We start from the raw sequence: 55,616 nt of genomic DNA, 5'->3' as shown, positions 1-55,616 counted from the left end.
TGGTCTCACCGCCGTCGGTTGCCGTTGGCTTCTTGGTCGTCTCAGGTCGCCCGAGGTCGATGCTCGCCGCAATCTCCTTGCGGTGGCCGAGCATGCCTTCTGGGCGGTTGTGCATCAGCCAGATGAGCACGACTCCCATGAACACGAGCTGCAGCGTGTTGATGCTGTTCAGCGTGTAGACGATGAACGGCATCGGGTCGAGGCTCGAAAACAGCGGGCCAATCGCTTGCCCGAAGTCGGGCGGCCCGCGCGATGGAATGTCGAGTGCGGCATCGAGCAGGTTCTTCACGTAGAGTGGCCCCTGGAACAACACCGCGGCGAACACGGCACCACCGAGGACGCTCCCGGTGTTAGAGCCAGCCCCACCGATAATGAGGGCAATCCACACGTAGAACGTGATGCGTGGCAGGAAGAAGTTGGGCGTCACTGCACCCGTACTCATCAGCCAGAGGATGCCGCCAAGCCCCATCAGCGCACAGCCGAGCATGAAGGACTTGATTTTAAACCGGTTCGTGTTCTTCCCGAGTGCGTTCGCGGCGTCTTCGTCTTCACGAATTGCCTTGAGGACGCGTCCGAACGGCGATTCACCGGTGCGCTGGAGCAGCCAGTAAAACAGCCCGACGAAGACGAGCAACAGCACGCCGTAGGCGAGGCCGTCGACCACTGGCTTTGGATTCTCCGGCACGACAACTGTAAACGCGCTCACGACGCCGAGATACGCATCCCAGAGGAACAGCGTTTCGAGCAGGGCTTGGAGTGGGTCTTTGAAGTTGAGGATGAGTCCACTACCGCCGCCCGTCCCGGTTTCGTAGCCAAACAGCGTGATGTTCTGGAAGGTTCCAGAGAGGTAGCCGAATCTGACGATTTCAGAGAAGGCAATCGTCACGATTGCGAGATAGTCGGCGCGCAACTTCAACGCGGGTAACGCCACGATGAAGCCGAGCAACGCCGCTGCGGCCATCCCTGCGAGGATGCCAACCCAGATGGGAAGCCCGAGGCCGCCCACCGAGGCCGCACCGCCCTCTGCGGCGATTGGTTTCGAGACCATCGCCATCGTGTAAATCCCGACGGCCATGAAGCCGGCAATCCCGATGTTGAACAGGCCAGTATACCCCCAGTGGAGGTTGAGCGCGAGCGCCAACAGCGAGAAGACGCCGATGTAGAACGTGAGCTGTGCAATGGCGTTAATCTGTCCGCGGACCTCGAAGCCGAGCAACAGCCCGGCGATGATGTAGGCGAAATAGATTGCACCTAACACGGCGGCGACTTTGACGATGTCGCGCTCCCAGAGCTCTGCAAGTGCAGAGCGCTCGTTTTCGAGCATCTCTTTTGCGCTCATGCGGTTGCCCTCCCGCTGAACAGCCCACTTGGCTTGAACAGCAAGATAAGAATCATCACGATGAACGCGGATGCCCGGGCGAACTCCGAGGGAATCCAGATGACGGACACGGAGGCCGCGAGGCCAATCACGAGGCCACCGGCAATTGCACCGTACACCGAGCCAATCCCGCCGAGGATGACCGCGGCGAAGATAAGCAAGAGGAGCAACCAGCCGTCGTTGAAGCTAATCGTTCCCTTCCAGAGGATGAACATGTAGCCAGACACGCCGGTGAGTGCGCCACCGATAATCCAGGTTGCCCGAATGACTTCTTCGGTTGGAATACCAGTAATCCGCGCGAGGTCTTTATTGTCAGCCATCGCACGCATCGCCTTCCCGAGCTTCGAGCGCTGGAGAAGGAGATGGACGCCGAGCATCAACCCGACGCTCGCAACGACCAACGTGATGTCGTGCATGCTGATTCTGACCCCGCCGTCGACGAAGTACGGGGCGACCTCCGGGACGCCGCCCGCGTCTGTCGTTCCGCGCACGTCAGAGCCGAAGACGAACAGGATGAGGTAGCGAATGGCGAAGGCGACCCCGATGCTCGTGATGAGCAGGGCAATGCCTTCTTCTGCCCGCATCGGCCGGTAGACGAAGCGGTCGATAAACAGCGACAGCGCGACTGCCGCCACACCCGCCACAATCATTCCGAGGATGATGGCGAGTGGCGTTTCGGTGATGCCAATACCGAGTTGACCACCGAACACAGAGCCACTCGCACCGACGAGCAACAGCGAGCCGACGTCAGCGCGGCCAAGCCCGGCGACGAGATACGTCGTCGCCCAGCCAGCGAACGCCCCGCTCGTGATGTAGTCGCCGTGTGCGAAGTTTGCGAAGTTCAAAATACTATACGTCATCGAGAGGCCGATACCGGCAAGCCCGATGACGAGACCCTGCATGAGACCGTCCCATACAAGCGTCCCTACCCGCGAAAATTGGATTCGACCTGTCGAGAGACCATCAAGCAAGTCGATGATCATCAAGACAACGACGAATCCTACCAGGAGCGCGAGCGGTTGCTCTATGACAAACCGCCGCCCACGCGTGTAAGTTTCTGCTATACCCATTGAGAACGCTCCACATGGATACCGGGTCTTGAATCATCAATAAACCTTTCTTACTTCGGCCGGGTATTTTGACAGATTTATGGTCAACTTTGGAGACAGGTGACCATGTGCGGTGTAATATTCATATGGGTTGTGCGATTCATTGGTTTGGAAAACGTCCATGAACGTTCGTGACGGAGATGCGCGCACCCGTCAGCCCACCGCCCAGAGCAGAAAGGAATTTGTGACGGCGCAACCCAGTCGTGGCTAATGATTCCGACCCTCGACGACCTCTCCGTGGACGGAACCACGATTGGGGTGCGCGTCGACGTCAACAGCCCACTTGCCGACGATGGCTCGCTCGCAGACGATGCACGCATCCTCGCGCACGTAGACACACTCTCAGAACTCCTCTCTCGGGGCGGGCGTGTCGCCATCCTCGCCCACCAGGGTCGGCCGGGTGGCTCTTCCTTTTCCGGGCTCTCTCCCCACGCCGACCGTCTCGACGAACTTCTTGATTTTCCCGTCTCGTACTGCGATGGTAACTTCTCGAAAGAAGCGCGCGATGCCATCGGCGCGCTCGAAAACGGCGAAGCTGTCCTCTTAGAGAACACCCGTTTTTACAGCGAGGAGTACATGGAGTTCGACCCCGAGGCCGCCGGGCAGACCGCACTCGTCGACCGTCTCGTTCCCGTCCTCGACGCCTACGTGAATGACGCGTTCGCCGCCGCCCACCGCTCACAGCCCTCGCTCGTTGGCTTCCCAACCCGTCTTCCCGCCTACGCCGGACGGGTCATGGAGCGGGAAATCGACGTACTCGGCGACATCGAGAGCGCACCCACACCGCGGGTCTACGCCGTTGGCGGCGCGAAGGTAAACGACTCCATCGACGTCGCAGAAAGCGTCTTAGAACGCGGGCTCGCGGACACCGTGCTCACGACGGGGGTCGTCGGAAACGTGTTTCTCATCGCAAAGGGCGTCGAACTCGGCAAGGCAAGCTCCGAGTTCATCTTAGATGAGGGCTACTGGGACGAAGTCGACCGCGCGGGTCGCCTGCTCGACGCCTACGGCGACAAAATCATCCTCCCCCGAGACGTAGCCGTCGAGCGAGACGGCGAGCGCGCAGAGATTCCGATTGCAGACCTTCCGGCCGCCCCCGACGAACCAGCCCTCGACATCGGCTCGCGGACGGTCGACCTCTACGGCGACATTATGGCGAACGCGGGCACCGTGATTCTGAACGGCCCGGCGGGCGTCTTCGAGATGGAACAGTTCGCGGTCGGCACGAAAGGGCTCTACAACGCGGCGACGAAAGCCAAAAACAGCATCGTCGGCGGTGGCGACACCGCCGCGGCGCTCAGACGTCTCGGCATCGAGGGCTTTACCCACGTCAGCACGGGCGGCGGCGCGGCGCTCAAGATGCTCACCGGCGAGTCACTCCCCGCCATCGAGGTTCTGCGCACCTGATGGAACTTGGGGTTCCGGAACCAGAGGCAGTCGATACGCTTGCAGACCTCTGGGTGGAACTCGCGACCGGCCAGCGCGCGTTCGGGTCACACCTGTTTGCCGATGCGAACAGAAACATCATCCGCGAGGCACTCGCTCGCTTCGTCGTCGCAGACAAACTCATCGTCGCGCGCGAAGCGGATTCCATCGTCGGTTTCGTCATGTTCGACGTGGAAGCCGGGGTCTACCAGCAAGACGTGTCCCGCGGTCTCGTGATGAACATCTACGTCGAACCGGCCTTCCGCGGGCAAGGCATTGGCTCGACGCTCCTCGCCGCCGCGGAGGAGCAGTTACGAGACGCCGGTGCAGAGATCATCGCCCTCGATGTGATGGCCGCAAACGAAGACGCACTCAAATTCTACGAGCGCCACGGCTACACCCTACATCGGGTCGAATTGGAGAAGCACATCGAAAGCGATAATCACTCAAAGGAGAAGGAATAAGCACAGAGTGCGCCAGGAGAGCATGGGCGGTTCATGCACTCGACTTGTAATCGAGACTCCTCGGGTTCGAATCCCGATCCTGGCTTGGTTTTCGGTGCTTCACTCCAGAGTGGACGCTCACACGGCACCGCGACCGACTTGTTCCTCTACGACAGGTTCTTCGAGGAGGTCTACATCGATGTCCGGAGCCATGATGCGACCGATAAGGTAGCGGCCGGCGAGGAACGCGAGCGTCATGACGACGAGCGAAATCACGGTGAGGGTAATAACTACTGATACTGCCATACTGTAACTATCACGGTCAATGGTAAAGAATCTAGTTGTGCGGTGGGCCGTGTGAATTATTTCGCCCACTGTTGATTTCCGCATTCGTTGCACTCGTACAGTGGGTGTGCGGCCGGTTCGTGCCCGACCGGTTCCCATGAGGTGTTCGCTCCAAGCCAATCGCCGACGGTTTTGCAGTTATCACACTTCATTTCACTCCAGCCCCTCTGCTCGTACCATCACGGTCTATCATGTTAATTGTTACCATCTACCACTTAATGTATCTCCCAGAGTCACTAGTCGATATGGGTGAATATCATCAGTTTAATGTAGATAGTATTTCACTCGTACGCTGTCCTTTTTGCTAGTAAATTCGCGCGACGTCTGACGATATTGTTATTACCACTGCAGTGGTCAATCTGGTTGCGAAGATATTGTTGGAAAGCGAATCGGTTCACCGCGCTCATCCCCCATACCCCCCGTTCGCAGTGGACTGCCGGGATACGAAACCCCACCCCCTAAACCGCTTTTTGCGTGTCTTCGCGACCGAACCGTTTTGTGAGTCTGTCACCTTACGCTAGTATGACCGCTCCGACACAGCAGACTCGCCCGGTGGTGACGGTGGCGCTTGCCCTCGTCGTCGCGGCCGTCGGGCTTGTGGCTGGTGTTGCCCTCTCACTTGGCACGATTGTCTTCCTGTCTTTGACGGGGTTCGAACTTTCTGCGACCCACCTCATCGTCATCTCGCTCGTGATGACCCAAGGAATCGCCTTCGGTGGCGTTGCGCTCGTCTATCTGCGACTGCGTGACCTGCCAACGTCGTTCATCGGCGCGCGGATACCAACGCTCAGAGACCTTGGTTGGGTCGTTGGGGGCTACATTACCGCCATCGCCGCCATCATCCTCGCAGGCCTGTTCGTCTTTTTCACTGGCGTCCAAACCTCCTCAAACCAGGCCGCAGAGCTTGGCATCCAGAATCCGGAAGTCCTGTTGGTGTTGATTCCCGCCTCGTTCGTCCTCATCGGCCCCGGCGAAGAACTCCTCTTTCGGGGCATCGTACAGGGTACCATCCGGCGCGTGCTTGGCCCCGTTCCGGGCGTCATCTTGGCGAGTGCGGTGTTCGCCGCAATCCACTTCGTCGCCCTCACCGGCGGCACGAGCGGCCGACTCGTGAGCATCGCCATCCTGTTCTTCCCGGCGCTCGTCTTCGGTGCGGCCTACGAGCGAACCGGGAATATCGTGGTTCCCTCGCTGATTCACGGCCTCTACAACGCTACGCTGTTCTCGCTGCTGTACGTCTCTATCCAAATGGGACAAATTGGGGCGCTGTAAGAAATCAGCCATCTGAAGGTGATGGGCCACAGACGACAGATATGGACACCGTAATCGTCATGCTTGCACTCGCTACCGGCTTTGCGACCGGTTCGCTGTTTAGCTTTTTACAGATTCCAATCCCCGCTCCACCGAACCTCGCCGGAATCGCAGGTATCCTCGGCATCTATCTCGGCTTTAAGCTCATCGAACAGGTCGACGTCGGGTTCGACTTGCTCGCTGCCCTTGGCCTCTGAAACAGCAAAGCCACCAGCCGACGTGAGAGGAGGTATGAACACGGCATTTCATTTCTCCGTCGGTGGCGAAGCCGCGTATGGAACCGTCCTTTCGAACATCGAAAACATACTCGCAGACACCACCGTCCCGGATACGGCAGTCGTCCTCGTCACCAACGGCGACGGCGTCTTTCTTCTCAGAGACGGCGGACCCCACGCCGCCCGAATCACCGACCTTCACGAACGCGGCGTCTCGTTTCGCGTCTGTTCGAACTCACTCAAGAGTCGCGAACTGACTGCAGAATCCCTCCACCCGGCCGCCGAGGTGGTTCCCTCCGGCGGCGGCGAACTCACGCGATTGCAGGCGGCTGGCTACGCCTATATAAAAACGCCGTGAAACCGCTAGACACCTTAGACATCGAGAAAGAATCCCTTAGACGGCACATAATAATGTGGATAGCTCGGAGACATATTTCTATGCCAATGAACGACTTGACGGGATTCCAACGAGACCTCCTTTACGTCATCAGCGGTCACGACAAACCCCACGGCCTCGCCATCAAAGAAGAGGTCGAAGCCTACTACGAAAAGGAGATTCACCACGGACGGCTCTACCCGAACCTCGACACCCTCGTCGACAAGGGCTTCGTCGAGAAGGGCGAACTCGACCGCCGGACGAACTACTATGATCTGAGCGAGAAGGGCCGACGTGCATTCGAAGAGCGCGAGCAGTGGAAAGCGCAGTACGTAAACCCTTCTGAGTAAGCACCGTCCTTCGAATGGAACGCAGACACTTTGTAACCGCGGCAGGCGTGCTGTTTCTCGCAGGCTGTACCAGCAGTGGAGAGTCAGCTACCGATGAACCCACAGACAGCGAGACGACCGACGCGACCACCGAACAGCAGGCAGCCGAAGCCACAGAGACAACCGAGACCGAAGAACCCCTTGACATGAACACCGTCTTCCACCTCCAGAGCGATGGCGCAGAGAACGAGCGAAAAGCCCTCAACAACCTTGCAAACCTCCGGGCTGACGAGACCGTTGATGTAGACGACATCGTCCTCGTGGCAAACAGCCACGCCGTCAACTCCCTCACGAGCGAGGGTTCTGACTATCCAGACCGTATCTCACAGCTCAGAACCGAGCAGAACGTCACGTTTTGTGCGTGTCAGAACTCGATGGACGCCATCGGTATCGCAGAAGACGACCTCTTAGAGGGTGTCAAAATCGTGCCTTCCGGGGTTGGCGAGTTCACCCGACTGCAAGCGATGGGCTACGCCTACATCAAGGTCGCCTAACTACCGCGAAAAGTCCCGAATAAATCGCTCTGGGACGCGGTCTAAGTACTGGTCTGGCACCTGCGGGATGAGGCGCTCTGCTAGATACACCATCTGTTTTCTCACGAGCGCGTAGCCAATCGAGACGACGAGCGCGCCGAGGATGACGTGGTCGATGACGCCGTCGTAGAGCCAGAGCGCTGGGAGGCCCATCACGCCTGCGAGGAGCAGGTCCTCTGGCGCACCGTCGTAGCGCACCCACCGGCGTGGAACCAGCCACACGCCGTGGAAGTGGTTGTACACCGCGCGGTCTGAGCCGCCTTGCCACGGCTTGAGTTCGAGGCCGCCACCGAAGATGTCCATCACCGAGTGGAGTGCGGCGGCGAGCAGGAAGAACGCGAGTGCAACCGTCCATATCGAAGGCGCGTACACGGCACCGATTGTGGCACCGACTGCCGCAATCGAGAAGTACACCGGGTAATGCAGGGTCTGTCTGTGTCCCCAGTACAGGTCTAAGTCCGGGAACACACCGCCAGCGATGCCCGCCGTGACTGCAACTGGTGTGTACTCAGGTGCGAGAAACAGCGTGACAGCGGCCACCATCGCGCCCACAAGCGCGTGGGTCGTTGCCATCATTTGCAAGTTTTGTAGGCCACCCAGCGTATATAGGTATGCTGTCGATATGTCACCATGTAGCACTATGTGGGTGATTTTACCCCTCCCCCACGTATAATACGGTGATGACGATTGCACAGTTGCACGTTTCTCCGCGCCAGCAACGACAGGTTGGCCACCTCATGCAACTCGCCATTGTCGTTGTGTTCGTCGTTGGCGTGGTCAACCGGAACGTCAGCATCATCGTTAACGCGCTCATCGCGCTTGGGATTACGTTCCTTCCCGCGATCCTCGAACGCGATTACCGAATTCCGCTGCATCCAGCGCTCACGCTGTGGATTACGCTCGCCGTCCTCCTCCACGCCGTTGGGATGGTCGGTCTCTACTCGACCGTCTGGTGGTGGGACCACGTCACCCACACGCTCTCTGCGACGATTGTCGCGGGGGTCGGCTACACAACCGCTCGCGTCTTCGACAAACACCACGACGTTGTTTCATTCCCACAGCCGTTCTTGTTCGTCTATATTCTGGTGTTCACGCTCGGCTTTGGCGTCTTCTGGGAAGTGCTCGAATTTACGATGCACAGCCTCGCAGACAGCTACGGCTTTGGCCCGCTGCTCATTCAGTACAGCCTCGAAGACACCATCGTCGACCTCCTGTTCGACCTCGTTGGCGCGACACTCGTCGCCATTTTTGGCACCCGCACGCTCGCAGATTTCGCGGACACCGTCGCGGCTGCCCGCGCTCGTGTGCGCGACGTGAGCCGGAGATGAGTCGATTCGCTACCTTCTTTGGTTCGAACCGGTGAACAGAGCATATGTCCCGCCTTCGGCGCGCGCTGCTCTCCGGCGTCTTTGTCCTCCTCACGAGCGGCGTCGTGAGTGCGCACGAAGTTGGCGGGTCGCGTTTCGAAGCACCGCTTCCGCTCACACTCCTGATTGCCGGCGCGGGCGTCACCGTTGCAGTCACAGCTGTCTGGCTTGGTATCTCAGCCCGCCAGCCAACGGCGGCGTCGCCAACCCGTCTCACGACGCTCTCGGCGAAGCTTTCCCGCAGCCTCACACTGGCTGGTCGAGTCGGCTTTTTCGCCCTCGTCGTGCTCGCCGTGTTCTGGGGACTCTTTGGAAAGCAAGCCGGGGCAGAGAATCCCGCGACGGTCTTTAGCTGGTGGGTCTGGCTCAAAGGCGTCGCCATCGTCTCGTTGCTCGTCGGAAGTCCGTGGCGCGTGCTCTCGCCGTGGCGCACGCTCTATCGGGGCCTTTCCCGCCTCGAAGAGGGTGACCTTCGTCTCGCGAGGTATCCAGCGCAACTCGCCCATTGGCCCGCAGTTGTGGGATTCTTGCTCGTCGTCGGCATCTTCGAAAACCTGACGGCGATTCCACGAGACCCGCAGGCGACGGCCACGTTCGTCCTCGGCTACACGTTGGTGATGGTGCTCGGTGGGGTCTATTTCGGTGACACTTGGTTCGAGCGCGCGGACTTCTTCGCCGTTCTCTACCGGCTGTTTGGCCGGGTTTCACCGGTTCGGTGTTCGCGCACAGAGACCGGCGAAATCCACCTCGACAGCCGTCGCCCGTGGGCTGGCTGCCTCGACGCGGCGGGCGACCTGAGCATCGCGGCATTCATCATCGCCACGGTGTACACCGTCAGCTTCGACGGCTTTACGAGCACGCCGGAGTTCCAGTCGCTCTCGACCGGGCTTCGTACGGCTCTCAACCTCGGTGGAGCCGTCAACATCCTCCTGTTCGTGGCTGGCTTTCTCGGCTTTCTCGCAAGCTACGCGTTCATCGTGTTACTCATCACGCGGGCAGGTAGCCGCAATGAGTGGCGCGCCGCCGCCCTCGTGTTCGCCCCGACCATTCTCCCGATTGCGGTGGCGTACGAACTCGCCCACGTCTACCCGTTTGTCCTCGACAACACGGGCCAGTTCGTCGCACTTACCCTCGCCGGAGTCACGGCTGGGCCTGCACTCGCCATCTCGCTTACTGACTGGCTGTCACTCCCCATCTTCTGGGGGTCGCAAGTGCTGCTCATCGTTGTGGGCCACGTCGTCGCCGTCGTCGCCGCCCACGGCGTTGCGATTCGCCGCTACGAGACGCCGACGCTGGCCCAGCGAGCGCACGTTCCGCTCGTCGCGCTGATGGTTGGCTACACCATGCTCTCGCTCTGGATTATCTCGCGCCCCGTCGTCACGGGCTAAGCAGAACACATTTTTCTGCGCGTTCCCAACCGTACCGAGATGGCCCGCAAAACCCGTGGCATATCGCGTCGAGCGTTCGTAAAAAGCGCCGTCGCGATTGGCGGTGCCGCCGCAGTATCAGCCTGCCTCGACCGCGAAGGGAATCCCGACGTGCCAAGTGGTCCCGACGACCTCTCGTCGTACCCAACCCGCCAGCACGCGTGGAACGATTCGCTCATGACCAGTGACGTGGGCAATGTCATGGCCCCGAAACACCACCTCCTCCTCCCGTTCAACTACACGGGCGACACGCCAACTCCAGACGAGCGTGAAACCGTCGAAGCAACCCTCCAGAGCCTCGAACACGCCTACGAACGAAGCCACAACGGGCTTCTGTTCACGATGAGCTACTCGCCTGCGTACTTCGACCGCTTCGACGTGTCGCTCCCCGACTCGGTTGACCTCCCGCACCCGAAGGCGTTGTCGTCGTTCGAGGAACCGGAACTCGAAGACTACGACGCCATCATCCACCTCGCAAGCGACTACGGCCACGTCGTCCTCGCCGCAGAAGAGGCGATAATGGGCAAACAGGATACGCTGAACGGCCACGAGATGGCCGCAAGCTTCGAGGGTATCTTCGAAAAAGCCGAGCGACGCACCGGCTTCGTTGGCGAAGGCATCCCAGCCGCGAATCAGGACGTAGACGGGATTCCAGACGGCGACCCGGTTCCCGAAGACTCACCGCTGTTCATGGGCTTCATGTCCGGATTTTCAGACAATCAGGCCACAGAAGACCGCGTGACGATTCAAGACGGGCCGTTTGCCGGTGGGACGACCCAGCACGTCTCGCGCATCCGGCTGCGCCTCGACGACTGGTACGTCGAACAGAATCGAGAAGAGCGCGTCGCAGAGATGTTCTGTCCGTTCCACGCAGAAGAGGGCCTCGTCGAAGGCGCGGGCCACAACCTCGGGACGGACTCGCAGGTCGACGGCGAGTGTGCAGACCGCATCGACGAAGACGCCCGCAGTTACGGCCGCATTGGCCACTCACAGAAGATGGCAAGCGTCCGCGAGAACGGCAAGCCAATCATTCTTCGCCGTGACTTCGATTCGACCGATGGTGGCGAGGCTGGCGTCCACTTCGTCTCGCTCCACCGAGGAATCGGTGACTTCGAGAAGACGAGAGAGGCGATGAACGGCGAAAAGCAGGTCAAAGAAAGCCCCGCTATCAAACAGAAAGTGAACAACGGCATCCTCGAATATATGTTCGTCAAACACCGCGCGAACTACTTGCTCCCACCGCGCGCCCACCGCGCGCTGCCCACCCCAGCGCCCTGAGCGACTCTACTGTTCTGGGTTCCACTTCTCACGACACCGGTCGTTGCAGAAGTGGCGAGACTGGACCTCGTTGTCTTCGATCCACGTGAGCACCCGGTGGTTTGGGTCGTTCATGATACTTGTCCCACAGGTCGCACACCGTGGGGCGGTTTCCTCGGTCACGTCCTCACCGAGGTCTGATGTTGGGTCAACCATATGAGTGAGTCATCGTAGCACGACTACTTAGAAGCACCCGTTACGGCAGTGCTGTCTGTCGATTCTTCGATTATCATCCATGATTGTTCTGCACTGTCATGGTGGCGTGAATCAGAAAAAGCGGCGGAGAACGGGGGTGGTGGACAGACCGATTCAGCGGTCGCGGAGGACGGACTCGCCGGGCGTGGTCGTCGCCCCCGGCGAGAGGACGACGCCCGCGTTGAGACTCGTGTTGATGGCGGTTTTCGCGCCGTCTCCGGCGACGATGCCGAACTTGCGACGCCCCGTTGAGGTGCGCTCGCCTTTAACCGTCATCTTCACGTCCGCGTCGTCGTGGCGGAGGTTCGCGACCTTCGTGCCCGCCCCGAGGTTCACGTCCGGTGCAAGCAGGCTGTCACCGAGGTAGTTCAGATGCGGGACGTTCGTGTCGTGCATCACGACGCTGTTTTTGATTTCGACGCTCTGGCCGACGTGGCAGTTCTCGCTGATGAGCGTCGCCCCGCGGATGTAAGCGTTCGGCCCAACGTGTGCGCCGGATTTGATGAGCACCGGCCCTTCGACGACGACGCCGGGTTCGACGACCGCACCTTCTTCGACGACGACAGCGCCGCGCAGGTCTGCGTCCTCGTGAACCTCGCCACGGATGTCGCGTTCGAGCTCGCCGAGTTTCCACTCGTTCGCTTCGAGCAGTTCCCACGGGCGGCCCACGTCGAGCCAGCGCGTGACCTCGACCGGCGTCACGTCGTAGCTCTCGATGACGCGGGCGACCACGTCCGTAATCTCGTACTCGCCGCGCTCTGAGAGTTCGACGTCATCGAGCCAGTCACGGGCTTCGGCGGGGAAGGCGTACGACCCAGCGTTTGCGAGGTCAGTCGGTGGGTTCTCTGGTTTCTCGACAATCTCGGTCACGCGGCCGTCGTCGGTCGAGAGCACGCCATAGTTAGACGGCTCTGGGACGCGGAAGGCGGCGATTGCGGGAGCCTCTGAGAAGAGTTTCTTGATGCCCTCCTTGTCGTAGAGGTTGTCGCCGTTGAGGACGGTGAAGTCGCCGTCGATGTGCTTTTGGGCGGCGCGAACGGCGTCTGCGGTGCCGTTTTGTTCTTCTTGAACCGCGAAACTGACCGGGACACCCCGGTACTCGTCGCCATAGTACGCGCGGACGGCCTCGGCCTCGTAGCCGACGACGAAGATGAGTTCGTCCGCACCCGCCTCGACGGCGGCGTCTGCGGTGTGTGCTGAGAGTGGTCGGTCGCCTACCGGCAACATCGGTTTCGGGGTGGAGGTGGTGAGCGGCCGCATCCGCGTCCCCTCTCCGGCGGCAAGAATGACTGCTTGCATTGACTGAGAGTTTGGATACTGCACAAAAGAACTATCGGCCACCGTGGGGCAGTTTCACAGGCCGTATCGAGTGTTTAGTTCGTTGAGGTTTTTCGTGTGTGTCGTTTTCTCTCCAACTCGTATTCGCTCACAGTGACTCCGCGGTAGCCGACAACACTGAACTACCCCGCCTCCGCAGACCGCCCCGAATCCGCCCCGAATCCGCCCCGCACGTGGACTGTGCCGTGATCGTGTCGACGGTGTAGGTGATTGCGTCGAAGGTGGTGGACGTAGGAGCGGTCGTGTTGGTGGTCGCGTTGCGACTCTCGTTCGGTGAAAACTGAGAAAGAAATGATTCGCTCAGTAGGAGCGCACTTTCGGCTCGTAGGTCTTCTCTTCGCCTTCTAAGATGACCGGCTTGTAGTAGAGTTCCGGGCTGCCGTCGTTCCACGCCATGAGCGTGTGTTTGATCCACTCGTCGTCCTTGCGCTCTTGGTGCTCTGCGCGCCAGTGGGCGCCACGGAACTCGGTGCGGGCGAGCGCACCGGCCGTGATAGTTTCTGCGACGTCGATGAGGTTCTGCGTCTCGATAGTGTGGATGAGGTCGGTGTTGAACGTCCGGCTTGGGTCTGCGACGTACACGTCCTCGTAGGCCTCGCGCGCCTCGCGGATGTCTCGAAGCGCCTGCTTCAGGCCGTCTTCGGTGCGGAAGACGTTGACGTTGCGCGTCATTGCCTTCTGGAGCTTGTGGCGAATCTCTGCGTGCTGAAGCCCCTCGTCTTTGGTCATCAACCGCTCGATGCGGGCGTTTTCGGCTTCGACTGCCTTCGAGATGACCGTCTCGACATCGACGGCCGCACCGTCTGCGGCGACGTCTTCGTCGGGCGTGTCAACGGCACCGAGCGGAACCGGACTACCGATGTCACCGTCTTCGGATTTGGCGGACGGGCCGGTCTGAATCTGCGCTTCGCCGAGGTCTTTCCCGGCCGCGTGGCGGCCAGCACGGGCCCCGTACACGATGAGTTCTGGCAGGGCGTTCCCGCCGAGGCGGTTCGCGCCGTGGACGCTCACACAGGCACACTCGCCTGCGGCGTAGAGGCCGGAGATACAGGTCTGACCGTTCTCGTCGGTCTCGATGCCGCCCATCGCGTAGTGTTGACCGGGTTTGACGGGCATTGGCCGTTCGAGGCCGTCTACACCCTCGAAGTCAGCCGCGAGGTGGAGGATGTTTTCGAGGCGGTCGATAATGCGCTCGTCGCCGAGGTGGCGCATGTCGAGGTGAACGTACTCGTCTTCGATGCCGCGGCCTTCGTTGACTTCCGTCAACTCAGCGCGCGCCACCACGTCACGGCTGGCGAGTTCGCCGTCGTTGTTCGCGTAGCCGTACTCAAACATGAGGCGTTCACCGTTGGCGTTGTAGAGAATTCCGCCTTCACCGCGGACACCTTCGGAGATGAGGACCCCCGTCGATGGCAGCGTGGTCGGGTGGAACTGGATGAACTCCATGTCTTCGAGCGGGACACCTGCGCGATAGGCCATCGCCGGACCGTCGCCGGTACAGGAGACGGCGTTGGTCGTGTGGTCGAAGGCCTGTCCGGGGCCACCGGTTGCGATGATGACGCCGTTGTTCGCTTTGAAGCCCTCGACGCGACCGGACTGGATGTCGATTGCGACGACACCGTGACACGTGCGGTCTTCGGGGTCGTCGTGGTCGGTCACCGCGAGTCGGGAGACGTACCACTCGTCGTACACCGTAATGCCCCGTTTGACGACCTGCTCGTACATCGTGTGGAGCAGGTGGTGGCCGGTTTCGGCACCGGCGTACGTCGTCCGTGGGAACGACAGCCCACCGAACGGTCGCTGGGAGACGCGCCCGTCTTCCTCGCGGGAAAAGGGCATACCCCAGTGTTCGAGCTGGATGACCTCGTCGGGGGAGGTCTGACAGAGTGTTTCGATTGCCGGGGCGTCGCCGAGGAAGTCAGACCCCTTCATCGTGTCGTAGGCGTGGCTTTCCCAGGAGTCGCCCTCACGGAGGGCGGCGTTGATGCCACCTTCTGCAGCACCCGTGTGACTGCGAACCGGGTGGAGCTTCGTGACCATTGCCACGTCCGCACCTTCTTCGTGGGCCGCCACGGCCGCGCGGAGCCCCGCGCCGCCTGCGCCGACCACAATTACGTCGTGTTCGTGCATGTTACCAGAATTTCAGGTTGTTCTTGACCGCTTCTCGCTTGAGTTCCTGAATGTGCTCGGTGAGCGGGATGTCTTTCGGACAGACGTTCGTACAGGAGAACTGGGTCTGACAGCGCCAGACGCCGTGTTCCTGTTCGATAATCTGGAGGCGGTGCTGTTTCATGTCCTCGCCCTCGCGCTCGTCCATCGCAAAGCGGTAGGCCTTGTTGAGCGCGGCCGGGCCGAGGTACTCGTTGTCGCCTGCGGCGATGTTACACGAGGACATACACGCGCCACACCAGATACAGCGCGTGGACATCTTGACCTTCTCGCGGTTCTCGCGCGTTTGGCGCTGTTCTTCGCCAGCGGGCAGGTCGTTGGTCTGGAAGTACGGTTCGACCGACTCCATCTGGTCGTAGAAGTGTTCCATGTCCACGACGAGGTCTTTGACGACCTCTTGGTGGGGGAGCGGTTCGACGCGAACCGGTTCAGAAAGATCCGAAATTTGGGTCTTACAACAGAGGCGCTGTTTCCCGTTTACGAACATCGCGTCGGAGCCACAGATGGCCTGACGACACGAGTGACGGAACGTGAGACTGGAGTCGAACAGGTCTCGCGCCTGCATGAGCGCGTCGAGCACCGTCATACCCTGTTTGAACGGGACGTGGAAGTCGTCGAAGCGCGGTTCTTTCTTGCCTTCGACTTCCGGGTCGTAGCGGAACACCTTGAGGTGGATGGTCTCGTCGTACGCGGCGGCGTCGGCTTCCGCCTCTGCCTCGCGTTCGGCCCGTCGTTCGCGTTTCTCGGCCATTCGCCGCTGTTGGTGCTCTGGCTCGGTGGACTGTGCTAGCTCTTCTGATTCGGATTCAGTTTCGGGAATTTGCGTGCTCATAGTTAGAGACTCACCCCGGTCATTGCAATTGCCACGCGGACGCCCTGTGCGGTCAGCGCGAGTCCGGCGACGATGAGGACGTACTTCACGACAGTCTTCTGGGTGCCCTGCAGGCCCTGATTCACGAGCGCGTTGTAGACGCCATTCACGCCGTGGAACGTCGCCGTCACGAGGAACAGCACCATCGTGACGAAGTAGCCCGGTTGCTGCATCCGCTGGGCGGTCTGAGCGATCGTAATCTCAGACGGGAGATTCGCAAAGTGCAGAAGCATGAAGTGGAAGGCAAGCACGACGACGAGGAAGGCGGCCGTCAGGCGCTGGAGCAGCCAGCGGGTGCCACCGTACTCGAACGAGGAGTATCGTTCTGCCATCTTAGAACACCCCGTGCATGAACGTCGGCACGCTTGCGACGACGATTGCACCGGTCAGGATGAGCGATGCGTAGAAACTCTTGTCCTCGGCTTCGAGACCGACGCCGAGGTCAACGAACAGCAATCTGAGGCCATTGAGGATGTGGAACACGGCCACCGCGAGCAACCCAACCTCAAGGAATCGGACGAGCATCAGGCTCTCCAATCCCTGGAGTGTCTGGGTGTACAAAGCGGGGTCGCTGGCGGTTGCAGTGCTCAACACGGCAATGTGCGTGAAGAGATAGCCAATAAGAACCCAGCCGGTGAACTTGTGGAAAATCCAAGCCCACATCCCGGCGGAGAACTCCCGCCAGCGGCCGAAGTCCTCGATGAGGCCACGGTTGTAAGACTGACTCATGGTACCTACTCGGAGCGTGGGACTACGGGTGTATAGAAGTTACTAACCCGGCGGAGTGGGCGAGATGTGAAAACGGTGGTTAGGACTGCTCGCTCTCGTGGACAGCCTTCATCGCTGCCGTCTGCTCGCGTTCGAGCGCGCGCTGGGTGGTTTCGTCCAATTTCACGAGGTGGCAAATCGGATTACCGGGGTACACGAGCGGATTTTCGAGCACCCCGACGAGCAGGCCCGTAAACGGCGCTTCAATCTCCGAGGTGTCGGTTTTGAACGGATTCGTAATCTTACAGATGCGGTCGCCTTCGTACACGAGCGCGCCGCGCTCGTAGTGCATATCGACGAGGCCGCCGGCGTCCGCGCGCAGCCACGTCTTCTCGCTCGTGTCCTCGATAATCGTCCGCCAGCCGGGCCAGTGAACGGATTTGGTCGGGCGCATGCCGTACTCTGCGAAGACGCTCTCGACGCCTTCGAGCGCGCGGTCGATGAGCTCGCGCTGGAATCGGTGGGCCTCGCCCATTTCGATGGTGATACACGGCACGCCGTAGCGGGTGGCTTCCCCGCGCAGCGAGCCGTCTGGTGCCGACCCGGAGAGAATGACGTTCGACGCGAACGCCCGCGACAGGCGAGCTACCTTGTCGTTGCTCATGTCGCCACGGACGTGGAGCATGTTCGTCCGCCCGCGCGTCGAGGTGTGAAAGTCGAGCGCGAAGTCACACGGCTCGATGAAGTTCTTGAAGATTCGATTGGCCATCCGCTTCGCGCTCGTGCCGTAGTCGTTGCCCGGGAACGAACGATTCAGGTCACGGTCGTAGATGGGGAGATAGCGCTGTTGGGCGATGAACGCGGGGACGTTCATCACCGGGATACAGACGATCGTGCCGTGGAGATTCGAGTGGTCCCACTCGTGGGCGACCTCGCGGACGACTTCGATGCCGTTTAACTCATCACCGTGAGCGGCGGCCCCGACGAACGCCGTCGGGCCGGGATGCTCACCGTTGACAATTGTTACCGGAATGCGTACCGGGTCTCCGAGATAGGTCTCGCTCACAGTGTACCGAAAGTTTCGCGTCTCGCCGGGGTCGACCCGACCGCCGTCGAATGTAAACGGCGGTGCCGCGTTTGACATATCTTGACTCAGGCCGGGGAGTATAAAAAGGATTCACCGTGCGACGAACACCGACACTACTTTTGAAGGGGACGAAGAAGAGTGGGTAATGACTGGCGACATCACTGTAGGCGTATTGAGTACGCATAACAGCAAAGAGACAAAAGCAATTCTCAACGCTGTTGACGACCTTGGCTACGATACTGAGTGGTTGCGTGATGAGAACACGCAGGTTGACATCATTAACGGAGAAATTTCGTTCGAACCGGACGTGGACATCATCGCAAACCGTCTGCTCCTCTCGAACGTCGAACAACCGGCAGAGCGCCTCGGCCTCGCCATGACCTTCGAGAAGCTTCGACCGATGCTCAACACCCCAATGGCGACGATGACGGCGATGCACAAGTTCGCCGCCGCCTCCGCGCTCTCCTCGAACGGTGTCTCGGTTCCTGACGCCCTCCTCGCGCTGTCGAGCGACAATCTGAACGCCGGGCGAGACCGCTTCGGTGAGGAAGCCGTGTACAAGACGGCCATTGGCACCCACGGCGGTGGGACGTGGCGCGTCGACCTGAACGACCCCGTCAATCCGAAAGTCGGCACCCGCCAAGCGTTCCTCCAGAAGCTCATCGAGCGCGACGGCGAACGCCACCGCGACCTGCGCGTCTACGTGGTCGGTGACGAGATCATCGGCGCGATGAACCGCTACGCGCCAGAGGACGACTGGCGGACGAACGTGGCCCTCGGCGGCGACGTTGAAGACGCGAGTCAGGGCCTCCCCGACGAGGTGCGCGAAATGGCGCTCAAATCTAAGGAGATCATCGGCCTCGACTACGCCGGTGTGGACATCGTCGAAGGCGAAGACGGCTGGTACGTCCTCGAAGTCAACCCAACCGCCGGGTTCAAAGGCCTCTACGAGGCAACCGGCCGCAGCGCCGCGCCGTACATCGCACAGCTCGCCATCGAGGCCGCGGGCGGCGACGTCGACCGCGAACGCGTCCGCGAACTCTCCGCGACGCTCGACGACTCCGTGCCAGCCTGCAAACCACGCCGTGCCCAGAAAGCCCCCTCCGAGCCGCTCGTCGTTGGCTACACCGAGGAAGTGCTCGTTTCGGGGACGCGTGGCAGCCAAACCATCCTCGCCAAATCCGACACGGGCGCAAAGCGCACCTCGATTGACGCCCAACTCGCCGCCGAAATCGGGACTGGCCCAATCAAGAACATCGTCCGCGTCAAATCCGGTAGCCTGAAATCCGGGCGCTCTCGCCCAGTGGTGGACCTCGTCGTCGGGATTGGTGGCACCCAACACACCGTCACCGCGAGCATCGAAGACCGCAGCCACATGGACTACCCGCTGCTTCTCGGTCGAGACATCCTCAAACACTACCACGTCGACGTGCGCCGCCTCGCAGAGGAGGACTTCTCCGAAGACGAGGAAGAAGAACAGGATATAGAAGAGTAACTACCGCGTTTCGCCCAGATACACGGGCATTTTCTCCATTTCTTCTGCTTTCAACAGTGGCGTGAGTCCCTTCGGGAAGAACGCCTCCATTTCGAGGTCGGTGATGCGGAGCCACGTACAGCCAATCTGATGCGGGTCGTCGTCGTTTGCAGACTCGACCGTGCCGCCGGTACGCTCACATCGGAACAGAAAGTTCGTCTGCTGTTGACCGTCCGGTTGGCCGTGGTTTTCGGGAATGAACTCTTGGACGGCGAGCAACGGCCCGACCGACACCTCGATGCCGACTTCTTCGCGCACTTCACGGCGGAGCGTTTCGTGGAGCGTCTCACCTGCGTGCTGGCCGCCACCGGGCGTCAGATACCAGCGGTCGGTGTCGCTTTCATTTTCGGTGACGAGCAGCCGCCCATCCTCGACAATGACGGCGCGGGCGGCGGTTCTGATGGACATGTACGCCCTCAAGGAAGGCCCGCGTAAAACCGTTCCTCATGGCGTGCACGAAGCGGGCACTAAATACGCAGGCGTCGTCAGTCGATGGCTCGCCAGACGTAGCGACTCGCGTAGCTGCGATACGGTCGCCAGTCGTCTGCCTTTTCGACCATCGCCTGTTCGTCCTCCAGGTCGTAGAGTTTGGTCATCCCGTTTCTGATCCCCAAATCTTCGACCGGGAACACGTCTTCGCGGGCGAGGACGGACATGAGGAACATCTTCGCCGTCCAGACGCCGACGCCGGTGATTTCGGTCAGGTCGTCGATGACTTCTTCGTCGCTCATTGGCGCGAAGTAGTCGTGGGAGACGCCGTCTTCGAAGTGGGCGGCGATGTTGCGGACGTAGCGGATTTTCTGACTCGACAGGCCACACTCACGGAGTCCCTCCTCGTCGGCCGCGCGGATGCCGTCTGGGGTGATCTCGTAGCGGTCGAACAGCCGCTCGCGGATGGCGGCAGCAGACTGCACCGAGAGCTGTTGGTTGATAATCGCCGTAACGAGTCGGGCAAAGGGGTCGTCCGCCCGCTCTACGGGAATCTCGCCGTGTTCGTCAATCAGCGCGGCGAGCGTCGGGTCAGTTCGCAGATGCGCGTATGCGTCGGTCACAGTGCAGGGAAGGAGTCGAATACAAAAAGCGGTTTCCGCTATTCCTCCACCGGTGCTGCGGGGACGCCCACGACGGTTGTTCCGGGTGCAACGTCAGAGAGGACGACGCCCCCCGCGCCGACCTGGGCGCCGTCACCGACTTCGATAGGGCCAAGCAGCGTCGCGTTCGCGCCGAGTAGCACGTCGTTCCCGATGGTCGGGTGGCGTTTTTTCGGATTGGAGGAGGTGCCTCCGAGCGTCACGCCGTGGAACATGACCACGTCGTCACCGATGATGGCGGTTTCACCGATGACGACGCCCATGCCGTGGTCGATGAACAGTCGCCGCCCGATGGTCGCGCCGGGGTGGATTTCGATGCCAGTGAGAAAGCGGGCGAACTGCGAGATGATTCGTGCGGTCACGCGAAACCCGCGGGTGTGCAGTGCGTGTGCGAGTCGGTGAAACAACAGTGCGTGGACGCCGGGGTAGGTGAGCGCCTCCGCAGTGCTCTTTGCGGCCGGGTCGTTTTCGATTGCGGTGTGGATGTCTTCGTAGAGTCTGCTGAACATTGATTGGGTTTGGAGAGTGTGGTCGGCTGCGACGCGCGTAGAAATGAGTCGTTCAGCAACAACAGCCAGCAGAGAGCGACTGCTGGTGAGCAGGCAACACCGGTCGCAGGTCACGAGTGGTGACGACCATAGCTACCAGCGTGTAACACGGGGAGTTTAAAGAGGGTTTGCAGTTCGGATGGGCCGAAGAATTGCGGTGCGGGACGATTGCGGAAGGAGTGACTATGCAGAAAAGCGAGCGCGGACGCGCTCGCACCCAAAAAGGTGGCTTTAGAACCCTTTACCCAACAGTTCGCGAGCGATGATGTTCTTCTGGATTTCCGTGGTGCCCTCGTAAATCTGGGTGATTTTCGCGTCGCGGTAGAAGCGTTCAACGTCGAAGTCGTTGACGTAGCCTGCGCCGCCGTGAATCTGGACGGCTTCGTTTGCGACGTCGACGGCCACGCGCGAGGAGTACTCCTTGGCCATCGAGGCGAGTTTTGTGAGCAGGCCGTCTTCGTTGTCGACCGACCACGCGGACTTGTAGGTGAGGTTGCGGGCGGCTTCGGTGCGGGTGTACATATCAGAGAGCTTGTGCTGGATGGCTTGGAAGTCCCCGATTGGGCGACCGAACTGCTCGCGTTCTTTGGCGTATTCGAGCGCGCGCTCTGAGGCCCCTCTGGCGATGCCGACGCCCTGTGCGGCCACGCCGGTGCGGGTCTCGTCGAAGAACTGCATTTGCTGGAGGAAGCCCATCCCGCGGGTGCCAACGAGGTTCTCCTCTGGCACGCGGACGTTGTCGAAGATGAGTTCTGCGGTGTCGCTCGCGCGGATGCCGAGTTTCCCCGTAATCTTGTCTGCCTCGAAGCCGTCGCGGTCGGATTCGACGATAATCTGGGAGAAGCCGTTGTAGCGGCCTTCAGCTTCTGGGTCGGTCTTACAGAGGACGACGAAGAAATCCCCAACAGACCCGTTCGTAATCCACATCTTGTTGCCGTTAATCACCCACTCGTCGCTGTCTTTCTCGGCTTTCGTGGAGACAGAAGACACGTCAGAGCCGGTGTCGGGTTCGGAGATGGCCGCGCCCATGATGGCGTCGCCGCTTGCGATGCCGGGAAGGTACTCCTCTTTCTGTTCGTCCGTACCGAACTCCATGATGGCCTCGCCGCCGAAGCCGGTGGAGGTGAGACAGAGGCCGATGCCGGGGTCTGCGGCGAACAGTTCTTCAATGATGATGGCGAGTTCGAGCGTCGAGTAGCCAGCGCCGCCGTACTCGATTGGGATGTTCGCGCCGAGAAGGCCCATGTCGCCTGCCTTCTCGATGATTTTGTGGGGATATTTTTCTTCGACGTCGTACTCCGTCGCGACAGGTTTCACCTCGTTTTCGGCAAAGCGCCGAATCTCTTCTCGAATCTGTTTTTGCTCGTCGGTAAAGCCAAACTCCATGGGGGTGTGAATGGCCATAGCATACTTAATTCCTTGTAACCGATTTCAAACGGAATTAGCGTTTTTCAGGCCTGCAGATAAACTCAACGCGCGTTTCAAAATCGCACAAGGAAAACGTTGAAACCTCTGTGCCGTGGATGTATGACCAGATACACCATGGAACTTGATGACATCAACACGATTGCGGTTCTCGGTGCTGGGAACATGGGTCACGGCATCGCAGAACTGGCCGCACTCGCTGGCTACGACGTGAATCTCCGCGACATCAAAGAGGAGTTCGTCCAGAACGGCTACGACAACATCGAGTGGTCGCTCCAGAAACTCGCAGAGAAAGACCAGCTCTCTGATGAGGAAGCAAGCGACGCCTTAGACCGCATCACGCCGCTCGTTGACGTCGAAGAAGCCGTCTCGAATGCCGACTTCGTCATCGAAGTCGTCCCCGAGAAGATGGACATCAAAAAAGAGGTGTACGCAGAAGTCGAGGAGTACGCTCCCGACCACGCCATCTTCGCAACCAACACTTCCTCGCTTTCGATTACCGAACTCTCGGAAGTCACCGACCGTCCGGAGCGATTCTGTGGGATGCACTTTTTCAACCCGCCCGTCCGCATGGCGCTCGTCGAAGTCATCACGGGCGCGTACACGAGCGAAGATACCCTCGCCCTGACAGAAGACCTCGCAGAGTCTTTCGGTAAGACACCAGTCCGCGTGCGCAAGGACAGTCCCGGCTTCATCGTCAACCGCATCCTCGTCCCGCTGATGAACGAGGCGTGCTGGGTCGTCGAAGACGGGACGGCGACGATGGAAGAAGTCGATTCGACCGTCAAGTTCGAACTCGGTCTGCCGATGGGCGCGTTCGAACTCGGTGACCAGGTCGGCAACGACGTGACCTACCACGTCTTAGACTACATGCACGAGGTGCTCGGCGAGGCCTACGCACCGTGCCCACTGCTCAAGGAGACGGTCGAAGCAGAACACTACGGCAAGAAGGTCGGCAAAGGCTTCTACGACTACGAAGACGGCGACGGCGCGACCATTCCGACCGACAAAGGCCGCGAAGACGTCGAACACCGCCTACTCGCCGTGATGGCGAACGAAGTCGGCAACCTCGTCGGCAACGACGTTGCGCCAGCAAAGGACATCGACGAAGCTGTGATGCTCGGCGGTGGCTACCCAACTGGCCCCGCGAAGATGGCAGACGAAGTCGGCCTCTCCGTTCTCGTCGAAACCCTTGATGACCTTCACGAAGAAACGGGCGCCGCACGCTACGAAGTCTCTGACGGCCTCCGCGAGAGTGCAGAGGCTGGCGGCTTCTACGCCGGTGGCGACGACGACGAAGTCGAGTTCTCGGCCATCGAAATCGAGTACCCCGGCGACATGGTCGGTCACATCATCCTCTCACGCGAGGCACGCATGAACACGGTCAACGAGGAGATGCTCGACGACCTTTCGAATGCAATCGACCTGCTTGAAGACGACGACGAGGTCCGCGCAATCCTCATCACTGGTAAGGGCGGACGCGCCTTCTCCGCCGGTGCAGACGTCACCTCGATGGCCGGGAGCGCAGACCCACTCGACGCCATCGACCTCTCGAAGAAAGGCCAGGAAACCTTCGGCAAACTCGAATCCTGTTCGATGCCCGTGCTCGCGGCCATCGACGGCTTCGCCCTCGGCGGCGGGTTCGAACTCTCGATGTGCGCAGACCTGCGCATCGCCTCAGAGCGCTCGGAGCTTGGCCTGCCAGAACACAGTCTCGGCCTCCTGCCGGGCTGGGGCGGTACCCAGCGTCTCCAGCGCCTTATCGGGATGAGCCGCGCAAAGGAGATTATCTTCACCGCAGAGCGCTTCGACGCGGAGACGATGTACGATTACAACGTGCTCAACGAAGTCGTCCCGAACGACGAGTTCGAGGAGCGCGCTCACGAACTGGCCGCGAAGCTGGCCGGTGGCCCACCAATCTCACAGTCGATGACGAAAGAAGCGATGCTCCGTGGCTGGGAGAACATCGACGCCGGTCTCGCCCTCGAATCGAACGCGTTTGGTCACCTGATGGCGACCGACGACCTCATGGAGGGTATCTCCGCGTTTATGGAAAAGCGCGACCCAGAGTTTGCGGGCAAATAACATAGCGGAGACGGAACGGAACGTTTAAACTTTTCTCCGCAAAACGCAGTAATGTACCCTGACGAAGCAGGGGAAACCGGTCGACAGCAGGTGGATGAGCTCCACTGTCTGACCGAATGAGCAAGTGTGCTCCGTTGTTGAGACGGACGAAGTCCGTCGATGCTCGGAGCGAACGAAGTGAGCTCCGTTGGTGTAGTCCGGCCAATCATTTCGGCCTTTCGAGCCGATGACCAGGGTTCAAATCCCTGACGGAGCATTTCTCTCGAAGCAAACTACCGAGCGATAGCGAGGTAGTTGCGAGTACAGAATGCGGAGGAAGGGATTTGAGCAGGGAGCAACTTGTTTGCGACCGTGTTCAAACGCTGGTGAGTTACTGACTCTCATGGCGCGCAAACGCGGAGCACTTGCTCACGACACAGTTATCAGAAAAATTTAGTTTCCCCACCCTGTCGCAGAACCGTCAGATGTAGTGGCTCCAGACCATCTCTTCTAAGTACGCGCGCTGGTCTTTTTGCCCACCATCAGTCTTGATGCGGCGGGGTTGTTGAACGAGTGGAACGAGTGGCGCGCCGGTGTTTTCACCGTCGGTGTACTGTCGTGCAGTCATCAACCGAAAAGTCTACGCCTCAGTAGATAAACTTAATCATTGTTAATTGTAGATTCAGTAAATTGGACAGGACAGTTCGGATATCATGCACATTATTTCTGGCGGGTTCGCGCCCGTATCGACCAACGATTGCCGGTGGTTGCCGCCGGTTGGCACGCGGGAATTGCTTGTGGGCCGGGCGGACATGCATTCGCCTGCCGTGACTGGCGTGCGACCAGATCTCGGTGTGCAGTGGAATAAATAAAGCAGTCAATAAAAGGGGAAGCAGTTACAATCCGTGACTTCAATGACAGGAGTATGACGACAGCCGAGTGGCTCACGGCAGAGCGGGAGTACAGCGACGAGGTAATCGGTGATGACACAATCTCGCGGCTGTTCGAGGTGAGCGCAGAGCGCAACGCCGCCCAGGACGCCCAACTGTACAAAGGCGGCATCTACAACCGCTCGCTGACGCCGGACATCCTTCCAGCAGCACCGGACGGGCAGTACGCCGCGCTCACCTACGCCGAGATGCGCGACGTCGTCCACAACCTCGCCGCGGGCTTTCGCGACCTCGGCGTCGAAAACGACACGCGCGTCGGCATCTTCGCAAACACACGCATGGAGTGGGCACAGACTGACTTCGCCCTCCTCGCCGCCGGGTGTGTCGTGACGACGGTGTACACCGAGTCTGCCCCCGCACAAGTCGAGTATCTGCTCTCAGACCCCGGCGCTCGCGGCGTGGTCGTCGAAAATACAGAACTGCTCGACCGCGTGCTTGAGGTGGAAGACGACCTCAAACTCGACTTCATCGTCGTGATGGACGAGTTCGATGCCTCCTACGACCGCGAGGACATCTACACGCTCGCAGAGGTTCACGACCGCGGCAAAGCGACGTTCGACCCAGACGCCTACGAGGAGTGGCTCGCAAACCGTTCTCTCGACGACCTCGCAAGCCTCATCTACACCTCCGGCACCACTGGCAAGCCAAAGGGCGTCCGCCTCACCCACGGCAACTTCCGCGCGAACGTAAACCAAATCCACCGACGGTTCGGCCCGCGACCAGACCGTGACCCGTCCGTCCCGACCATCGACACCGATACGACCGCCCTCTCATTTCTCCCGCTCGCGCACGTCTTTGAGCGAACCGCAGGTCATTTCGTCATGTTTGCCTCTGGGGGCACTGTTGCCTACGCAGAAAGCGCTGACACCGTGGGCGAAGACATTGCAATTGTCCGCCCCACAACGGCGACGAGCGTCCCGCGCGTTTACGAACGCATCTTCGACTCGATGCGCGAGCAGGCAAGCGAGTCACACCTCAAAGAGCGTATCTTCAACTGGGCCATCGACATTGGCCGTGAGCACTACCAGACGGAGAACCCCGATACGATGCTCTCCATCAAGTACGCCATCGCAGACCGCCTCGTCTTCTCGACGGTCAAAAACCAACTCGGGGGGAACATCGAGATGTTCATCTCCGGCGGTGGCAGCCTCTCGAAGGAACTTGCAGAACTATTCAACGGCATGGGACTCCCCATCCTCGAAGGCTACGGTCTGACCGAAACCGCGCCCGTGTTGACGGTAAACCCACCGGAAGACCCGCGCCCGGGCACCCTCGGCATCCCACTCACGGAGGTCTCTATCAAGTTCGACACGGCCGCCGTCGCAGCCGACCAACGCGAGCAGGCGGGCGGGGAAATCGGGGAACTCCTCGTGAAGGGGCCGAACGTCTCGTCTGGCTACTGGATGAACTCGGAAGCCACCGCCGCTGCGTTCACCCAAGACGGCTGGTTCCGTACGGGAGACCTAGTCGAACGAGGGCCGGACGACTACCTCATCTACCACGACCGACTGAAACAACTGTTCGTGCTCTCGACGGGGAAAAACATCGCCCCCGGCCCAATCGAAGATGCGTTTGCGACGAGTCCGCGCATCGAGCAAATCATGGTCCTTGGCGACGACCAGAAGTTCGTCGCCGCGCTCGTCGTCCCGAACTTCGAGAGCCTCCGCGCGTGGGCAACCCGCGAAGGTATCGACCTGCCCGAGTCGAAAGCCGAACTGTGTGACCATCCGCGCGTCAAAGAGTGGGTGCAAGCAGACATCGACGAGAAAAACGCGCAGTTCAGCAAGTCTGAGCAAATCAAGCAGTTCGAGCTCGTCCCTGTCGAGTGGACGGCAGAAAATGACCTGCTCACCCCGTCGATGAAGATGAAACGTCGCAACATCCTCGACCGCTACGAGGATGAACTCGTCAGTATCTACGGCAAAGAGCAGATGAAGCAATCGAAGTCCCCGTAATCACTGAACCAACGACGTGAGCACGCGCGACTCGGCTTTTCTCAGGTGTTCATCGACCGTACTCGGCGCACAGTCCAACTCGTCTGCGATGTCTTTGTGCGTCGCGCGTCGTGGGATTTCGTAGTAGCCCTTCTCGACCGCTGTTTGGAACACTTCGAGTTGTCGGTCGGTGAGCGCAGACAGGATGTTCTGACCGTCCGGACTGTAGCGCCCGACCTGTTCGACCGAAATCCGAATAGAGTCAGGTATCTCTTCGAGCGCCTGTCTGAGCATGTCGTGGATGCCGACCACCGTCGTTCGCAGCCCGCCATTGCCGGTGAATTCGAGTGGCGTGTCGATGATGAGGGCGTACTTCTGGGCGAGTTTCATCAACGTCCCTGCGGGCTCGCCGGGGACGACGTGGAAGTAGATGTGGAACTCGTCCTCGTTCGTGTCGAGCAGCTCGTAGTTCAAAACCGCCGCTTCGTCGGCGAGTTGGTCGATGAGAGGTGCCGGGTCGCCAGTGAGACGGTACAGAAGGACGCCGGTGCCATCGCCAAGCGAATCGACGTGCATCAGCGCATCACGGGTGACCTCGGGCAGTTGGGCGATTGCCTTATCGACTGGATGGATGGCTCCGTCTTCGGGGGTCAGCGTGAAATCGAAATACCTCATTGTGGGACTCGGGTTGGACAGGGGTGGGTCATCACTATCACTACTGGGTGGTGGGGGTGCGCTCGTGGGTCGGGGACACGAGACAGTTCAGTACCTGCTTCACAACCTTCCTAATTATTCGTTGTGGAACGGCCAACCACGGAAAAAGGGTGTATCGAGTGGTCAGGCCAGCCACTCTTTTGGCTTCGTGTCGTAGTCCACGTCGTCTGCGGCGATGGGTTCGACCTCTTCCCACGGCAGGTCTTCGACACTTACCGTCTCGCCGTCGTAGCGGATGAGCTTGCCGCGCTCTTCTGGCTCCGGTTCGCGGTCGCGGCGGCGCGCCACCTCGATGGCGTGGTCATCGACCTCTTTGATAATCGTCTTGAGCGAGACGGGCCGACCCCAGAGGTCGAAGACGCGCTCTAACACCTGCGTCGCCTGCTCTAAGTCGAGCATGACGCCGTTGTAGCGGTGGCCGAGCAACAGCTCGTTGCGGTTGTTGTAGTTCCCGTCGAGCACCAGTATCGTTGGCCGCCCGAAGTTGGTGAATTGCAACATGAGTTTCTTCTTCACGTCGCGGTAGTCCACGCTCGTCACGCGGAAGTCGCGGGTCGTCTGGACGTACTCGTAGGTGAAGTAGTGATTTTCATCCACGAACTCCTGAGTGAGGAACTCGTCTAAGAACGTCACGTCGTTGTGGCTCTCGCGAATTTCTGCCATCCGGTCCCAGCCTTTCGTAAAGTCGAGGTCTGAGAGCGCCTCGCCAACGTCGGCGTACTGGCTGTCGTCGAACATGTAGCGCGTGAGGCGTTCGAGTTCCTCTTGGGTGATGCGCTTTATGAACCCCTGATTCTGGTGTTTGACCAGCGAGAAGTGGCGCTCTGCGAGTCCTTCGAAGGTGAGCACCTTCCACGGGTAGGCTTCGACGTCAATCTCGCCGTCTTTGGCGAGGGCGAGCGCCTCGGCGTCGATACGCGGGTCGTCGGGGTCGAGATTCGAGAGCGTCTCCGGGCGGATGGAATCGACCATCGCATCCGGTTGCAGCGACTCCATCACCGCGTCGAAGTCGATGACATCGTGGAAGTTGCGCCACGTCACGCCGTCGATGCGAAGCAGGCGCTCTGCCACCATCGCGCGGTTGGTCGTGTTCTCTATGTACTCCCAGAGCTCTTTTCCGAGTTTGTACGGGTTCAGGCCGGGCGACCCGAGCACCTTCGCCTGATGGTCTGCGTAGCTGATGAACTCGTCTGCACCCGCAAAGTGCTCTTCGCCCATCATCATCGACTCCCAGTAGGCGGCCCATCCTTCGTTCATGATTTTCGTCATCTTCTGGGGGGCGAAGTAGTAGGATTCGCGCCGGAGGATTTCGAGCACGTCGCGTTGCCACTCTTCCATGTCGCGGGCCTTGCCGTTCTCTTCGTCGAACTGCTTGCCGTAGCTCCAGAGGAACGCGAGGATGTCTTTTTCCGGTTCCGGCGGGAACGTCGGCGTCTCATCACCCTTCCGGCGGGCTTCGAGCCACTCCTCGTCGAACACCTCGCGCAACACCTCTTCGGAGATGTTGAGGCTCTTTAGGCGCTCGTCGATGTCCTCTTCGTCCGGGAGCCGCGAGGCGCGATAGGAGGCAGACCGGAACGGCCGATGTTGGTCGATGTTGTCCTCAAGACAGAGAATCGAGTCGATCCACGCTTCGACCTCAGAGCGGTCGATTTCTGGGTCTGCCATGTACTCACCGATGGTTTCTGCGTGGCGGGCGAGCATCGCCGCTGCGTTCGGTTGTGTCTCCGCAAAGAGGCGGAACCAGCGGTTGTTGCGGAAGAAGTCGGCGTGGGCTTCGACGTGCGTGATGACGGCCTTCTGGTCTGCCATCGAGTTCGACACCTGCAAGAACGCGTTCGAGGGGTTGTCGTTGTTGACAATCTCGAAGGCTTTGCCGCCGAGGAACTGCGTCTGTTTCTGTTGCTGTTCGTACTTCATCCCCCAGCGCCAGTGGGGGTAGCGCGTCTGGAACCCATCGTAGGCGATGAGCGCGTTCATCTCGTCGTAGTCGATAATCCAGTAGTTGACCGGGTAGGGTTCGAGGCCGAGTTTCCGCGCGAGCGCGTTCGCTTCGCGCACCGGCTCTTCTAGCTGTGCGGCAACTTTTCGATTTTCGTAGTCGTCTCCGGTCATGCTTCCTCCGTGCTCAAGATGGTGTAAATTGCGTCTAACACGTCTTCGGGGCTGGTGACGTAGGCCACCGCCACGTTATCGCTCTCTTTGAAGTGGCGCTCGACTTCCTCGGCGTGGGTCGCATTGATGGCGTTTCCTGACGGCTGGGTCTCCACGTATGCGTGGAGGTTCGCGTCGATTTCCTCCATCAACGGGATGACGCGCTCTTCGGTGTCGTTCGAGGAGTTCTCGCTGTCGCCCGCCGCGAACACATACCGGTTCCACTCGGCCCATGGGTACTCCTCATCGAGGATGACTTTGGCGAGTTGGTAGGCCGAGGAAATCTTCGTCCCGCCGCCGGAACGAATCCCGAAGAACTCGGGGCGTTCGACCTGCCACGCCTCTGCGTCGTGGGCGATGTAGACGAACTCGGCGTTGTCGTATTTGCCCTGCAGATACCAATCCAGCGGAGTGAACACGCGTTCGACGAGTTCGCGTTTGGTCTCGCGCATCGACCCGGACACGTCGCGGATGTTCACCACGACGACGTTCTTCTCGCGGGTTTCGACGATTTCCGGATAGCGGTAGCGCTCGTCTTCGCGGCGGAACGGCAGGTGCCGGATGCCGTCGCGGCGGATGCGCTCGATGGAGGTCGTCTGTTCGACGTTCTCCTCCATCTCCGCTATCGACGGCCACGTCGCGCGGTCTGCTTCTGGAATGTCCGAATACCGGTCGTCGAGCCACGCCCGCGAGACGGGCATGTGCTGGGCGCGCGCCCACTCGAAGACCTCCTCTGGACCCCAGCCATCGACCTTCAGCGCCTCGGTGACGTAGTCGTGGTCGAAGTCGAAGGCAAGCTTTCGTTTCAGACCCTCTTTGAACATCCGCTCGAAGTCGAGCGTGCTGGAGGGGCCGGTGCGGGTGATGTCCGTGTAATCACCCTCTATCTCCTCTACGATTTCCTTGCCCTTCGGTTCGAGGTCGAGCCCGAGGGTTTCGTCCAACTCTTGGGCGAACTCCTCGGGGTCCATCTCGTAGTACTCGTGGTCGCCGCCCTCGCCGCCGGGCTTGCCGTCTTCGCCGTCGCCGGGTTGTGGCTGTGGCTGGCCAACGGGCGCTCCCACGTCGGGGGTACCGCCCTGGCCCTGTCCGACGCCACCGCGGTCTCTGCGGTCGTATTCGAAGCCGGGCAAATCCACGATTTTGATGGGGATCTTCACTTCGTGGGGCAGGCTACGGCCGAGGTCGCCGTACTGGATGAACTCGGCTAAGTCCTGGCGGCGTTCTTCGCCAACCTCGCGGTAGCGTTCAACGTCGTCTCTCAGTCCCATTTGTGTACCACCTCTTTCATGACATGACGGCTCGTGAGCTCCGCAGAGGCCTCAGAGTAGTCGAACAGTTCGACCATGTTTGCGATGGTGCGGGCTTTCACCGCCGTCGTTTCCGTCCCCGTTGCCGGGTCGTCCCACTGCCGAGGGTTGAAGTCCGGGTAAATCCGCTTGACATCGTCCCAGTCGTGCATTTCGAGCACGGTCTTGATGATAGGGATTTCTTTCAAGTTCACGTCCCGGACGTGGAAATCTTCGTCGCGATTTTGCCACGCGTGGCGGTTTAACGCCGTGATGATTTTCTCGCGGCGGAAGTCTTCGACCGGTGCGGTTGGGTTGTTCGACCGGTAGTCCTCACCGTCGAACCGTCCGAGGTGCTCGGTCTCGAAAATCTTCATCTTGAGCGGGTCGGGGTCGACCGACTCGCCGCGAGCGTTCACAATTTGCTCGTCGTTCGCCCACGCGTAGACGTGTTCGATGTACTCCTCGACGGTGGCTTCGTCCACGCGCTTTTCGCGCATTATCGCCTGGAGCACGTCCTGTTCTTGCTGGTCGAAGATGTGCTTTTTCACGGTCACGACGCGGTTTTCAAACTCGGCGCGCTCGCCAGCGGAGAACACCGGGGCCTCTGCGAGGCCTTTCGCCATCGCGTTCAGCAGGTCGCGCGGCATGATGACGTGTTCGACCGGGAGCGTCGCATGATAGCGGTCTTGCTCGTGGTTGAGCAGGTCTGCGATGATGTCGCGGGTGAAGGTGACAGGAATCCCGCGCTCGCCGTCATGGCTGTCCGGGTCGAATTCGAAGTCGTCGATGTCTCGGCGCTCGTCGCCCTCTTGGAGGTAGCCCTGGTCGAACAACAGCGCCTTGTCCACGAGGGTCAAGCCCGCAGGCAGGTCTTCGTTGTCGAGGCGTGTGACGACGCTGTAGAGCGCCGCCGCCTCGATGGCGTGGGGTGCGAGCTCTTTTTCGACGACCGTGTCGCGGTCACCGCCACGCACCTGGAGGCGCACCGGTTGTCGGATGAGTGCGCCGACCTCATCGTACTCTTTGAAGGTCCACACTTGGCGTTCGTTCGTCACCTCGCGGTGGACGAGTTCGGCTTCCAGACTCAGGTTCGTCAGGTAGCCAAACTCGTGTTTGTCGAGGCGGCGTTTGAGCGCCTTCAGCGGGTCTTGGTCGTTGCGCTCTGCGTGCTGGTTGAGTCGCGCCTCTAAGTCGGGGTTCGAGATGATGACCAACTGCGTGTCGATGTCCATCCCGATGCCCTTATCGAGTTTTACCTGCGACTCGTCGGGCACGTTGAGCAGCCGCTGAAGTAAGTCTGCGTGCTGAGCGGCGTCTTCGACCACCGTGATGACGCTGTTGCCCTGTGAGAGCACGCCGTCGTAGCTGAACGCCTGTGGATTCTTGCGCCCGCGCGAGTCGAGTTCGCGGAGCATCCCAGCCATCCACGAGCCGACGAGCCGCTCTTTGGGCGTCCCGTCGTCTTCTGAGTGGAGCACGCCAACGCCGTGTCCAATGTCCACGACGTAGTTCTTCACGCGCAGGTGTTTTGGGTCCGTGATTGCGCTGAAGAGGTCGTGTTTGCCCTCGCGGCGGTACTTCTCCTCGAGGAAGTTGTACGCCTCGCGGCAGAATGGGTCGAGTCGGCCTTCGACGACCACGTCGATGTGATCGCCCGGCCGGGCGTTGAGTTCTTTCAGTAACTCCGCGCGAACCTCACGCGGGAAGACCGTGAGCGGGTGTACCTGCACTGGACTCTCGTACCAGTCGTCTTCCGCGAGTTCGATTTCGTCACCGTAAGTGAGTCCACCGGAGGTGTTCGCTGAACTAATGTTCCACTCGACGGTGTACCGCCGGCCCTCCTCGGTCATCGAGTAGGCCTGCAACCCGTTTATCAGACAGCGTTTGAGTTCTGACTTACCAGTCGCCGTCGGGCCGTGGAGCCAGATGATTTTCTCATCTTTGCCCCGTCTGGCCGCAATCGACCGAAGGTCGTCGACGAAGGCGTTGAGCGATTCCGTGTTACCAAGAATCGCGTGCTCGCCGTCGTGTGAGGGGTCGTCGAAGAAACAGTAACGCTGTTTCTCCTCGCCGTTTTCGACCACCGTGCGCGTCCCTGCGCTCTCGATTGCTTCGAGGAGATACTTGGTCGCGTGGCTCGCCAACCGCGGATTTTCGAGGATAACGTCTACGTACTCAGCCAGAGACATCGGCTGTTCGTAGGCTTCCCGAAGGGCCTCGTTCGCCGCGGCGATGTATTCGGTTCCATTGCTCACGGCATCATCACTCCTCCATCTCCGCCTTTGCGACCTCTGCGCCAGCGAATTCGAGGACTTCTTTCGCCCCTTCGAGCGAGTAGCCCTGGTCTACGAGCGCGTCTATCCAGGCGTTGCGCTCCTCGTCGTCCAGTTCCCCAGCGGAAACCAGCGCCGAGAAGTTGATGTTGTGCTTTTTGTCTTCCCACAGCTTGCGTTCTAACGCCCGGCGGAGCCGTTCGTTGTCCTGCGGGCTGAAACTCGTCCCTTCGCGCGCCCGGCGCGAGACCCAGTTCGACACTTCCTGACGGAAGTCGTCTTTGCGGTCTTCGGGAATGTCGAGTTTTTCTTCAACCGAGCGGAGGAACTTCTCGTCTGGGCCGGACTCGCGGCCCGTAATCTCGTCTTCCACGGTATCGTCGTCGATGTACGCCATGACGTGGTCCATGTACTTCTCGCCCTGGCGCTGGATTTCGTCCAGGTCGTAGGCGAGCGCGTGGCGCACGTCTTCGATGGCGCGTTCTTTGTACTCTTCGCGCACCATCTCGAGGTAGCGGTGGTAGCGCTCTAAGTTCTCTTCTGGAATCGAGCCGTGATTCTCCAAGTTCGTCTCTAAGTGATTGAACATGGTGAGCGGCGCGAGGAACTGGCGGCCACGGTGCATCGAGTCCATGATGGTCTCTGCGATTTCGTCGCCGATGAACCGCGGCGAGATGCCGTCCATTCCCTCACCGATGTCGGCGGAGGTGGCAGCCTCGTCTTGCAGTTTCTTTACGTCAACGTCGTCGATATCGTCGGTCTCGCCGTTGTACGCTTTTGCCTTTTGTAGTAAGTCTACGTGCTCGGTCGAGGGTTGCTCGATGCGCGTGAGGACGGCGAACAGCCCCGCCATCTCCAGTGTGTGCGGTTCGACGTGCACGTCTGGCACGTCCGCGTTGCGCAGCATCTTACCGTAGATTTTCGCCTCCTCTTCGTACTGGAGGACGTACGGGAAGTCGATGCGTTTGGTGCGGTCGTTGAACGCCTCCATCTTCTCGTCGCCCTTCTTCTCGCGGTATTCGGGCATGTTTGTCCGGCCAACGATGACCTGGTCGATGTCCATCCGCGGGTTGTTTTTGGGCTTGATGGTCTGTTCTTGGGTCGCGTGCAGGAAGTCGTAGAGGAACTCGCGTTGGAGTTTCAGCAACTCTTCACCCGAGAAGATACCTCGGTTCGCGTTACAGAACGCCCCCGAGTAGTCGAACGCACGCGGGTCGGACTCGCCGTAGATGGCGATTTTCGAGTAGTTGACGTCGCCGGTCAGCTCGGTTTCGTCCTGGTTTTTCTTGTCCTTTGGTTCGAACGTCTCGATGCACTGGCGTTTGTTCTCATTCGCGACGAGGCGGACGATTTCGACGTGGTTTTCGAGCACCGTCTGGAGGTTGTCGTCGTAGTTTTCGAGCAACCGGTCCATGTAGAACTCGCTCGCCGGGTCGAGCGCCTGTTCGTTGCGGATGGTGTACGGCGCGTCCAGATTCTCGTTTATCTGTGCTAAAACCTGGTCGCGCTGTGCCTGCGGCAGGAGGACGAGCGGGTCTTGGTTCATCGGCGAGCGGACGTGGTCGTCTGCCGGGTCTTGGTCGTCGATGATGTCACAGAGGTTCGTCCACTGGAAGGTGTACATGCGGCCTTCTTCGCGCATGGTGTAGTCTTCGTAGTAGTGGCGAACCTGCCGGTCGAAGTCGGATTTCCCCGACCCGACGGGGCCAAGCAGTAGCTTGATGCGTTTTTCCGGGCCGAGGCCGCGGGCACCACTTTTCACCTTGTTGACGAACTCGTGGATCGCTTCGTGGATGACCCGGCCAAAGAAGGTGTTTTCACCCTCGTGGAGCGGGTCTTCGGTCGCCAGCTTGTATTCGACGATTCCGGCGTCTTCGTTGTATTCTGTGCCGTAGAAGTCGAACATGTCGGCGACGCGCTGGTGTGCGTTGCGGGCGATGCGAGGGTGGTCAAGAACCTCCTGTAAGTACCATGTGAACGTCCGCGTCTCGCGGAAATCGTCCGGAATGGACTCACGGTACTCCTCGCTCAATATTTCTAACGTGTCGATGTCACCTGTCATTTTATCACGGACCATTGCCGCCTCGATGTGCTCGTGGCGGGGACCGACAGCATCTCTCGACTCGGGGTGTGGTACACGCGGCGAGCGGGCTCCATGGCGAAAGCGACCGCTCGCAAAAAGCACCCTCCGCGTCCGGCGGCTAGTCCGCCGCGGGAACTCCAAAGGAGTGAGTCGAACCGGATGTTGTCGTGTGCCATGTGTGAACTAATACCATCCAGCAGACGCAACGAATCCCGTTCTGGGATGGCGAGTAACAACACGAATCGGCGTACGTCTGGCCAGACAGCAGGCAGTACGGTAAGCGAACTCACCGATACTATTTATTCTTTGAGTGCTCCACCAATATAACTATTCGCTCACTACCCCGTTTTTTCACTGTACGTTCTGGTTAATCGAGCCTTGAAAGGAGGATACATGAGCATTTTGTTGTGTCATAACCGACTGGAATCTGTCGACTAATTCAAATAGTTTATAAGGAGATTTTGCGCGCGCAGGCTCAGAAGACCGCCCAACTCTTTGCCCGGCCACCGGTATTTCCCACTATGAGTTCGTTCGAGTCACTCCCCGCTGGCTGGGAGGTCTGGTCTGAAGAGGAAGAGGGGCGCATCGTTCTCGCCTTCCGCCCTGACGTGTTCAACACCCAAGATTTCCCACCCGTGTGCCTGCCAACACTGTATCTTACCCAGGGACGGCGCAATCGTCGTCCCGGCATCGAACACCAACTGCGCCCTGACGACCCGTGGTACATCACGCTGTATCTGGAACCCGACGTGAGCCGAACCGCAGAATCGTTCGACACCCGCGCAGATGCCGTCGCGGGCGCACTCGCGCTCACAGAACGGTTCGCCGCGGGCGAGTACGACTACCGGAGTCTGTATCAGGTGCCCCGCGAGGACTACCTCAACAAACTGGACGAATTGACGGGGCGCGAGGCTTAACAACCCCGCAGGCGTAGGCCAGTTTATGCCGAAGGTCTCGCTCATCGGTTCGCGGCTCGCGGAAGTTGGCACGGAGTTCATATACCAAGGTGAATCGAGTGCCTGCGAGGGGTGTCCCTACCGCAATCAATGTCTCAATCTGACGGAAGGGACGCGCTACGAAGTGACCGGTATCCGCAAAAACGCCCAGACGCTCGACTGTGCGGTCCACGACGCCGGCGTCAAAGCCGTAGAAGTCGAAGCCGTCTCCGTCTACGCGAACGTCGCCGCCCGCGGCGCGTACGCCGGGAGTAAAGCTACCCTACCGGGGCCGTGTCCGTACACCGAGTGCCCGAGCCACGAGTACTGCGTCCCGATGGGTGCAAATTTCGATACGGAGTACCAAATCGAAGAAATCGTCGGGGAGCCACCCCACGACTACTGCATGTTAGACCGCGACTTGACGCTCGTGAAACTCGCCCCCGAAGGCGAGTAATCAGTGGTCAAGCGCTTGCGCGTACGCGAAGTCTTCTTCTCTCGCCGTCGGTAGTGCGTCGTCGAGTCGAATCTGCCAGCCGTGGAGCACCGTCGGGTCGGTGAGTGCGTTCGTCAACACGGTGCGCACGTCGAGTACGTCCACGCCGTAGTAGTCGTGTGGGACGCCCTGGAGATACTGAAGCGAGGTCGTAAACAGCGAGCGCATGCCCGCGTTGTCCTCGAAGTCGAAGTGCTTGTACGCACCCGCGGCGACCTGTACCATCCCGTGTAAAAACTTGCTCTCCCTCTTTCCCGCGCCGTAGTTGTACCACTCGTCTTCGAAACAGTCGTGGCTCTCGTGGAACTCGCCCGAGTTGTAGAGGCGCACCCCGTGGACGACGGCTCGCCGGAGCGTGGCGTGTTCCCACTGGCCGTCTGCGCGCCAGCCGGTGGGGTTTCCACGCGGCGGTTTCACGGAGGGGTCGCGGGTGTGGTCGTCCATATTTGGTACTACCCACTCCACCCGTGTGTTCCTGTCGGTCTGTACAGTTACTCCAGACTCTCTTCGTAACCAGTCTTCCCGGCGCGGTAGCTTCTGTGGAGGATAACTCCCGAACCGATGAGGAGCCGGAGTGTGATGAGCAGTAACCCAACACCGGTGAGTAGTTCTCCTATAGACCGAGACCCGACAAAGAACACGTCTCCGACGAAAACCCCAATCGCCCACAGTGCAAGTGCTATCCAGAACGTCTCGTCTCGAAAGAGGAGTTCTTTTAACACAGTTATCATCGTGTAATTTTCACAGGCAGGGCGCTTAAGGCTGTCTACTAATTGACACTCGGCGTCCCCCCATCGTCCGAACACTCACTCCCGCCTGAGTGTCCTGAAAACCTTCGTTGAAGGCTATTTTCTATCTTGACGAATAGAGGGTATGGCAAAGGTGGGGCGGACAACTGACGGAGCAACGCCTGTCGAACTTACGGACGACGCGATTCAGGCGTTCGAAGCGCGGTTCGCTGGCCCGGTCATCACACCCGGCGACTCCGCATACGACGAGACGCGGGCGCTCTGGAACGGCGTCATCGACAAACGACCGGCGCTCATCGCACAGTGTACCGGGACGGCTGACGTGGTCGAAGCCGTCGCTCTCGCGCGCGAACACGACCTCTCGGTCGCGGTGCGCGGCGGCGGGCACAACGTCGCGGGCTACGCGAGCGTAGACGACGGGCTGGTCATCGACCTCTCGCCTATGACCGGCGTGTTTGTAGACCACGAGGCGCGGACGGTTCGCGTCCAAGGGGGTGCAACCCTCGGGCAGGTAGACCGCGAGACGCAACTGTTCGGCCTCGCCACACCGCTCGGCGTCGTCTCTGCGACTGGCGTGGCGGGACTCTCGCTGAACGGCGGGCTTGGTCATCTCCGGCGGAAATACGGCCTCGCGTGTGACAACATCGTCTCCGCGGAAATCGTCACCGCAGACGGGCAGGTGCGGACAGCGACCGTAGACCAGAACGACGACCTGTTCTGGGCGATTCGCGGCGGTGGCGGCAACTTCGGCATCGTCACGTCCTTCGAGTTCCGGCTGTACGAAGTCGGCCCGGAGATGCCAACGCTGTTCATCTGGTATCACGGCGACGACGCGGTTTCCGTGCTGAAAGCCTACCGCGAATACACGAAAACGGCGTCGCGCGACGCGAACACGATCGCGTTCACCTACGCGGTGCCCGAACTAGACGAGTTCCCAGAGGCCGCGTGGGGCGAGCCAGCCGTGATTCTGTTCGGTGCATTCGACGGGTCTGAAGCCGATGCAGACGCCGAGTTTGGCCAGCTCAAGACGCTCGCAGATCCGATTGTCGATTTCAGCGACACGCTCCCGTATGTGGAGTTACAATCCCTCCTTGACGAGGACTACCCCGATGGCTTGCGCTACTACTGGAAGTCCGTCTATGTAGACGACCTCAACGACGAGGTTATCGACCATATCGTCCGCACCCACGGCGAGTCACCGTCGGCGCTCTCGACGGTAGACATCTGGCACCTCGGCGGCGCGATTGCTGACCGCGACCCAGACGAGACGGCCTTTGCCAACCGCAACGCGCCGTACATGGTCACCTACGAGGCGAACTGGGAGGACCCCGCGATGGACGACGACAACGTCGCGTGGGGGAGAACTGGAATCAGCGACCTCCGCCAGTTCAGGGGCGTCGCTGGCGCGTACGGCAACTTCCCCGGCTTCGACGAAGCGCCCGGAGACCTCCTCTTTGGCGAGAACTACGACCGACTGGTCGAGATAAAAACGACGTACGACCCGACGAACCTGTTCAAACTGAATCAGAACATCGTCCCGCGCGGCGCGTCGGCCGACGACTAAACGTCTGCGCGCAACTCGCCTAAGTAGTCGGCCGTATAGCCGAACACGTTTCTGTAGCCCGTCGCGGAGAGCAACACTGGATAGAACGCTTCTCGCGCCACTTCGACCTCTCCGTCGGCCGCCGCGAACGCTTTTCCCGCCTCGACTGGCTCGAAGTTCTCGACGAACACTTCGTACTCCTCTGCGGGGCCTTTCGGGATTTTGTCCTGCAGTCGGAAGTGGGGCACCGGTTTTTCCGGGGCGTCACCCGGCAGCACACCCGTCGCCGTCAGGAACGCCCGCGTGAGGCGGTCTGCGTTCTCCGCGGCGTCACGCGTGCCCTGAAGGCCACACTCGACTTCGATGGTATCGACGCTCGTGAACAGTCGGCCTTCGACGTAGTTGCCCGTCTCGACGACAGCCGAGATGGGAAGCCGCGGCATGATGTCTTTGATGTACTCGGTCATGTCGTCGAAGATGGCGAACGGCTCTGCGTGCGATTTCGTGGAGTGAAGCGAGAAGGTAAGACAGGAGTCGAGTTCGTCTGCGAGCATCGCCGCGAGGCGCGATTCGTGAGTGTCGCCGTCTGGGTCGCCGGGGAACGTTCGGTTCAGGTCTTCATCGAGAAAGCGGACGCCGGCTTCGAGGGCTTCTTCGTTTGCGATGACGAGTTTGACCGGCTGGCGGACGTGCGGTTGCTCTTCGAGCAATCGCTCGACTGCTCGGACGCCGCAGGGTTCGTCGCCGTGGATACCTGCAACGACGGCGATTGTGGGGTCACCCTCCCCCAACTGTTCGACTATCATTGGCGAAACAATCGCCTATCTACCTAAAAGCGATACGATTCTAGCGTTCTACTCGGTGCGTGGACGAGCCACGGAGTCACGGGTCGCGGGGGCGAACAAAATGGTGACGAACCCAAGTACTGCGAGCACACCGGCGAACCCGAACCCCGCCGCCCACGAGAATTGCGTGATGACCCAGCCGCCGAGCACCGGGGCGATGAGGTTGCCAACTTGCGAGAAGGTAAGTAGCACAGACAGACTCGTTCCTTGCGTTGTGGCGTCAGTGAGCCGGTTTACGTAGACGAGATAGAGGCCAACAGAGAGGTTGACCGCCGCGCCGGCCAAGGCAAGAAATAGCGCGAACACCACCGGCGAGGGCGCACTGCTCAGCCCGTAGAGCATTGGAACCGTCGCCGCGAACGAAACGAGGATGACGAGTCGCAACCGTCCGTTGAGAAATTCGGACAGCCAGCCACCGCCGGGGCGCGCGACGATTCCTGCGAGTGGAACGAGGGCTGTGGCTGCCCCTGCCGCAGCGAGGTTGATGCCAAGCACGTCTGTGCCGTAACTCGGCATCCACGTCGTGAGGAATGTCCACACCGCGTAGGTACAGAGATTGGCTACAGAGATGAGCAACACGTACGGATTGCGAAGCGTCGTTGCGAATTGTCGAATCGACACCCGGCCGCTCACGGGGATGGGGTCACGCAGAGAGAAGAAAAAGAGAAGATAGCCCACGAGCGCAAGCACGGTGTAGGCGAAAAGCGCGGCTCGCCAACTGGAGAGGAGCGCGAACTGTGGTCCCGCGAATTGAGCGAGTGCGACGCCGAGTGGCGGGCTTGCAATAAAGAGACTGAGGCTGAGGGAACGGTTTGCCTCTGTGACGGTGCGGCTGAGCACGTTCACGCTCCCAACGACGATGAACACGGCGCAGGCACCGCTCAGCAGTCGAAGCGCCACGAACAATGGATACGATGTCACGACTGCGCTACTTGCGGCCACAAGGAGGAACACCGCGCCGCCGCCGAGGACCAGTTGTCGGTTGTCGTAGCGGTCAAGCACGTAGCCGCCCGGAATCTGCAACAGCGCCCACGTGAAAAACACGGCGCTAATCGACGCACTCGCCGTCGGTCTGTCGATGAAAAACGACTCCATGAACAGCGGCAAAACACTCGCTGGTGCGATTGCGTAAGCGATGAACCCCGCAGCGAGCAAAAATAACCCGCTGAGAACGCCGTAGCTCCGCCATGTTGACACCGCCATAGCAGAGAGTACGCTGTCAGCTACGAAAACCTCTCACTCAGCGTCGAAACGCCCGAAAACGACGTCTCAGTCGTCGTCTGACTCGTCTTCGAGCGACGATAGCACACCGAGGTGCTGGGCGGCAAACCCTATCAGGTGGTCGTACCCGCCCGTGGACATCAACACCGGGAAAAACGGCTGGTCTGCGACTTTTTCGGGTTCCCCCTCTTTGGTCGCGTACACCTCGCCTGCCTCGACCTCCTCGAAATTCACACCTAAGAATTCGTAGCCTGCACCCGGAACGACCTCCGTCACGCGGTACACGTCGGGGTCGGAACGTACGTGCTCGTGGTCGATGATGCCGTAGGAGGCGAGGAAGTTTACGAGTACGTCGTACGCGTGGTCGCTTGCTTCCTCGCTCCCTTTCAGTCCGCATTCGACGGCGACGCCATCGACGTGGTTGATGAGCCCGCCGCCGACGTGGCTGATGTTCACCGCCCGGCTGAGGCCGGTGGCCTGTAAGAGCCGTCTCGTTCGCGGCGTTAACCGTTTATAGAACACGAACGGTTCGGGGAACGACACCGTCGCGTGGAGGTCGAGAACCTGCAGGTCGTCGAGTTCGTCGAGGACGGCGGCGGCAAGTCGGCTTTCGTGGGACGATGCGTTTTCATGACCCGGGAACGCCCGGTTCAGGTCTTCATCGATGAAGCGCTCGCCCTCCGCGATGGCTTCCTCGTTTGCGATGACGAGTTTGAGCGGTTTTTTGACGGGGAACTCCGCCGCGAGAAAGCGTTCGATGGCGTTCTTTCCGCACAGTTCGTCTCCGTGAAGGCACGCGACAACCGCAAACTCCGGGTCGCCCGAACCGAGTGTGTGCACACGCATATTTTAGCAGATGACCCTACGTATTGCGGCAAAAGATATAACAAGTACTGCTTTCACTTCTCTCCAAAAAATCCGACTGCAGGAATAAGGTTTTACGTGAAAAACTGTCGACATATATCCGAAATCTGATAGTGTCCTTTATTAGTCCCTATTTGTAATCTTAGAGCCATGCCATCAAATACCGTAGATCGGCGGACGTTCCTCAAGCTTTCGGGCGGCGCAGCGGCGAGTGTAGCACTCGCTGGCTGTACCGGTGGCGATACGGGCGATGGAGAAACCACGGAAGCGACCACGTCTGGCGGTGAGACCACAACCACGAGCGGTGGGACGAGTGCAGGCGGCGAAGCGGACTTCGACCTCACGATTACCCAAGGGTCGCTGCCCTCCGGACTCGACCCGCACGACCACCGCGAAACGCCGACCGAAGTCGTCATGCTCCACGTGTATGAGGGCGTCCTCACGCGCGACGCGGACGGGAAGATTCTCGAATCGCTCGCGACCGAGTGGAGTCGCGTCGATGGCGAGAATGCCGTCATGTTCCAACTGCGCGACGAAGTCACGTTCCACAACGGCGACTCACTGACCGCAGAGGACGTTGCCTTCAGCATCAACCGCATCGTAAACGACGACGTCGGCTTTGCGAGCCCGCAGTCAGACCAGCTCGCTGGCGTCACCGGCGCAGAAGCGATGGACGGTGCAGTGAAGGTCACGAGCGACGGCCTCAACCCAATCGTCTTCTCCGAGTTTGCGACCTACTGCGACATCATGCAAAAGTCGTGGGTCGAAGCCCGCGAGCAGGCGGACATCGCAGGTGACATGAACGGCACTGGCCCGTTCATGCTCGACTCGTACACCGAAGACGAGGAAGTCGTCCTCGCGCGCTACGACGACTATTGGCAAGACCCCGCCCCCGCGGCGTCGGTCACGTTCCGCGGCGCAGCGGAGTCGAGTACGCGCGTAAACCAACTGCTCGCAGGCGAATCGGACATCGTCGTGAACGTGCCACCCCAAGAGGTCCAGCGCGTAAACGACTCTGACAACGCGACCATCGCGGCCGCGCCGAGTACGCGCGTCATCTTCAACGCGCTTCGCTACGACGTCGAGCCGTTTTCGAGCAAAGAGTTCCGTCAGGCGCTCAACTATGCGGTTGACGTAGAAAGCATCAACCAGAACGTCCTCGGCGGCTTCGCGGCGGAGACCAATCAGCCAACCCTGCCGGAGTTCGTTGGCTACAACCCGGACCTACCTTCTTACGACTACGATCCTGAGCGGGCTGCAGAACTGGTCGAGCAGTCGGGCCACGCAGGCGTCGAACTCGAACTCCAGACGCCGGTCGGCCGCTACCTGAAAGACTTAGAAATCGCAGAGGCGGTCGCTGGCTTCGTCAACGACCTGCCGAACGTGTCGGTCACGGTTCGCCAGCGCGACTTCGGGTCGCTCGTAGACGAACTGCTCACGGGCAACATCGAAGACAAGCCACCGTGGTACCTCATCGGCTGGGGTGAGGCAACCTTCGATGGCGGCCTCGTGATGACGGCACTCCTGAAAAGCGACGGTGCGCTCACCACGTTCAGCAACGAACGACTCGACGAACTGCTCAATCGTGCGGGCAATGAATCCGGCGAGACGCGTGCGCAGACGCTCATGGAAGCAAACGCGGTGTGTAACGAGGAGGCACCGTGGGTGTATCTCAACCAACAGTACAGCGTCTACGGTGTGAACAGCGCCCTCAACTGGGAGGCCCGCGCTGACGAACGCATCGACGCCTACGCGATTACGAAGAACTAGTCCAAATGGGCCTTGGACGTTTTCTCTTAAAGCGGGTGCTACAGGGGGTGTTGGTTATCTGGGGAGTGATTACTGTCGTGTTCGCCCTCCGATTGGTTTCGCCGGGCGACCCGGCGAACGTGTTACTTCCGCCGGACGTCGACCCGGCGACGCGGGCGCGCGTCATCGAGGATTTAGGCCTCAACCAGCCACTACACATCCAGTATCTTGACTTCTTAGCTGGCGTTCCATTCGGTGATTTCGGCACGTCGTTGGTGTCGAACACGCCGGTGTTCACGCGCGTGCTCGCCAGACTGCCAGCCACGCTGGAACTCGCGATTGCGGCGACGATTGTGGCGGTGATTATCGCCATCCCACTCGGCGTTATCAGCGCGACCCGGCGCCACCAGCCAGCAGACTACGGGGCGACGATTTTCTCGCTCGTGGGAATCAGCACACCGAACTTCTGGCTCGGGGTCATGCTCATCATCCTCCTCGCCGTCCAGTTCAACGTCTTCCCGACGAGCCGACGGCCGGTCGGCCTCAGCATGGTGTTTTCGATGCTCGCTTCCGGACAGCTGTCTGCGGCCACTGACGGATTCGTAAACTGGCTCAGCCACATCACGCTCCCAGCGATTACCCTCGGGACGTACTTCACGGCGCTCATCACCCGCCTGACCAGAAGCGGGATGCTCGACCAACTCGGGAAAACCTACGTTCGCGCCTCGCGGGCGAAGGGGCTCCCCGAGTCGCTCGTGCGCTACAAGCACGTGCTCCGTAACACGCTCATCCCGGTCATCACGGTCATTGGTCTCCAGTTGGGGACGCTCATCGGTGGCGCGGTTATCACCGAACAGGTGTTCAACTGGCCCGGGCTTGGGACGCTGATTATCGACTCCATCAGCCGTCGTGACTGGCCGGTGATTCAGGGGTCACTCATCGTCGTGGGCGTTGGGTTCGTCCTCGTAAATATCGTCGTAGACACGCTCTACGCCTACATCAACCCGAGAGTGGGGTTCGACTAACATGCTCTCTCCACGTACGCGCAGAAATCTCAAACGTGAACTGAATCGCAACTTCCTCGCGAAGATTGGCATCGGTATCGTCGCGTTCATCCTCCTGATGGCGATTCTCGCCCCACTTATCGCGCCGTACCACCCGGGCGACCAGTCGTTAGAGGACGCGCGACTGCCTCCGCTTGGCTTCTCCACCGCAGAGGAAAAGGAAGTGACCAAAATGGAAGACGGCCGCGTCGTCATCGAAGATGGCCAGGTCGCAACCGAAACCCAAGTCGTCTACGAGAACGCGACGCTCGCCCATCCCTTTGGCACCGACGGCAACGGCCGCGACATTCTCTCGCGGGTCATTTATGGGGCGCGAACCTCGATTCTCGTCGGGATTTTCGGGACGTCGCTCGCGACGCTCATCGGCGTCGTCGTCGGTCTGTCTGCGGGGTATTACCGCGGACTGATTGACGACGCGCTGATGCGCAGTGCAGACATTATGCTCGCGTTCCCGTCGCTCGTGCTCGCAATCGCCCTCGTGGGCGTTGCAGGGCAAGCCCAACTGAGACTGCCAGACCCCCTCGTCGTGACTGGGTTTGCGGAGGCGTTCCGTGGGCTTGTTGGCCTCTCGACCAACCCGATGCCCTCGACAATTATCTTGCCGGGGACGATTATCGTCGTCGTCGCGCTCGTAAACTGGGTCTGGTTCGCCCGGGTCGCCCGCGGTGAGGCACTCAGCCTGCGCGAGGAGTCCTACATCAAGGCTGCACGGTCGATGGGTGGCAAGGATTCCTACATCCTGACGCGCCATGTGCTCCCGAACGCGGCCACGCCAATTCTCGTCCTTGCGACGATTCAGGTGGCCGCCATCATCCTGCTCGAAAGCGCGCTGTCGTTCCTCGGTTTCTCGGGTGCGAACGTCTCATGGGGCTTCGACATCGCCAACGGACGCGACTACCAGACCACCGCGTGGTGGATTGCCGCGATTCCGGGGCTCGCCATCGTGCTCACCGTCATCGGTCTCAACCTCGTCGGTGACTGGCTCAGAGATGCCCTCGACCCCGGTATCGAAGGGGAGGGTGGCGTATGACGGCGTCGTTCATGCGGCGTGATGTCCTCCGTGTCGAAGACCTCACGACCCGCTTTTTCACCGAGGAAGGGCAGGTAAACGCCGTCGAGAAGGTCTCGTTCGACGTCAAGGAAAACGAGATTCTCGGCATCGTCGGTGAGTCCGGAAGTGGCAAATCCGTGACCGCACTCTCGGTCATCGACCTCGTCGATTCGCCGGGTCGGGTCACGGGTGGCCACGTCTGGTTCCGGTATCCGGACCTCGCAGAGGAGTTCCGCGAGAAGAACCCAGCAGCCGTCGATGGCGACTACGTCGACCTCCGGCAACTGCCGAGAGGCGTCCGCCAGTCGCTTCGCGGCCCGAAGTTCAGCATGATCTTCCAAGACCCGATGAGCAGCTTCAATCCGTCGCTCACCGTGGGCGAGCAGATTGCAGAAGCCGTCGAGGTCCAACAGCGAGCGAAGGCGAACCCGCGCCGAACGCGCTCGCGGACGCAAGGCTATGGGCTCTCGAATCTCCTGCTCGATGCCGTGATTCCAACCCGGGATTACACGAGCGAGGAAAGCCACGCACGAGCCATCGACCTGCTCGAACAGGTCGGGATTCCAGACCCCGAAGAGCGCGCAGATGAGTACCCCCACCAGTTCTCCGGCGGGATGCTCCAGCGGGCGATGGTCGCCCAGGCGCTTGCGGGCGAACCGGACGTGCTGATTGCAGACGAGCCAACCACGGCTCTCGACGTGACGATTCAGGCGCAGATTCTGAATCTGCTGCGCGATATTCAGGAAGACCGTGGCATGAGCATCGTGCTGATTACCCACGACCTCGGCGTCGTGGCACGGATGTGCGACCGCGTCGGCGTCATGTACGCCGGTGAAATCGTCGAGCGAGGGTCGCTCGAAGCCGTGTTCGACGACCCAACGCACCCCTACACGCAGGGGCTCCTCGGGTCGATTCCGGACTTAGAAGACCCAGCTCCACGACTCCAACCCATCGAAGGCAACGTGCCGAGTCTCGTAGACCAGGAGATGGAAGACCGGTGTTACTTCGCAGACCGGTGTCCGTACGCGATGCACGACTGCCTCGGACGCCAGCCGATGCGTGCGGTGTCGGGCGACGACGCCCACGAAGCGCGCTGTGTGCTCACAGAGCAGTCGTACAACGAGCAAGAAGCCCTTCCCGAAGGCTACTTCGAGGGAGGTGGTGACCGATGAATAAGGCAATTCTCGAAGTCGAAGACCTGGAGAAATACTACTTCGAACAGGACACGTTCGTAGACCGCATGCTCGGGCGCGACCCCCAGAGCGTGAAGGCGGTCGACAACATCTCCTTCGAGGTTCGCAAAGGCGAAACGCTCGGCCTCGTTGGGGAGTCTGGCTGTGGGAAGTCCACGACCAGCGAAACCCTGCTTCGCCTGCGCGAGGCGACTGGCGGGCGCGTCAAATTCGACGGCGAGAACATCTTCGAGATGGACGACGAGCAACTTCGCGCGTTCCGGCGACGGGCGCAAATCGTCTTCCAAGACCCGTTTTCGAGTCTCGACCCGCGGATGACTGCCGGTGAAATCATCACCGAACCGCTCGTCATCCACGACCTCGCAGACCGCGAAGAACGCCGGGCAAAGGCGCGAGACTTGCTCGACCGCGTCGGCCTCTCTGCTGACCAAATCGACCGCTACCCACACGAGTTCTCCGGTGGCCAGCGCCAGCGCATCGGCATCGCCCGTGCCCTCGCGCTCGAACCCGAACTCATCGTGTTAGACGAACCCGTCTCGGCGCTCGACGTGAGCGTCCAAGCGCAGGTGTTGAATCTGCTCGAAGACCTCCAAGAAGAGTACGGGTTGACGTATCTGTTCGTCGCCCACGACCTCTCGGTGGTGCGCCACATCTCAGACCGCGTTGCGGTGATGTACCTCGGAAAAATCGTCGAAACGGGGCCGGTCGACCAGATCTTCGAAGACCCGAAACATCCCTACACCGAGGCGCTTCTCCAGAGCGTGCCGCGGGCGAAGACGAGCGAGTTCGGCCGGCGCGTGGACGCGCTTCCGGGCGACGTGCCCTCGCCGCGCAACCCGCCGGTCGGCTGTCGGTTCCACACGCGCTGTCCGTACGCGCATGAGGCGTGCAAGAACTCACCACCCGCGGACTATCCGGCCGGGCTTGATCACACCGCAGCGTGTGTCAGACTCGACGACCAGCACGCCTATTGGGATGCAGACCCGCTTCCCCACACTGATGCGTACGAATCGAGCGACGTTGACGCACCGATGCAATCGGAGGACGACTAATGACGGATAACGAGGAGCCGGCTGACTTCGAGCACAATCCGTCTGTGCAGGCGGAAGCACCGGGAGCCGTCACGGAGTACTGGGACACCCTCATCTCGGATATGGAAGCCACCGCAAAGCAGTACCGCGACAGCGGCTGGAGCGTCGTCACGGTGAATCCGGGACAGGTCTTCCCTGATATGGAACTTCCCGGCTTCGACATTCTCGTCGCGGACGACGAGTATCTGGAAGCCGTCAAATTCACCGAAGACAACACGGTCGAAGAGTCGGAGGTGTACCGCGCCGAAGCCGACGCCGTCTTCTTCCTCGCGGTGTTGCGGGATGCCTCACACAAGAAAGCGCTGCTCGTGCCGGGTTACTACCCCCACGAGAAGGGCACGCAGCTGCGCGAGCGCATCGACTCGTCGCTCACGCTCAATTTGAACCGCCTCCAGCGCGATGTGGCGGTTTCGGTCGAGCTACACGACCCGGAAGCCTTCTTCCCCGACTCGATTTGGGGCGAGTAGCGCGAACGCGAAGGTAAAGGCAGAGGGTCCCGTTAGTACGGGCATGGCACTCCTCGAAGCGATTTTCATTTTCATCGTCGGATTCGTGAGCGGGACGGTCACTCGCATGTTCGCCGGAGTCGCGGCGATTATCGCACTGCTGTTGGCGATTCTCGGGTTCGCCGCACCCCAGTCGTTTTTCACGCTCATCGAACCCGTCCTCAACATCTACTCGGGCAACGAGTTGCTGTTTCTCTCCGGCTTCTTGTTCGCTATCAGTCGGTCACAGTCGAGTTCCGAGTGAGCGGGTTTCGGAACCTTTTACCCCACCGGCAGTCGATTCCAGTATGCGTGCGAGGGTAGCCAAGCCTGGCCAACGGCGGCGGATTCAAGCTCCGCTCTCGTAGGAGTTCACGGGTTCAAATCCTGTCCCTCGCACTCGATAGGCGTTGCAAACACGCAGCGCCGTGCGAGCAGAACGGACGGATATGAACAAAGGAGCAACTTTGTTGCGACTGGCGTTCAAATCCTGTCCCATCACTGTGTGCCTGAAAAAGTGGCTCCCAGACTCGCACCCGCTCGGCATGGCCACCGAGTACGAACATGAGTGCGGCAAGATGAGAGCATCTTGCCCTCGCAACATTCTCCAGAAATCCCGCGCCTGAGTGCCTACTCGACCGGCTCGGCTTTGGTCACTGTGCCCGCATTTTCCCACCCACCCTCGACTTTGCGGCCAGCGATGAGTGATTCGTTGTTCGGGCCGTCGGTGATGAGGCGGTAGGCCGTGTCGTCGTCCATCGCGGTGCCTTCGCCCTGAAACTTCTCTTGGAAGAACTCGGCGCTTCGCATGGCGAGCGAAACGGTCGTGCCGTCTTCGAAGGTGAGTTTGACTGGGTCGGGTGCGATGTTGTAGATGCGCTTTGCGATGGGGTTCATGCGAGCACAGAGAGGCGCGGGTGGATTAAGGGTTGACACTTCGGTCGGCCGCTGCAATTACCTGCTGCGTTGTGCAGCGCAATCGCACACGACCGGAACTGTAAAACCTTCGGCCTTCGGTGTGTTGCCCATGGATATGCTTTCGGAGCGAATCGACCCCGTGCGTGCGTGGTGGGCGGCCGTCATCGCCCTCACCGTCGCGCTCGTGGGTGGGTCGCTCGCCTTCCCGCGGACGGTCTGGGATGGCTTCCTCTGGCACTACTTCTGGGGTCCCGTCGTCGCAGACGGAAACGGGGCGTTCTGTGCGGTTCGGGCTGGCGGTGAGACGACGCTGCTCGATAGCGCGTCTGCCTGTTCTGCCGCGAGTGGCTTCGTCGCCTACCCCGGCTACACCGCCGTCTCGGAGATTGGCTACGCCGTCATCCTCCTGCTCATGCTCGTGGGTCTCATCTTCCTGCTTCGAGGCCTCGGCATCGGCAGAGACCGCGAGCTGTTTTTCGCGCTGTTCCCGTTCATGTTCTTCGGCGGGGCACTGCGTGTCGTCGAAGACGCCGGCATCGCCGCCATGCGAAGCGGGTTCGACCCAGCGATTCCGTTCCCGTGGAGCGCGTTCATCATCAGCCCGTTCATCTACTTCACCGTCTTTTTCATAACGCTCGCCGCCATCGTCGTGAGCGTTGGCTTGGAGCGAAACGGGTCGGTAGAGACCTATCGGAATCCGCTGTTTGCCCTCGGTGGCGTGGTTCTACTCGGCACGGTAGGCTACCTGACGCTGCTCGCGTTCACCGAAAACTACGTGAGCTTCTTCCCGCAGATGACGATTCTCACCCTCGGTTTGGCGACTCTCATCGCCTACGGCACGTGGAAACTGGTCGATGTGTACGCCCCTGAAATCAACAGAGGCACAGGAACCATCGGCCTCGTCATCATCTGGGGCCACGCCGTAGACGGCGTCGCAAACGTCCTCGCCGCAGACTGGGCCGTCGAGATTGGCTTGCCGTTTTACTACAGCGCAAAGCACCCGGTCAACCGCTTCATCATCAACTTCACCGACGGGATTCTCCCCGAGTCGATAGCCGCCGTCATCGGCACCTCGTGGCCGTTCCTCGTCGTGAAAATCATCGCCGCCGTCGCCGTTGTCTGGGTGTTTGACGAGAGTATCTTCGATGAGAGTCCGCGGTATGCCATCTTGCTCCTCATTGCGATTCTCGCCGTCGGCCTTGGGCCGGGGACGCGCGACATGCTGCGGGCGACGTTCGGCATCTAAAAGGCGCATTTTTACGGATACGGATGCGGTTCTCGGTCGAGTTCCGCCTCGAAACCGAGTTCTTTCGGAACCGTCTCTGCCCGCGTTCCGAAGTATGGTTCGTCCATGAACAGCGGTTGGGCTTGTGGAATCAACACGCGAGTCGCCTCGAAGCCGAGTGCTTCCACGTCGCGCGTCGTGAGCCGGGCGGCGTACACGTCCATGCCTGCTGACTCAGCACGCTGGACGACGGTCGGCAACTCGTTTTCCGGAGCCACGTCCACGGACACGGCCTGCGCAGAGACCGACGCGTCCACGTTCACGAATCCTTGAACAGCGTCCGGGAACGACGCGTAGTGACCAATCCACGCGCCCGCTTGCATCGCCGCGTCGGTGCCCATCGACCCGAGTTCCGTCCAGTTCTGGAGCGCTTCTGCGAGCGCGGACGTAGCGGCAGAAACAGCGTCACAGTCGGCCCCTGACCCCATCGCAAACCGCGGCCAATCACCTTCTCGATGCACCGCAACCGCGACGACAGGCACGTCCACGTCTTGGGTGACGAGCAGCGGCGTCACTTCGAGGTCTTCAGAACGGGCGCGGCGGACGAGCGTGTCGAACGTCTCATTTTCGATGTCGAGTTTCAGCGGCTCGAACGTGGAGTACCAAGCGAGCATCGTCGCGTCGCGTTCGAGAACTTCGTAGAGACCAGACAGCAGGGCTTCTGGCAGCGAGTTTCCGAGGCCGAGGCCTGTCGTAATCGCCGGTTTGTGCTGTTGGGTCGGTGGCGGGAAGTGGACGAATTCGGCGGGCAGATACGCCGGGTCGCCACCGGCGAGGCGTTCGCCTTCGACCCACGGAATCTGTGCGTCGTCGTCGGCGTCCCACGGCAGGACGAACTCGCTCGGTTTGACCGCGTTTGGCATCCCCGACGGTTGGCCCTGTGTAAACTCGCTCGTTCGGTAGATGCCCGCGCAGTAGCGTTCGAGCGCCTCGCCTGCGGCTTTCATGAGTGCCTCGTTCCAGTCGATGGCGACGCCCGCGGCCTGTTGTGCGGCGGTCGCATCGCTGAACCCTGCGGTATCGCCGCCGCGGGCGATGTAGTAGGGCACGGGAAACGACGACGCCTCACCGACTTCGTGGATGATGCCAACGCGAGTGTCGATGGCGCGCTCTGCGCGGGCGAGCGAGTCGTCTAACTCGCGTTCGACGTACTCGGTCGAGAGTTGTTTTTTCGCTCCGCTCTCACAGCCACAGCCCGGAAGCGGAAGGAACTCGCGGGTCGCGTGCGGGAGTTCGAGAATGCCACCGAGCAGCGACGACCCGTCGCTAGCGGCGAGTTTGGCGAGTTCTCGGCCGGCGAGCGCGCCCGCGACGCGCATCGTGGTCGGGTCGGGGTCAGCGCGTTCGGCAGTCGCTTCGAGATTGGCTTCGACGCGACCGCTAAGACAGTCAAAACAGCCCGTGTTCGGTGCGAATCCACTGATTCCTGCGTCGATTGATAGTACGTGCCCGCCGAGACCGCCGCGTTCGATGGCAAGCCACGTTGTGTCCCCAGCGAGTGCGGCGTTGTTCGCTTCGCGGAACACGGCGTCGCCAACGTCTCCGACAACGACGCCAAACGCTACGCCGTTGAGGTCGCTCGCCGCGATTGGGTCAGCAGCCATCGAAACGTCTGAAAGTGCGGCTTTGATTGCAGAAATAGCAGGCCCGTCACCGACGAGTCCGAGAGTCATTACTCACGGTTCGCAATAAAGCAGGTAAAAGACTGGGTCTCGTGGCTCAGTTTAAGATGCTCTGGGCGACCGAAGCCAGCTGGTCTGGCTTCGCACCGCGCAGGCGCTCGTCGCCGAGCATGAGCCGGAGGCGTGGACGACCCACGTCGATTGGCACCTTCTCGGTGGTGATGAGGCCCATGTCTTCGAGTTTGGTCTTCGTGCGCGAGAACGTCGCCTTCGAGGCGATGCCCACGTCTTCGCCCCACTTGCTGATGTCGTAGAGGAGCGCTTCGTTTTTCGCCGCGACGAGCAGGCTGATGGTCACTTCGTCGAGACCATCGCCGTCTCCACGGGCGGTTTCGAGCGACGAGAGCACGCCCTCGAAGTCAGAACCGACGGTCGAACCGAGGTCTTCAGAGAGCGACGAGCGCACGCGGGAAATTGGCGGCGTACGGAGCGTGAAGGCGTCCGTCTCCGCCCAGAGGTCTGCGTACATCTCGTTTGCGCTCTTGATGAACGCATCGTCGTCAGTCGAGAGACCAGCGACGCGGTCACCAGCGGCGACGACGGCGACGACGCTGTCTTCGGTGATGAGAAGCGAGTTCTCCGGTCGGCTCTCGACGGTGTGCAGCGCGAGCGTTTCTGCTTCGATGAGGTCTGCTGCGGTTGAGGCGACGATGAAGTCTGCCATGACGTCTTTGAGGACGCTATCGTCCGCGAGTACCTGTACCGACGGTGCGTCGGAAAGCTCTGCAAGGACGCTTACGAGCTCCTCTACCGTCTCGTCCGATGGGTTTACCACAAGAACGTCCCCCGAAGCGTTCTCGAGGGTAGCCCGAAGGATACCTTCAATGTCCGGTTCCAGTAAATTTGAACTCATGACTGTACGTGTATAAAAGACCCCATTAGTATTTAATTTTACCGTTACTTTTACATTGAAATCAGCAAATCAACATTAACGTCTTCTGAGAGAAGGTGCAATAGTTGCCCACGAACGCCTTAGTTCAACGATATTCACCACGGTTCTGAACAATTATCGAAAATTCTCACTTACAACTTTTCTATGAGGTCTGTCGTCCACGTGAAATCGCCATCGAAGATGACGGGCAGGTCGTGCGATTCGAGAAACGCCTGTAGCTCGGCTTTCGACAGTGAATATGTCGGTTTCGACCCGTAGAAGTTCGTCTCCGACGCATCGCGCGGGTTCGGGTAGGTTGCGCCGTTCGCCCACGCGGCGTGTGCCTCGTAGGTTACATCGAACCGGTCGCCGCGCTTTTCTATCCAGACCACGGCAGGCGGTCGCTCCTCTGCCGCAGAAAGCACGTAGGTTCCGTCACCGACGACGGCGTAGTCTTTGCCCATCATGATCCTGCGTCGCGCCAACTGCATCGCCCGCTCGAAGTCGTAGCCGTTGATGAGCAGTCGTGCAAACGCCGTCCCGACGGTTGCGGCTTGGTCGTTCAACACCTTCGTGAGCGTCACCGCACCCGCGACGCTCCCCTTCTCTACGAGTGAAACGCCTTCGTGGTACGACCCACACGCGTTGAGGAAGAAGGTTCGTGCCTGTATCTCGTCTAACGTCGCAATCGAGAGGTTGCCGTCCGGGCAGCGAAGCCCGTCTACGTCGCAGTGGCCGATGTAGTGAACGAAATCGGTGGGTGTTTCGAACACCGCCGCAAGCTCCTTACACTTGAGTGAGTTGTGGACGGTGAGGTCGATGGCCAAGTCTGCGGCGCGTTCGCGGTATATCGCGGCCACTTCGTCGTGTTCTGCCTCCATCTCGTCGTCGTTCAACACGACATCGACGGTGAGCGACTCGCCGTCGCGGTGGCCGTATTTGAGGCGATTCTCGTAGGCCGCGTGGCTGAGTTTGAACACGTCGATTGGCGTTCCAGAGGCGAGCCAGCCGTGGAGATAGCCCGACTGGAGTTCCGGCATCAACACGTCCACTGAGGCCGCCTGCGGCCCTGCGCGGTAGAAGTCGTCGAGCGACCGGCGAATCAGCTCTTTGCCGTCGAACGCAGACGCCGCTGGAAGATAGACGAGGCTCATGCTGTCGAGCAAGAATGGGAACGACCGGACGTGTGTCGGGTCTGCGTCGACGTACGTTGCGAGATACCACTCGGGGAGGTGGGGCGCAATCGCTTCGTGGGGAATCGACAGCGTGGCCGCGAGTCGTGTCGCCGGTGGCGCTTCCGAGAGCTCGTTCGATGAGAGTCCCCACTCTGTGAGCAGCGAACTGTGGTGTGGTGGCAGCTGCTCGGTGTCATCGCGCAGGAGACAGTCAACGAAGAAGCAGCGACGCACGAGGCTTGCCACCTCGTGTTGGAACGCCGGAAGCGAGCTAAACGCATAGTCTACGTCCGCGTCGGGTGCGACGAGCACTGGCGTTGTCCGATTCTCGACT

General features: G+C 60.4%; 54 protein-coding genes and 3 tRNA genes (2 of these 57 only partly in view). 27 read left to right on the top strand and 30 right to left on the bottom strand.

What is annotated here, in order from left to right; translation table 11 throughout:
* Positions 1 to 1,324, bottom strand: partial view of a branched-chain amino acid ABC transporter permease gene (locus V5N13_RS02890; protein ID WP_442905090.1) — the 5' portion only. 8 nt of this gene lie to the left of the window's left edge; only the first 1,324 of its 1,332 coding nucleotides appear in the window; its start codon is at positions 1,322 to 1,324; its stop codon lies off the left edge, out of view.
* An 11-nt stretch (positions 1,325 to 1,335) separates the two neighbouring features.
* Positions 1,336 to 2,280: a branched-chain amino acid ABC transporter permease gene (locus V5N13_RS02885; protein WP_442904977.1), complete on the bottom strand. Its 945-nt coding sequence runs from the start codon at positions 2,278 to 2,280 to the stop codon at positions 1,336 to 1,338.
* 417 nt (positions 2,281 to 2,697) lie between these two features.
* Between V5N13_RS02885 and V5N13_RS02880 the strand changes: the two genes are divergently transcribed.
* The 3 genes from V5N13_RS02880 (at position 2,698) to V5N13_RS02870 (ending at position 4,461) form a co-directional block, all read left to right on the top strand.
* Positions 2,698 to 3,894 carry a phosphoglycerate kinase gene (locus V5N13_RS02880; protein ID WP_336359545.1) on the top strand — a complete coding sequence of 399 codons (1,197 nt, stop codon included), beginning with the start codon at positions 2,698 to 2,700 and terminating at the stop codon, positions 3,892 to 3,894.
* Complete coding sequence (locus V5N13_RS02875; protein WP_336359544.1) at positions 3,894 to 4,376, top strand: GNAT family N-acetyltransferase; 483 nt, start codon at positions 3,894 to 3,896, stop codon at positions 4,374 to 4,376. Before V5N13_RS02880 ends, V5N13_RS02875 begins: the two co-directional genes overlap by 1 nt.
* An 11-nt stretch (positions 4,377 to 4,387) precedes the next feature.
* Positions 4,388 to 4,461: transfer RNA gene (locus V5N13_RS02870), tRNA-Thr, on the top strand.
* 32 nt (positions 4,462 to 4,493) lie between these two features.
* Here the strand turns inward: V5N13_RS02870 and V5N13_RS02865 are convergent.
* Positions 4,494 to 4,661, bottom strand: coding sequence for a hypothetical protein (locus V5N13_RS02865; RefSeq protein ID WP_332899322.1), 168 nt, complete (start codon positions 4,659 to 4,661; stop codon positions 4,494 to 4,496).
* Between the two features lie 561 nt (positions 4,662 to 5,222).
* On the opposite strand from V5N13_RS02865, the gene V5N13_RS02860 reads away from it, so the two are divergent.
* The 5 genes from V5N13_RS02860 to V5N13_RS02840 all read left to right on the top strand — a co-directional run bounded on the left by V5N13_RS02860 (position 5,223) and on the right by V5N13_RS02840 (position 7,485).
* The gene (locus V5N13_RS02860; protein WP_336359543.1) at positions 5,223 to 5,972 is read left to right on the top strand and encodes a CPBP family intramembrane glutamic endopeptidase; all 750 of its coding nucleotides are present in this window, start codon (positions 5,223 to 5,225) and stop codon (positions 5,970 to 5,972) included.
* 41 nt (positions 5,973 to 6,013) lie between these two features.
* A complete protein-coding gene (locus tag V5N13_RS02855; protein ID WP_336359542.1) occupies positions 6,014 to 6,208 on the top strand; it encodes a XapX domain-containing protein in 195 nt (64 codons plus the stop codon).
* A 34-nt stretch (positions 6,209 to 6,242) separates the two neighbouring features.
* Positions 6,243 to 6,584 carry a DsrE family protein gene (locus V5N13_RS02850; RefSeq protein WP_336359541.1) on the top strand — a complete coding sequence of 114 codons (342 nt, stop codon included), beginning with the start codon at positions 6,243 to 6,245 and terminating at the stop codon, positions 6,582 to 6,584.
* A gap of 86 nt (positions 6,585 to 6,670) precedes the next feature.
* The gene (locus V5N13_RS02845) at positions 6,671 to 6,952 is read left to right on the top strand and encodes a PadR family transcriptional regulator (RefSeq protein ID WP_332900096.1); all 282 of its coding nucleotides are present in this window, start codon (positions 6,671 to 6,673) and stop codon (positions 6,950 to 6,952) included.
* Positions 6,953 to 6,966: 14 nt separating this feature from the next.
* Complete coding sequence (locus V5N13_RS02840; RefSeq protein WP_336359540.1) at positions 6,967 to 7,485, top strand: DsrE family protein; 519 nt, start codon at positions 6,967 to 6,969, stop codon at positions 7,483 to 7,485.
* On the opposite strand, the gene V5N13_RS02835 is transcribed toward V5N13_RS02840, so the two are convergent.
* The gene (locus V5N13_RS02835; protein ID WP_336359539.1) at positions 7,486 to 8,097 is read right to left on the bottom strand and encodes a metal-dependent hydrolase; all 612 of its coding nucleotides are present in this window, start codon (positions 8,095 to 8,097) and stop codon (positions 7,486 to 7,488) included. It lies immediately after the preceding gene.
* A 107-nt stretch (positions 8,098 to 8,204) separates the two neighbouring features.
* Here V5N13_RS02835 and V5N13_RS02830 point away from each other — a divergent pair, with 107 nt between their 5' ends.
* From V5N13_RS02830 to V5N13_RS02820, 3 genes are read left to right on the top strand one after another with little or no spacing between them, the layout of a single operon-like run.
* Positions 8,205 to 8,852 carry a hypothetical protein gene (locus V5N13_RS02830; protein ID WP_336359538.1) on the top strand — a complete coding sequence of 216 codons (648 nt, stop codon included), beginning with the start codon at positions 8,205 to 8,207 and terminating at the stop codon, positions 8,850 to 8,852.
* A 44-nt stretch (positions 8,853 to 8,896) separates the two neighbouring features.
* Complete coding sequence (locus V5N13_RS02825) at positions 8,897 to 10,279, top strand: hypothetical protein (protein WP_336359537.1); 1,383 nt, start codon at positions 8,897 to 8,899, stop codon at positions 10,277 to 10,279.
* Between the two features lie 39 nt (positions 10,280 to 10,318).
* Positions 10,319 to 11,596: a DUF7405 family protein gene (locus V5N13_RS02820; RefSeq protein WP_336359536.1), complete on the top strand. Its 1,278-nt coding sequence runs from the start codon at positions 10,319 to 10,321 to the stop codon at positions 11,594 to 11,596.
* A gap of 6 nt (positions 11,597 to 11,602) precedes the next feature.
* Here V5N13_RS02820 and V5N13_RS02815 read toward each other — a convergent pair whose 3' ends face one another.
* From V5N13_RS02815 to V5N13_RS02785, 7 genes are all read right to left on the bottom strand, one after another.
* Complete coding sequence (locus V5N13_RS02815) at positions 11,603 to 11,791, bottom strand: DUF7576 family protein (RefSeq protein ID WP_336359535.1); 189 nt, start codon at positions 11,789 to 11,791, stop codon at positions 11,603 to 11,605.
* A gap of 153 nt (positions 11,792 to 11,944) precedes the next feature.
* A complete protein-coding gene (gene glmU / locus V5N13_RS02810; RefSeq protein WP_332899312.1) occupies positions 11,945 to 13,129 on the bottom strand; it encodes a bifunctional sugar-1-phosphate nucleotidylyltransferase/acetyltransferase in 1,185 nt (394 codons plus the stop codon).
* 339 nt (positions 13,130 to 13,468) lie between these two features.
* Positions 13,469 to 15,298, bottom strand: coding sequence for an FAD-binding protein (locus V5N13_RS02805; RefSeq protein ID WP_332899311.1), 1,830 nt, complete (start codon positions 15,296 to 15,298; stop codon positions 13,469 to 13,471).
* Position 15,299: 1 nt separating this feature from the next.
* The gene (locus tag V5N13_RS02800) at positions 15,300 to 16,169 is read right to left on the bottom strand and encodes a succinate dehydrogenase/fumarate reductase iron-sulfur subunit (RefSeq protein WP_332899310.1); all 870 of its coding nucleotides are present in this window, start codon (positions 16,167 to 16,169) and stop codon (positions 15,300 to 15,302) included.
* 2 nt (positions 16,170 to 16,171) lie between these two features.
* The gene (locus tag V5N13_RS02795) at positions 16,172 to 16,540 is read right to left on the bottom strand and encodes a succinate dehydrogenase hydrophobic membrane anchor subunit (RefSeq protein WP_332899309.1); all 369 of its coding nucleotides are present in this window, start codon (positions 16,538 to 16,540) and stop codon (positions 16,172 to 16,174) included.
* 1 nt (position 16,541) lies between these two features.
* Complete coding sequence (gene sdhC / locus V5N13_RS02790) at positions 16,542 to 16,937, bottom strand: succinate dehydrogenase, cytochrome b556 subunit (RefSeq protein ID WP_336359534.1); 396 nt, start codon at positions 16,935 to 16,937, stop codon at positions 16,542 to 16,544.
* Positions 16,938 to 17,016: 79 nt separating this feature from the next.
* Entirely contained in the window at positions 17,017 to 18,060 is a 1,044-nt protein-coding gene (locus tag V5N13_RS02785) for a succinylglutamate desuccinylase/aspartoacylase family protein (RefSeq protein ID WP_336359533.1), read from the bottom strand.
* Positions 18,061 to 18,148: 88 nt separating this feature from the next.
* On the opposite strand from V5N13_RS02785, the gene V5N13_RS02780 reads away from it, so the two are divergent.
* The gene (locus V5N13_RS02780; RefSeq protein WP_336359532.1) at positions 18,149 to 19,498 is read left to right on the top strand and encodes a RimK family alpha-L-glutamate ligase; all 1,350 of its coding nucleotides are present in this window, start codon (positions 18,149 to 18,151) and stop codon (positions 19,496 to 19,498) included.
* Here V5N13_RS02780 and V5N13_RS02775 read toward each other — a convergent pair whose 3' ends face one another.
* The 4 genes from V5N13_RS02775 to V5N13_RS02760 all read right to left on the bottom strand — a co-directional run bounded on the left by V5N13_RS02775 (position 19,499) and on the right by V5N13_RS02760 (position 22,562).
* Positions 19,499 to 19,945 (bottom strand): NUDIX domain-containing protein, encoded by a 447-nt coding sequence (locus tag V5N13_RS02775; RefSeq protein ID WP_336359531.1) that lies wholly within the window; start codon positions 19,943 to 19,945, stop codon positions 19,499 to 19,501.
* Positions 19,946 to 20,022: 77 nt separating this feature from the next.
* Positions 20,023 to 20,589 carry a DNA-3-methyladenine glycosylase family protein gene (locus tag V5N13_RS02770; RefSeq protein ID WP_336359530.1) on the bottom strand — a complete coding sequence of 189 codons (567 nt, stop codon included), beginning with the start codon at positions 20,587 to 20,589 and terminating at the stop codon, positions 20,023 to 20,025.
* Between the two features lie 38 nt (positions 20,590 to 20,627).
* Positions 20,628 to 21,137 carry a serine O-acetyltransferase gene (gene cysE, locus V5N13_RS02765; protein WP_336359529.1) on the bottom strand — a complete coding sequence of 170 codons (510 nt, stop codon included), beginning with the start codon at positions 21,135 to 21,137 and terminating at the stop codon, positions 20,628 to 20,630.
* 270 nt (positions 21,138 to 21,407) lie between these two features.
* Complete coding sequence (locus tag V5N13_RS02760; RefSeq protein WP_336359528.1) at positions 21,408 to 22,562, bottom strand: acyl-CoA dehydrogenase family protein; 1,155 nt, start codon at positions 22,560 to 22,562, stop codon at positions 21,408 to 21,410.
* A gap of 156 nt (positions 22,563 to 22,718) precedes the next feature.
* On the opposite strand from V5N13_RS02760, the gene V5N13_RS02755 reads away from it, so the two are divergent.
* Complete coding sequence (locus V5N13_RS02755; protein ID WP_336359527.1) at positions 22,719 to 24,686, top strand: 3-hydroxyacyl-CoA dehydrogenase/enoyl-CoA hydratase family protein; 1,968 nt, start codon at positions 22,719 to 22,721, stop codon at positions 24,684 to 24,686.
* Positions 24,687 to 24,867: 181 nt separating this feature from the next.
* A tRNA-Glu gene (locus V5N13_RS02750) sits at positions 24,868 to 24,942 on the top strand.
* Between the two features lie 204 nt (positions 24,943 to 25,146).
* Here the strand turns inward: V5N13_RS02750 and V5N13_RS02745 are convergent.
* Complete coding sequence (locus V5N13_RS02745) at positions 25,147 to 25,293, bottom strand: hypothetical protein (protein WP_332899301.1); 147 nt, start codon at positions 25,291 to 25,293, stop codon at positions 25,147 to 25,149.
* A gap of 297 nt (positions 25,294 to 25,590) precedes the next feature.
* Here V5N13_RS02745 and V5N13_RS02740 point away from each other — a divergent pair, with 297 nt between their 5' ends.
* A complete protein-coding gene (locus V5N13_RS02740) occupies positions 25,591 to 27,570 on the top strand; it encodes an AMP-dependent synthetase/ligase (RefSeq protein ID WP_336359526.1) in 1,980 nt (659 codons plus the stop codon).
* On the opposite strand, the gene V5N13_RS02735 is transcribed toward V5N13_RS02740, so the two are convergent.
* The 5 genes from V5N13_RS02735 to V5N13_RS02715 all read right to left on the bottom strand — a co-directional run bounded on the left by V5N13_RS02735 (position 27,571) and on the right by V5N13_RS02715 (position 36,044).
* Entirely contained in the window at positions 27,571 to 28,224 is a 654-nt protein-coding gene (locus V5N13_RS02735) for a helix-turn-helix domain-containing protein (RefSeq protein WP_336359525.1), read from the bottom strand.
* A 162-nt stretch (positions 28,225 to 28,386) separates the two neighbouring features.
* On the bottom strand, positions 28,387 to 30,378 hold the full coding sequence (locus V5N13_RS02730; protein WP_336359524.1) for a SpoVR family protein: 1,992 nt from the start codon (positions 30,376 to 30,378) through the stop codon (positions 28,387 to 28,389).
* Positions 30,375 to 31,688: a YeaH/YhbH family protein gene (locus V5N13_RS02725; protein ID WP_336359523.1), complete on the bottom strand. Its 1,314-nt coding sequence runs from the start codon at positions 31,686 to 31,688 to the stop codon at positions 30,375 to 30,377. The genes V5N13_RS02730 and V5N13_RS02725 overlap by 4 nt, the downstream gene beginning before the upstream one ends.
* Positions 31,679 to 33,964: a PrkA family serine protein kinase gene (locus V5N13_RS02720; RefSeq protein WP_336359522.1), complete on the bottom strand. Its 2,286-nt coding sequence runs from the start codon at positions 33,962 to 33,964 to the stop codon at positions 31,679 to 31,681. Before V5N13_RS02720 ends, V5N13_RS02725 begins: the two co-directional genes overlap by 10 nt.
* 7 nt (positions 33,965 to 33,971) lie before the next feature.
* The gene (locus V5N13_RS02715; RefSeq protein WP_336359521.1) at positions 33,972 to 36,044 is read right to left on the bottom strand and encodes a PrkA family serine protein kinase; all 2,073 of its coding nucleotides are present in this window, start codon (positions 36,042 to 36,044) and stop codon (positions 33,972 to 33,974) included.
* Positions 36,045 to 36,586: 542 nt separating this feature from the next.
* Here V5N13_RS02715 and V5N13_RS02710 point away from each other — a divergent pair.
* Positions 36,587 to 36,982 (top strand): DUF5820 family protein, encoded by a 396-nt coding sequence (locus V5N13_RS02710; protein ID WP_336359520.1) that lies wholly within the window; start codon positions 36,587 to 36,589, stop codon positions 36,980 to 36,982.
* 25 nt (positions 36,983 to 37,007) lie between these two features.
* Positions 37,008 to 37,457 (top strand): UPF0179 family protein, encoded by a 450-nt coding sequence (locus V5N13_RS02705; protein WP_336359519.1) that lies wholly within the window; start codon positions 37,008 to 37,010, stop codon positions 37,455 to 37,457.
* Here V5N13_RS02705 and V5N13_RS02700 read toward each other — a convergent pair whose 3' ends face one another.
* Complete coding sequence (locus tag V5N13_RS02700) at positions 37,458 to 37,940, bottom strand: DUF309 domain-containing protein (RefSeq protein WP_336359518.1); 483 nt, start codon at positions 37,938 to 37,940, stop codon at positions 37,458 to 37,460.
* A gap of 47 nt (positions 37,941 to 37,987) precedes the next feature.
* Positions 37,988 to 38,227, bottom strand: a complete 240-nt coding sequence (locus V5N13_RS02695) for a hypothetical protein (RefSeq protein WP_332899291.1) — start codon at positions 38,225 to 38,227, stop codon at positions 37,988 to 37,990.
* A gap of 142 nt (positions 38,228 to 38,369) precedes the next feature.
* On the opposite strand from V5N13_RS02695, the gene V5N13_RS02690 reads away from it, so the two are divergent.
* Entirely contained in the window at positions 38,370 to 39,809 is a 1,440-nt protein-coding gene (locus V5N13_RS02690) for an FAD-binding oxidoreductase (protein WP_336359517.1), read from the top strand.
* On the opposite strand, the gene V5N13_RS02685 is transcribed toward V5N13_RS02690, so the two are convergent.
* The 3 genes from V5N13_RS02685 to V5N13_RS02675 all read right to left on the bottom strand — a co-directional run bounded on the left by V5N13_RS02685 (position 39,806) and on the right by V5N13_RS02675 (position 42,700).
* A complete protein-coding gene (locus V5N13_RS02685) occupies positions 39,806 to 40,594 on the bottom strand; it encodes a succinylglutamate desuccinylase/aspartoacylase domain-containing protein (RefSeq protein WP_332899289.1) in 789 nt (262 codons plus the stop codon). The genes V5N13_RS02690 and V5N13_RS02685 overlap by 4 nt on opposite strands.
* Before the next feature lie 48 nt (positions 40,595 to 40,642).
* Entirely contained in the window at positions 40,643 to 41,836 is a 1,194-nt protein-coding gene (locus V5N13_RS02680) for an MFS transporter (protein WP_336359516.1), read from the bottom strand.
* Between the two features lie 66 nt (positions 41,837 to 41,902).
* Positions 41,903 to 42,700: a succinylglutamate desuccinylase/aspartoacylase domain-containing protein gene (locus V5N13_RS02675; protein WP_336359515.1), complete on the bottom strand. Its 798-nt coding sequence runs from the start codon at positions 42,698 to 42,700 to the stop codon at positions 41,903 to 41,905.
* A 168-nt stretch (positions 42,701 to 42,868) separates the two neighbouring features.
* Between V5N13_RS02675 and V5N13_RS02670 the strand changes: the two genes are divergently transcribed.
* The 8 genes from V5N13_RS02670 to V5N13_RS02635 all read left to right on the top strand — a co-directional run bounded on the left by V5N13_RS02670 (position 42,869) and on the right by V5N13_RS02635 (position 49,750).
* Positions 42,869 to 44,488, top strand: coding sequence for an ABC transporter substrate-binding protein (locus V5N13_RS02670; RefSeq protein WP_332899287.1), 1,620 nt, complete (start codon positions 42,869 to 42,871; stop codon positions 44,486 to 44,488).
* A 5-nt stretch (positions 44,489 to 44,493) separates the two neighbouring features.
* On the top strand, positions 44,494 to 45,492 hold the full coding sequence (locus V5N13_RS02665; RefSeq protein WP_336359514.1) for an ABC transporter permease: 999 nt from the start codon (positions 44,494 to 44,496) through the stop codon (positions 45,490 to 45,492).
* A 1-nt stretch (position 45,493) separates the two neighbouring features.
* Positions 45,494 to 46,561, top strand: coding sequence for an ABC transporter permease (locus V5N13_RS02660; RefSeq protein WP_336359513.1), 1,068 nt, complete (start codon positions 45,494 to 45,496; stop codon positions 46,559 to 46,561).
* A complete protein-coding gene (locus V5N13_RS02655) occupies positions 46,558 to 47,754 on the top strand; it encodes an ABC transporter ATP-binding protein (protein WP_336359512.1) in 1,197 nt (398 codons plus the stop codon). The genes V5N13_RS02660 and V5N13_RS02655 overlap by 4 nt, the downstream gene beginning before the upstream one ends.
* Positions 47,751 to 48,827: an ABC transporter ATP-binding protein gene (locus V5N13_RS02650; RefSeq protein WP_336359511.1), complete on the top strand. Its 1,077-nt coding sequence runs from the start codon at positions 47,751 to 47,753 to the stop codon at positions 48,825 to 48,827. The genes V5N13_RS02655 and V5N13_RS02650 overlap by 4 nt, the downstream gene beginning before the upstream one ends.
* Entirely contained in the window at positions 48,827 to 49,333 is a 507-nt protein-coding gene (locus V5N13_RS02645; protein ID WP_332899282.1) for a DUF7529 family protein, read from the top strand. Before V5N13_RS02650 ends, V5N13_RS02645 begins: the two co-directional genes overlap by 1 nt.
* 43 nt (positions 49,334 to 49,376) lie before the next feature.
* Positions 49,377 to 49,616, top strand: coding sequence for a hypothetical protein (locus V5N13_RS02640; RefSeq protein WP_336359510.1), 240 nt, complete (start codon positions 49,377 to 49,379; stop codon positions 49,614 to 49,616).
* A gap of 49 nt (positions 49,617 to 49,665) precedes the next feature.
* Positions 49,666 to 49,750, top strand: a tRNA-Leu gene (locus V5N13_RS02635).
* Positions 49,751 to 49,981: 231 nt separating this feature from the next.
* Here V5N13_RS02635 and V5N13_RS02630 read toward each other — a convergent pair.
* Complete coding sequence (locus V5N13_RS02630; RefSeq protein WP_336359509.1) at positions 49,982 to 50,248, bottom strand: hypothetical protein; 267 nt, start codon at positions 50,246 to 50,248, stop codon at positions 49,982 to 49,984.
* A 130-nt stretch (positions 50,249 to 50,378) separates the two neighbouring features.
* Between V5N13_RS02630 and V5N13_RS02625 the strand changes: the two genes are divergently transcribed.
* The gene (locus tag V5N13_RS02625) at positions 50,379 to 51,515 is read left to right on the top strand and encodes a DUF63 family protein (protein ID WP_336359508.1); all 1,137 of its coding nucleotides are present in this window, start codon (positions 50,379 to 50,381) and stop codon (positions 51,513 to 51,515) included.
* An 11-nt stretch (positions 51,516 to 51,526) separates the two neighbouring features.
* Here V5N13_RS02625 and V5N13_RS02620 read toward each other — a convergent pair whose 3' ends face one another.
* From V5N13_RS02620 to V5N13_RS02610, 3 genes are all read right to left on the bottom strand, one after another.
* Positions 51,527 to 53,227, bottom strand: coding sequence for a YcaO-like family protein (locus tag V5N13_RS02620; RefSeq protein WP_336359507.1), 1,701 nt, complete (start codon positions 53,225 to 53,227; stop codon positions 51,527 to 51,529).
* Between the two features lie 46 nt (positions 53,228 to 53,273).
* Complete coding sequence (tbsP, locus tag V5N13_RS02615) at positions 53,274 to 54,089, bottom strand: transcriptional regulator TbsP (RefSeq protein ID WP_332899277.1); 816 nt, start codon at positions 54,087 to 54,089, stop codon at positions 53,274 to 53,276.
* Positions 54,090 to 54,259: 170 nt separating this feature from the next.
* A protein-coding gene (locus V5N13_RS02610) for a hypothetical protein (RefSeq protein WP_336359506.1) crosses the window boundary here: on the bottom strand, positions 54,260 to 55,616 show its 3' portion. 725 nt of this gene lie beyond the right edge of the window; the window shows 1,357 of its 2,082 coding nt (coding positions 726-2,082); the start codon falls outside the window, past its right edge — the gene reads right to left on this strand; the stop codon is at positions 54,260 to 54,262.

This window comes from Haladaptatus sp. ZSTT2, from assembly GCF_037081775.1.
Lineage (GTDB): Archaea > Halobacteriota > Halobacteria > Halobacteriales > Halococcaceae > QDMS2.
The sequence above is the reverse complement of the archived record's forward strand: the minus strand, read 5'-3'. Positions and strand labels throughout refer to the sequence as shown.

Bases quoted from the DNA above. Each gene is read 5' to 3' on its own strand.
- V5N13_RS02885 (WP_442904977.1), bottom strand. From the start codon at position 2,280: ATGCAGGGTCTCGTCATCGGGCTTGCCGGTATCGGCCTCTCGATGACG.
- V5N13_RS02880 (WP_336359545.1), top strand. From the start codon at position 2,698: ATGATTCCGACCCTCGACGACCTCTCCGTGGACGGAACCACGATTGGG.
- V5N13_RS02875 (WP_336359544.1), top strand. From the start codon at position 3,894: ATGGAACTTGGGGTTCCGGAACCAGAGGCAGTCGATACGCTTGCAGAC.
- V5N13_RS02865 (WP_332899322.1), bottom strand. From the start codon at position 4,661: ATGGCAGTATCAGTAGTTATTACCCTCACCGTGATTTCGCTCGTCGTC.
- V5N13_RS02860 (WP_336359543.1), top strand. From the start codon at position 5,223: ATGACCGCTCCGACACAGCAGACTCGCCCGGTGGTGACGGTGGCGCTT.
- V5N13_RS02855 (WP_336359542.1), top strand. From the start codon at position 6,014: ATGGACACCGTAATCGTCATGCTTGCACTCGCTACCGGCTTTGCGACC.
- V5N13_RS02850 (WP_336359541.1), top strand. From the start codon at position 6,243: ATGAACACGGCATTTCATTTCTCCGTCGGTGGCGAAGCCGCGTATGGA.
- V5N13_RS02845 (WP_332900096.1), top strand. From the start codon at position 6,671: ATGAACGACTTGACGGGATTCCAACGAGACCTCCTTTACGTCATCAGC.
- V5N13_RS02840 (WP_336359540.1), top strand. From the start codon at position 6,967: ATGGAACGCAGACACTTTGTAACCGCGGCAGGCGTGCTGTTTCTCGCA.
- V5N13_RS02835 (WP_336359539.1), bottom strand. From the start codon at position 8,097: ATGGCAACGACCCACGCGCTTGTGGGCGCGATGGTGGCCGCTGTCACG.
- V5N13_RS02830 (WP_336359538.1), top strand. From the start codon at position 8,205: ATGACGATTGCACAGTTGCACGTTTCTCCGCGCCAGCAACGACAGGTT.
- V5N13_RS02825 (WP_336359537.1), top strand. From the start codon at position 8,897: ATGTCCCGCCTTCGGCGCGCGCTGCTCTCCGGCGTCTTTGTCCTCCTC.
- V5N13_RS02820 (WP_336359536.1), top strand. From the start codon at position 10,319: ATGGCCCGCAAAACCCGTGGCATATCGCGTCGAGCGTTCGTAAAAAGC.
- V5N13_RS02815 (WP_336359535.1), bottom strand. From the start codon at position 11,791: ATGGTTGACCCAACATCAGACCTCGGTGAGGACGTGACCGAGGAAACC.
- glmU (WP_332899312.1), bottom strand. From the start codon at position 13,129: ATGCAAGCAGTCATTCTTGCCGCCGGAGAGGGGACGCGGATGCGGCCG.
- V5N13_RS02805 (WP_332899311.1), bottom strand. From the start codon at position 15,298: ATGCACGAACACGACGTAATTGTGGTCGGCGCAGGCGGCGCGGGGCTC.
- V5N13_RS02800 (WP_332899310.1), bottom strand. From the start codon at position 16,169: ATGAGCACGCAAATTCCCGAAACTGAATCCGAATCAGAAGAGCTAGCA.
- V5N13_RS02795 (WP_332899309.1), bottom strand. From the start codon at position 16,540: ATGGCAGAACGATACTCCTCGTTCGAGTACGGTGGCACCCGCTGGCTG.
- sdhC (WP_336359534.1), bottom strand. From the start codon at position 16,937: ATGAGTCAGTCTTACAACCGTGGCCTCATCGAGGACTTCGGCCGCTGG.
- V5N13_RS02785 (WP_336359533.1), bottom strand. From the start codon at position 18,060: ATGTCAAACGCGGCACCGCCGTTTACATTCGACGGCGGTCGGGTCGAC.
- V5N13_RS02780 (WP_336359532.1), top strand. From the start codon at position 18,149: ATGACTGGCGACATCACTGTAGGCGTATTGAGTACGCATAACAGCAAA.
- V5N13_RS02775 (WP_336359531.1), bottom strand. From the start codon at position 19,945: ATGTCCATCAGAACCGCCGCCCGCGCCGTCATTGTCGAGGATGGGCGG.
- cysE (WP_336359529.1), bottom strand. From the start codon at position 21,137: ATGTTCAGCAGACTCTACGAAGACATCCACACCGCAATCGAAAACGAC.
- V5N13_RS02760 (WP_336359528.1), bottom strand. From the start codon at position 22,562: ATGGAGTTTGGCTTTACCGACGAGCAAAAACAGATTCGAGAAGAGATT.
- V5N13_RS02755 (WP_336359527.1), top strand. From the start codon at position 22,719: ATGGAACTTGATGACATCAACACGATTGCGGTTCTCGGTGCTGGGAAC.
- V5N13_RS02745 (WP_332899301.1), bottom strand. From the start codon at position 25,293: ATGACTGCACGACAGTACACCGACGGTGAAAACACCGGCGCGCCACTC.
- V5N13_RS02740 (WP_336359526.1), top strand. From the start codon at position 25,591: ATGACGACAGCCGAGTGGCTCACGGCAGAGCGGGAGTACAGCGACGAG.
- V5N13_RS02735 (WP_336359525.1), bottom strand. From the start codon at position 28,224: ATGAGGTATTTCGATTTCACGCTGACCCCCGAAGACGGAGCCATCCAT.
- V5N13_RS02730 (WP_336359524.1), bottom strand. From the start codon at position 30,378: ATGACCGGAGACGACTACGAAAATCGAAAAGTTGCCGCACAGCTAGAA.
- V5N13_RS02725 (WP_336359523.1), bottom strand. From the start codon at position 31,688: ATGGGACTGAGAGACGACGTTGAACGCTACCGCGAGGTTGGCGAAGAA.
- V5N13_RS02715 (WP_336359521.1), bottom strand. From the start codon at position 36,044: ATGACAGGTGACATCGACACGTTAGAAATATTGAGCGAGGAGTACCGT.
- V5N13_RS02710 (WP_336359520.1), top strand. From the start codon at position 36,587: ATGAGTTCGTTCGAGTCACTCCCCGCTGGCTGGGAGGTCTGGTCTGAA.
- V5N13_RS02705 (WP_336359519.1), top strand. From the start codon at position 37,008: ATGCCGAAGGTCTCGCTCATCGGTTCGCGGCTCGCGGAAGTTGGCACG.
- V5N13_RS02700 (WP_336359518.1), bottom strand. From the start codon at position 37,940: ATGGACGACCACACCCGCGACCCCTCCGTGAAACCGCCGCGTGGAAAC.
- V5N13_RS02695 (WP_332899291.1), bottom strand. From the start codon at position 38,227: ATGATAACTGTGTTAAAAGAACTCCTCTTTCGAGACGAGACGTTCTGG.
- V5N13_RS02690 (WP_336359517.1), top strand. From the start codon at position 38,370: ATGGCAAAGGTGGGGCGGACAACTGACGGAGCAACGCCTGTCGAACTT.
- V5N13_RS02685 (WP_332899289.1), bottom strand. From the start codon at position 40,594: ATGATAGTCGAACAGTTGGGGGAGGGTGACCCCACAATCGCCGTCGTT.
- V5N13_RS02680 (WP_336359516.1), bottom strand. From the start codon at position 41,836: ATGGCGGTGTCAACATGGCGGAGCTACGGCGTTCTCAGCGGGTTATTT.
- V5N13_RS02675 (WP_336359515.1), bottom strand. From the start codon at position 42,700: ATGCGTGTGCACACACTCGGTTCGGGCGACCCGGAGTTTGCGGTTGTC.
- V5N13_RS02670 (WP_332899287.1), top strand. From the start codon at position 42,869: ATGCCATCAAATACCGTAGATCGGCGGACGTTCCTCAAGCTTTCGGGC.
- V5N13_RS02665 (WP_336359514.1), top strand. From the start codon at position 44,494: ATGGGCCTTGGACGTTTTCTCTTAAAGCGGGTGCTACAGGGGGTGTTG.
- V5N13_RS02660 (WP_336359513.1), top strand. From the start codon at position 45,494: ATGCTCTCTCCACGTACGCGCAGAAATCTCAAACGTGAACTGAATCGC.
- V5N13_RS02655 (WP_336359512.1), top strand. From the start codon at position 46,558: ATGACGGCGTCGTTCATGCGGCGTGATGTCCTCCGTGTCGAAGACCTC.
- V5N13_RS02650 (WP_336359511.1), top strand. From the start codon at position 47,751: ATGAATAAGGCAATTCTCGAAGTCGAAGACCTGGAGAAATACTACTTC.
- V5N13_RS02645 (WP_332899282.1), top strand. From the start codon at position 48,827: ATGACGGATAACGAGGAGCCGGCTGACTTCGAGCACAATCCGTCTGTG.
- V5N13_RS02640 (WP_336359510.1), top strand. From the start codon at position 49,377: ATGGCACTCCTCGAAGCGATTTTCATTTTCATCGTCGGATTCGTGAGC.
- V5N13_RS02630 (WP_336359509.1), bottom strand. From the start codon at position 50,248: ATGAACCCCATCGCAAAGCGCATCTACAACATCGCACCCGACCCAGTC.
- V5N13_RS02625 (WP_336359508.1), top strand. From the start codon at position 50,379: ATGGATATGCTTTCGGAGCGAATCGACCCCGTGCGTGCGTGGTGGGCG.
- V5N13_RS02620 (WP_336359507.1), bottom strand. From the start codon at position 53,227: ATGACTCTCGGACTCGTCGGTGACGGGCCTGCTATTTCTGCAATCAAA.
- tbsP (WP_332899277.1), bottom strand. From the start codon at position 54,089: ATGAGTTCAAATTTACTGGAACCGGACATTGAAGGTATCCTTCGGGCT.